54 protein-coding genes, 2 tRNA genes and 1 riboswitch (1 of these 57 running past the window's edge) are annotated in these 56,036 nt (G+C 64.6%); of the genes, 22 read left to right on the top strand and 34 right to left on the bottom strand.

Annotation, left to right across the window (positions count from 1 at the left end):
* The 4 genes from ACIQT2_RS20405 to ACIQT2_RS20390 form a co-directional block, all read right to left on the bottom strand.
* Window positions 1-165: the start of a YcnI family protein gene (locus ACIQT2_RS20405; RefSeq protein ID WP_402950159.1), read on the bottom strand. It extends 549 nt beyond the left edge of the window; only the first 165 of its 714 coding nucleotides appear in the window; its start codon is at window positions 163-165; its stop codon lies off the left edge, out of view.
* 85 nt (window positions 166-250) lie between these two features.
* A complete protein-coding gene (locus ACIQT2_RS20400; RefSeq protein ID WP_402950156.1) occupies window positions 251-868 on the bottom strand; it encodes a hypothetical protein in 618 nt (205 codons plus the stop codon).
* 46 nt (window positions 869-914) lie between these two features.
* Window positions 915-2,084, bottom strand: a complete 1,170-nt coding sequence (locus ACIQT2_RS20395) for a cation:proton antiporter (protein ID WP_402950153.1) — start codon at window positions 2,082-2,084, stop codon at window positions 915-917.
* 55 nt (window positions 2,085-2,139) lie between these two features.
* On the bottom strand, window positions 2,140-2,709 hold the full coding sequence (locus ACIQT2_RS20390; RefSeq protein WP_402950150.1) for an SRPBCC family protein: 570 nt from the start codon (window positions 2,707-2,709) through the stop codon (window positions 2,140-2,142).
* Window positions 2,710-2,914: 205 nt separating this feature from the next.
* Between ACIQT2_RS20390 and ACIQT2_RS20385 the strand changes: the two genes are divergently transcribed.
* Both ACIQT2_RS20385 and ACIQT2_RS20380 read left to right on the top strand, forming a co-directional pair.
* Window positions 2,915-3,226 (top strand): XRE family transcriptional regulator, encoded by a 312-nt coding sequence (locus ACIQT2_RS20385; RefSeq protein WP_402950147.1) that lies wholly within the window; start codon window positions 2,915-2,917, stop codon window positions 3,224-3,226.
* A gap of 103 nt (window positions 3,227-3,329) precedes the next feature.
* Window positions 3,330-3,740 (top strand): peptidoglycan-binding protein, encoded by a 411-nt coding sequence (locus tag ACIQT2_RS20380; RefSeq protein ID WP_402950144.1) that lies wholly within the window; start codon window positions 3,330-3,332, stop codon window positions 3,738-3,740.
* A 37-nt stretch (window positions 3,741-3,777) separates the two neighbouring features.
* Here ACIQT2_RS20380 and ACIQT2_RS20375 read toward each other — a convergent pair whose 3' ends face one another.
* Window positions 3,778-4,332 (bottom strand): NAD(P)H-dependent oxidoreductase, encoded by a 555-nt coding sequence (locus ACIQT2_RS20375; RefSeq protein WP_402950141.1) that lies wholly within the window; start codon window positions 4,330-4,332, stop codon window positions 3,778-3,780.
* 495 nt (window positions 4,333-4,827) lie between these two features.
* Here ACIQT2_RS20375 and ACIQT2_RS20370 point away from each other — a divergent pair, with 495 nt between their 5' ends.
* Entirely contained in the window at window positions 4,828-5,826 is a 999-nt protein-coding gene (locus ACIQT2_RS20370) for an Lrp/AsnC family transcriptional regulator (protein ID WP_402950138.1), read from the top strand.
* A 335-nt stretch (window positions 5,827-6,161) separates the two neighbouring features.
* Entirely contained in the window at window positions 6,162-7,001 is an 840-nt protein-coding gene (locus ACIQT2_RS20365; RefSeq protein WP_402950135.1) for a TM2 domain-containing protein, read from the top strand.
* A 55-nt stretch (window positions 7,002-7,056) separates the two neighbouring features.
* Here the strand turns inward: ACIQT2_RS20365 and ACIQT2_RS20360 are convergent.
* Window positions 7,057-7,146 (bottom strand) — tRNA-Ser (locus ACIQT2_RS20360).
* A 115-nt stretch (window positions 7,147-7,261) separates the two neighbouring features.
* Here ACIQT2_RS20360 and ACIQT2_RS20355 point away from each other — a divergent pair.
* From ACIQT2_RS20355 to ACIQT2_RS20340, 4 genes are all read left to right on the top strand, one after another.
* Window positions 7,262-8,269 (top strand): zinc-binding alcohol dehydrogenase, encoded by a 1,008-nt coding sequence (locus ACIQT2_RS20355; protein WP_402950133.1) that lies wholly within the window; start codon window positions 7,262-7,264, stop codon window positions 8,267-8,269.
* 3 nt (window positions 8,270-8,272) lie between these two features.
* A complete protein-coding gene (locus ACIQT2_RS20350; RefSeq protein WP_402950130.1) occupies window positions 8,273-8,671 on the top strand; it encodes a 6-pyruvoyl trahydropterin synthase family protein in 399 nt (132 codons plus the stop codon).
* A gap of 1 nt (window position 8,672) precedes the next feature.
* Window positions 8,673-9,671 carry a glycosyltransferase family 4 protein gene (locus ACIQT2_RS20345; RefSeq protein ID WP_402950127.1) on the top strand — a complete coding sequence of 333 codons (999 nt, stop codon included), beginning with the start codon at window positions 8,673-8,675 and terminating at the stop codon, window positions 9,669-9,671.
* 452 nt (window positions 9,672-10,123) lie between these two features.
* Complete coding sequence (locus ACIQT2_RS20340; RefSeq protein ID WP_402950124.1) at window positions 10,124-10,918, top strand: DNA glycosylase AlkZ-like family protein; 795 nt, start codon at window positions 10,124-10,126, stop codon at window positions 10,916-10,918.
* An 18-nt stretch (window positions 10,919-10,936) separates the two neighbouring features.
* On the opposite strand, the gene ACIQT2_RS20335 is transcribed toward ACIQT2_RS20340, so the two are convergent.
* Entirely contained in the window at window positions 10,937-11,317 is a 381-nt protein-coding gene (locus ACIQT2_RS20335) for a VOC family protein (RefSeq protein ID WP_400335800.1), read from the bottom strand.
* A 30-nt stretch (window positions 11,318-11,347) separates the two neighbouring features.
* Window positions 11,348-11,884, bottom strand: a complete 537-nt coding sequence (locus ACIQT2_RS20330) for a nucleoside deaminase (RefSeq protein ID WP_400335803.1) — start codon at window positions 11,882-11,884, stop codon at window positions 11,348-11,350.
* 22 nt (window positions 11,885-11,906) lie between these two features.
* On the opposite strand from ACIQT2_RS20330, the gene upp reads away from it, so the two are divergent.
* The 4 genes from upp to ACIQT2_RS20310 are packed head-to-tail and all read left to right on the top strand — an operon-like array spanning window position 11,907 to window position 15,145.
* Window positions 11,907-12,542, top strand: a complete 636-nt coding sequence (upp, locus tag ACIQT2_RS20325; protein ID WP_400335806.1) for a uracil phosphoribosyltransferase — start codon at window positions 11,907-11,909, stop codon at window positions 12,540-12,542.
* Window positions 12,543-12,590: 48 nt separating this feature from the next.
* Window positions 12,591-12,968, top strand: coding sequence for a VOC family protein (locus ACIQT2_RS20320; protein ID WP_397323818.1), 378 nt, complete (start codon window positions 12,591-12,593; stop codon window positions 12,966-12,968).
* 54 nt (window positions 12,969-13,022) lie between these two features.
* Window positions 13,023-13,715, top strand: a complete 693-nt coding sequence (locus ACIQT2_RS20315) for an HAD-IA family hydrolase (protein WP_402950119.1) — start codon at window positions 13,023-13,025, stop codon at window positions 13,713-13,715.
* Between the two features lie 38 nt (window positions 13,716-13,753).
* Entirely contained in the window at window positions 13,754-15,145 is a 1,392-nt protein-coding gene (locus ACIQT2_RS20310; protein ID WP_402950116.1) for a pyridoxal phosphate-dependent decarboxylase family protein, read from the top strand.
* A 121-nt stretch (window positions 15,146-15,266) separates the two neighbouring features.
* On the opposite strand, the gene ACIQT2_RS20305 is transcribed toward ACIQT2_RS20310, so the two are convergent.
* From ACIQT2_RS20305 to ACIQT2_RS20275, 7 genes are all read right to left on the bottom strand, one after another.
* Entirely contained in the window at window positions 15,267-16,016 is a 750-nt protein-coding gene (locus ACIQT2_RS20305) for a MerR family transcriptional regulator (RefSeq protein WP_402950113.1), read from the bottom strand.
* A 288-nt stretch (window positions 16,017-16,304) separates the two neighbouring features.
* Window positions 16,305-18,362, bottom strand: a complete 2,058-nt coding sequence (locus ACIQT2_RS20300) for an ArnT family glycosyltransferase (protein WP_402950110.1) — start codon at window positions 18,360-18,362, stop codon at window positions 16,305-16,307.
* Between the two features lie 2 nt (window positions 18,363-18,364).
* Window positions 18,365-20,461, bottom strand: a complete 2,097-nt coding sequence (locus ACIQT2_RS20295) for a glycosyltransferase family 39 protein (RefSeq protein ID WP_402950107.1) — start codon at window positions 20,459-20,461, stop codon at window positions 18,365-18,367.
* Entirely contained in the window at window positions 20,458-21,858 is a 1,401-nt protein-coding gene (locus tag ACIQT2_RS20290) for a glycosyltransferase (protein ID WP_402950104.1), read from the bottom strand. Before ACIQT2_RS20290 ends, ACIQT2_RS20295 begins: the two co-directional genes overlap by 4 nt.
* 173 nt (window positions 21,859-22,031) lie before the next feature.
* Window positions 22,032-22,880 (bottom strand): hypothetical protein, encoded by an 849-nt coding sequence (locus ACIQT2_RS20285; RefSeq protein ID WP_402950102.1) that lies wholly within the window; start codon window positions 22,878-22,880, stop codon window positions 22,032-22,034.
* A 3-nt stretch (window positions 22,881-22,883) separates the two neighbouring features.
* Window positions 22,884-23,067: riboswitch (cyclic di-AMP (ydaO/yuaA leader) on the bottom strand.
* Window positions 23,068-23,175: 108 nt separating this feature from the next.
* Window positions 23,176-24,666 carry a sensor histidine kinase gene (locus tag ACIQT2_RS20280; protein ID WP_402950099.1) on the bottom strand — a complete coding sequence of 497 codons (1,491 nt, stop codon included), beginning with the start codon at window positions 24,664-24,666 and terminating at the stop codon, window positions 23,176-23,178.
* Between the two features lie 3 nt (window positions 24,667-24,669).
* Window positions 24,670-25,410, bottom strand: a complete 741-nt coding sequence (locus tag ACIQT2_RS20275; RefSeq protein ID WP_397323830.1) for a response regulator transcription factor — start codon at window positions 25,408-25,410, stop codon at window positions 24,670-24,672.
* A gap of 200 nt (window positions 25,411-25,610) precedes the next feature.
* Here ACIQT2_RS20275 and ACIQT2_RS20270 point away from each other — a divergent pair, with 200 nt between their 5' ends.
* From ACIQT2_RS20270 to ACIQT2_RS20260, 3 genes are all read left to right on the top strand, one after another.
* Window positions 25,611-26,735, top strand: coding sequence for a hypothetical protein (locus tag ACIQT2_RS20270; protein ID WP_402950095.1), 1,125 nt, complete (start codon window positions 25,611-25,613; stop codon window positions 26,733-26,735).
* Between the two features lie 565 nt (window positions 26,736-27,300).
* Window positions 27,301-28,164: a winged helix-turn-helix domain-containing protein gene (locus tag ACIQT2_RS20265; RefSeq protein WP_400335828.1), complete on the top strand. Its 864-nt coding sequence runs from the start codon at window positions 27,301-27,303 to the stop codon at window positions 28,162-28,164.
* 82 nt (window positions 28,165-28,246) lie between these two features.
* Complete coding sequence (locus ACIQT2_RS20260; RefSeq protein WP_402950091.1) at window positions 28,247-28,771, top strand: SixA phosphatase family protein; 525 nt, start codon at window positions 28,247-28,249, stop codon at window positions 28,769-28,771.
* Between the two features lie 28 nt (window positions 28,772-28,799).
* On the opposite strand, the gene ACIQT2_RS20255 is transcribed toward ACIQT2_RS20260, so the two are convergent.
* Together ACIQT2_RS20255 and ACIQT2_RS20250 are read right to left on the bottom strand one after the other, a co-directional pair.
* Window positions 28,800-29,123, bottom strand: a complete 324-nt coding sequence (locus ACIQT2_RS20255) for a hypothetical protein (RefSeq protein ID WP_400335832.1) — start codon at window positions 29,121-29,123, stop codon at window positions 28,800-28,802.
* Between the two features lie 95 nt (window positions 29,124-29,218).
* Window positions 29,219-30,148 (bottom strand): LysR family transcriptional regulator, encoded by a 930-nt coding sequence (locus ACIQT2_RS20250; RefSeq protein ID WP_402950088.1) that lies wholly within the window; start codon window positions 30,146-30,148, stop codon window positions 29,219-29,221.
* A gap of 72 nt (window positions 30,149-30,220) precedes the next feature.
* Here ACIQT2_RS20250 and ACIQT2_RS20245 point away from each other — a divergent pair, with 72 nt between their 5' ends.
* Complete coding sequence (locus ACIQT2_RS20245) at window positions 30,221-31,135, top strand: EamA family transporter (RefSeq protein WP_402950085.1); 915 nt, start codon at window positions 30,221-30,223, stop codon at window positions 31,133-31,135.
* Window positions 31,136-31,165: 30 nt separating this feature from the next.
* On the opposite strand, the gene ACIQT2_RS20240 is transcribed toward ACIQT2_RS20245, so the two are convergent.
* The 4 genes from ACIQT2_RS20240 to ACIQT2_RS20225 form a co-directional block, all read right to left on the bottom strand.
* The gene (locus tag ACIQT2_RS20240; protein ID WP_402950082.1) at window positions 31,166-31,813 is read right to left on the bottom strand and encodes a hypothetical protein; all 648 of its coding nucleotides are present in this window, start codon (window positions 31,811-31,813) and stop codon (window positions 31,166-31,168) included.
* 90 nt (window positions 31,814-31,903) lie between these two features.
* A complete protein-coding gene (locus ACIQT2_RS20235; protein ID WP_402950079.1) occupies window positions 31,904-32,539 on the bottom strand; it encodes a TetR/AcrR family transcriptional regulator in 636 nt (211 codons plus the stop codon).
* Window positions 32,536-34,572 carry a YhgE/Pip family protein gene (locus ACIQT2_RS20230; RefSeq protein WP_402950076.1) on the bottom strand — a complete coding sequence of 679 codons (2,037 nt, stop codon included), beginning with the start codon at window positions 34,570-34,572 and terminating at the stop codon, window positions 32,536-32,538. Before ACIQT2_RS20230 ends, ACIQT2_RS20235 begins: the two co-directional genes overlap by 4 nt.
* Window positions 34,569-35,339, bottom strand: coding sequence for an ABC transporter ATP-binding protein (locus tag ACIQT2_RS20225; RefSeq protein WP_402950073.1), 771 nt, complete (start codon window positions 35,337-35,339; stop codon window positions 34,569-34,571). The genes ACIQT2_RS20230 and ACIQT2_RS20225 overlap by 4 nt, the downstream gene beginning before the upstream one ends.
* Window positions 35,340-35,453: 114 nt before the next feature.
* On the opposite strand from ACIQT2_RS20225, the gene ACIQT2_RS20220 reads away from it, so the two are divergent.
* Complete coding sequence (locus ACIQT2_RS20220; RefSeq protein WP_402950071.1) at window positions 35,454-36,908, top strand: dihydrolipoyl dehydrogenase family protein; 1,455 nt, start codon at window positions 35,454-35,456, stop codon at window positions 36,906-36,908.
* A gap of 18 nt (window positions 36,909-36,926) precedes the next feature.
* Here ACIQT2_RS20220 and ACIQT2_RS20215 read toward each other — a convergent pair whose 3' ends face one another.
* The 7 genes from ACIQT2_RS20215 to ACIQT2_RS20185 all read right to left on the bottom strand — a co-directional run bounded on the left by ACIQT2_RS20215 (window position 36,927) and on the right by ACIQT2_RS20185 (window position 45,164).
* The gene (locus ACIQT2_RS20215) at window positions 36,927-37,613 is read right to left on the bottom strand and encodes an N-acetylmannosamine-6-phosphate 2-epimerase (protein WP_402950067.1); all 687 of its coding nucleotides are present in this window, start codon (window positions 37,611-37,613) and stop codon (window positions 36,927-36,929) included.
* 10 nt (window positions 37,614-37,623) lie between these two features.
* Window positions 37,624-38,610 (bottom strand): ROK family protein, encoded by a 987-nt coding sequence (locus ACIQT2_RS20210; RefSeq protein WP_402950065.1) that lies wholly within the window; start codon window positions 38,608-38,610, stop codon window positions 37,624-37,626.
* A gap of 18 nt (window positions 38,611-38,628) precedes the next feature.
* Entirely contained in the window at window positions 38,629-39,546 is a 918-nt protein-coding gene (locus ACIQT2_RS20205; RefSeq protein ID WP_402950062.1) for a dihydrodipicolinate synthase family protein, read from the bottom strand.
* Window positions 39,547-39,583: 37 nt separating this feature from the next.
* Window positions 39,584-40,378 carry an ATP-binding cassette domain-containing protein gene (locus ACIQT2_RS20200; RefSeq protein ID WP_402950059.1) on the bottom strand — a complete coding sequence of 265 codons (795 nt, stop codon included), beginning with the start codon at window positions 40,376-40,378 and terminating at the stop codon, window positions 39,584-39,586.
* A complete protein-coding gene (locus tag ACIQT2_RS20195) occupies window positions 40,375-42,486 on the bottom strand; it encodes a dipeptide/oligopeptide/nickel ABC transporter permease/ATP-binding protein (RefSeq protein WP_402950056.1) in 2,112 nt (703 codons plus the stop codon). Before ACIQT2_RS20195 ends, ACIQT2_RS20200 begins: the two co-directional genes overlap by 4 nt.
* Window positions 42,487-42,489: 3 nt before the next feature.
* A complete protein-coding gene (locus ACIQT2_RS20190) occupies window positions 42,490-43,446 on the bottom strand; it encodes an ABC transporter permease (protein WP_402950053.1) in 957 nt (318 codons plus the stop codon).
* Between the two features lie 95 nt (window positions 43,447-43,541).
* On the bottom strand, window positions 43,542-45,164 hold the full coding sequence (locus ACIQT2_RS20185; RefSeq protein ID WP_402950050.1) for an ABC transporter substrate-binding protein: 1,623 nt from the start codon (window positions 45,162-45,164) through the stop codon (window positions 43,542-43,544).
* Between the two features lie 320 nt (window positions 45,165-45,484).
* Between ACIQT2_RS20185 and ACIQT2_RS20180 the strand changes: the two genes are divergently transcribed.
* Complete coding sequence (locus tag ACIQT2_RS20180) at window positions 45,485-46,213, top strand: FadR/GntR family transcriptional regulator (protein ID WP_402950048.1); 729 nt, start codon at window positions 45,485-45,487, stop codon at window positions 46,211-46,213.
* A gap of 144 nt (window positions 46,214-46,357) precedes the next feature.
* Here the strand turns inward: ACIQT2_RS20180 and ACIQT2_RS20175 are convergent, their stop codons facing one another.
* Window positions 46,358-46,978, bottom strand: a complete 621-nt coding sequence (locus tag ACIQT2_RS20175; RefSeq protein WP_402950045.1) for a TetR/AcrR family transcriptional regulator — start codon at window positions 46,976-46,978, stop codon at window positions 46,358-46,360.
* A gap of 145 nt (window positions 46,979-47,123) precedes the next feature.
* On the opposite strand from ACIQT2_RS20175, the gene ACIQT2_RS20170 reads away from it, so the two are divergent.
* From ACIQT2_RS20170 to ACIQT2_RS20160, 3 genes are read left to right on the top strand one after another with little or no spacing between them, the layout of a single operon-like run.
* Entirely contained in the window at window positions 47,124-48,359 is a 1,236-nt protein-coding gene (locus ACIQT2_RS20170) for an MFS transporter (RefSeq protein ID WP_402950043.1), read from the top strand.
* Entirely contained in the window at window positions 48,352-49,137 is a 786-nt protein-coding gene (locus ACIQT2_RS20165; RefSeq protein WP_402950040.1) for a cyclase family protein, read from the top strand. Before ACIQT2_RS20170 ends, ACIQT2_RS20165 begins: the two co-directional genes overlap by 8 nt.
* Window positions 49,134-50,090 carry a fumarylacetoacetate hydrolase family protein gene (locus ACIQT2_RS20160; protein WP_402950037.1) on the top strand — a complete coding sequence of 319 codons (957 nt, stop codon included), beginning with the start codon at window positions 49,134-49,136 and terminating at the stop codon, window positions 50,088-50,090. Before ACIQT2_RS20165 ends, ACIQT2_RS20160 begins: the two co-directional genes overlap by 4 nt.
* Before the next feature lie 237 nt (window positions 50,091-50,327).
* Here ACIQT2_RS20160 and ACIQT2_RS20155 read toward each other — a convergent pair.
* A tRNA-Arg gene (locus ACIQT2_RS20155) sits at window positions 50,328-50,401 on the bottom strand.
* A gap of 284 nt (window positions 50,402-50,685) precedes the next feature.
* On the opposite strand from ACIQT2_RS20155, the gene ACIQT2_RS20150 reads away from it, so the two are divergent.
* On the top strand, window positions 50,686-52,512 hold the full coding sequence (locus tag ACIQT2_RS20150) for a phosphoenolpyruvate carboxykinase (GTP) (protein WP_402950034.1): 1,827 nt from the start codon (window positions 50,686-50,688) through the stop codon (window positions 52,510-52,512).
* Window positions 52,513-52,603: 91 nt separating this feature from the next.
* On the opposite strand, the gene ACIQT2_RS20145 is transcribed toward ACIQT2_RS20150, so the two are convergent.
* The 4 genes from ACIQT2_RS20145 to manB form a co-directional block, all read right to left on the bottom strand.
* On the bottom strand, window positions 52,604-53,761 hold the full coding sequence (locus ACIQT2_RS20145) for a globin domain-containing protein (protein ID WP_402950031.1): 1,158 nt from the start codon (window positions 53,759-53,761) through the stop codon (window positions 52,604-52,606).
* 143 nt (window positions 53,762-53,904) lie between these two features.
* The gene (locus tag ACIQT2_RS20140; protein ID WP_397326018.1) at window positions 53,905-54,399 is read right to left on the bottom strand and encodes an RrF2 family transcriptional regulator; all 495 of its coding nucleotides are present in this window, start codon (window positions 54,397-54,399) and stop codon (window positions 53,905-53,907) included.
* A 24-nt stretch (window positions 54,400-54,423) separates the two neighbouring features.
* A complete protein-coding gene (locus tag ACIQT2_RS20135; protein WP_402950028.1) occupies window positions 54,424-54,891 on the bottom strand; it encodes a hypothetical protein in 468 nt (155 codons plus the stop codon).
* Between the two features lie 23 nt (window positions 54,892-54,914).
* Window positions 54,915-56,036 (bottom strand): phosphomannomutase/phosphoglucomutase (manB, locus tag ACIQT2_RS20130; RefSeq protein WP_402950025.1); only part of this gene is annotated, 1,122 nt, incomplete at its 5' end.

The raw sequence follows: 56,036 nt of genomic DNA, 5'->3' as shown, positions 1-56,036 counted from the left end.
GTGCGGGATGCCGAACGTCACCAGCGCGTACGAGTTGGCGGCGGTCTTGTCCGGCGTGGCGCCAACATGGGCGGACGCGCCGGCGAGTCCGGCCATCATCAAGGCGGCGGTGCCACCGGCCACGGCGGTAGCGGACAGGGTACGGCGGAGGGTGGAGTTTTTCATGGGATGGCCTTTCAGGGTGCGCCTGGAGACGGCGCGGGGTACGGGTTTGGGGCCCGTCACCATGGAAGGCTGGTGCCGGGCGGAACTAAGGACGGACGACGGCGGCCGGCGGGCCGCGGCGGCTGTCTTGCCTGAGGTTCCGCCAGGGGCGGGGGATGAAAACGTCAGGTGCACCGACGGCGACAGGCGTGGCACCGGCGTCGGGCTTGAAAAGCAACGACGGCAGGGTGACCAGCGGACGCAGCCACGCGGCCAGTTGCCACAACGCGTCTTCGCCCTTGGCGAGTACGGCCGCTGAAGCAACCGTTGCCATCACGTGCGCAATGAACATCAGGGCGCCGGCCGTGGTGCCAAGCTCGTGCAGGTGGGTGGCCGGATCCACGATGGGCGCCAGGCTCTCTGTCCCGGGGTGATGGCCCCCCGCAGGTGCTGCCGCGTCAATCGGAGCCAAAGAAGTGAAAGCCTGGTGCAACACCAACTGGCTTGCGCCCAGAAGCGCCGTCATGGCCGCGACATTCAGCTTGAAACGGGTTGCGAGTGTTGCCGCGAGCCCGGTCAGCGCGATCAGTGCCGCGAGTACCGGAGCCGTGGGGAGCACCCCGCCGCCAAGTACGTGCGCTCCCGCCGCCAGCAGGACGACCACCACGGAAAGTGCGCCGGACCGAAGGGCATGGAAGGGCGACCGGGGCTGCGAAGTGCGCACGTAGTCCTCCCTTTGTTCGCCGGCCGGGTTGGCAACGGCTTTGATTCTATCGGGACTTCGTTGCCGTGCCGCCCTTGGATGGCTTCCTGGCCGACTCAGAGGCGACCGCCCGGGGACCGGCCGCGGCACTGGCGGCAATGGTGATGAGTGCTCCGAGGATCATGGCCGCGCCTTCGCCCGGTTGCAGGAGGTGCAGTTGCGAACCGATGGTCGCCGCTGCCACCGGGACGCCCAGTTGTGATGCCGAGAGGACTGCCAAGGGGAAGGGCTGCCCGAGCAGCCGCGCTGCGGAGTGGACAATGAGCGTGCCTGCCCCGAGGCAGTCGCCCAAGAGAATCATCTGGGGGTTGCTGCCGAGGTCGTTCACGTTCAGTGAGGCCCCAAGCCAGACGAAGAAGACCGGCCCAAGGAAGCCGTCGCTGACTGCGAACAGTTGATGGGCCAGGCGCCGCGGTTCGCCCACTGCCGCCACTGCCAGGCCGAACGAGAATCCCGCCAGCATCACCGACACGTGGCCCAGTACGGCCAAACCGGCCAAGGCGAACAACAAGGCCAACTGGATCCGCAGTTCCAGGGCGAACTTCCGGTCCTCCGAAACGTCGTGCAGGCGCCCGCGCGTGCCGCTGCGCTCGAAGGCGCGGAGTACGAAGAACAGCGCCACGGCGCAGGCCGCCACCGCTGCCGCCCCCAACGCCGCACGCCCGGCATTGGGCGGATCGACGGCGAGTGGCAGCGCCACGATGCAGGCAATATCGGCAATGGCCACCTGCGCCGTCATGGTCAGGACCTTTGGACCGCCGAGTTTCAACGAGTCCACGATCGGGAGCACCAGGGCTGCGGAGGAAGAGGCCAGCAGCACGATATACAGCGGCGCATGGCCCGTCCCGAATATGGCGGCTATACCGATCCCTGCGGCGACCGCCAAAGCAGCTGCCACTCCAGCCCTGGCTGCGCCACTGCCCAGCGCTGCCCGGATGGCCTTGTCACGGATGGGGACGTGCGTGCCGGCCACAAACATGATCAATGCGAAGCCAACGTCGGCCAGCAGCGTGAACGTGGGGTCGGCCGGATCCACGAGTTTCAGACCTGTGCGGCCTATCAGGATTCCTGCCAGGAGCTGGCCAAGGACCACCGGCAAGTGCCACTTCCTGGGCAACGCCAACAGTGGCCCCAGAAGGGCCACGGCCGAGACCAGGGAGAGCTGAAGGAACGTCACCGGCTTTGGGTGCCTACGGGTTTGAGCGGAACGTCTGTGTTCGCATCCGGCAAGGTCAGCGTCCCTCCTGTTTGGGACTGCGGGTGAAAGTAGGTCCCGGCGGCGCCGGCACCCTGGCCGGGTCAGTGGTGGAACGACGACGGCGGAGCTCAAGTCCCAGGCTTTCCTCACCTCGCGCCATGGCCCAGTGGTGGTTGGCCGAGAAGGCCGGTTTGAGGAGCCAGCTCAATCTGCGCAAGAGGGGCTTCGCAGTGCTGACCCGCCAGTCATAGGTGATGACAACCTCCGGGCCGTCCGTCTCGAAGGTCCAACGGCCAGTTCCGTTGAGGTCGCCCTTGGCCGTGAGTGCGAAGCCGTGCAGGGTCACCGGCTCGGTGACCGTCAGCCTCCAACGCAGCGTGTAGGGCAGCCAACCCTTGGTATGGAGGTCGAAGGAGTTGCCGATGCCATCAGGGCTTCCTGTGCTCACCGGCGTGACCTCGAGGTAGACAGCCGGCCACCACTGTTTCAGGGTGCCCGCGTCTCCCAGGACATCCACGACTTCCTGCAGCGTTCCCGCCACGCGCCACACAGTGACGAACTCGTAGTCGGTGCTCTTGCCTGTCCTGCTGGTTGACCCGGCCATTGTTGCCTCCACCGTCCGTGCGGCTCCGAGGGTGTCCTTGTGGCATCCGTGAATAATGTACCGCCGGGCGGTGCTGGGAGTTAGATGCTGAAGCGCGGACGCGGCGATGTCGAGCCGAGATCCATCCTAAAAGTCTAGGGTTGTAAAAGTTATGGGTTTTGAATAGGCTGGCTGGTTTTGCTGAAGAACACTTAGGAGGAAGTCGTTGAGCCCCAGAACTCTCAAAGAGCAGCTCGAAGCACGCCCCGTGGATGCTGCACGAGTAAACGAACTTGCCGAGGAGATGCGGCGTGAAGTTCGCGCCTATCGGCTTGCCGAAATCAGGACTCGCCTGCAGGTTTCCCAGGTTGCTTTGGCGCGGGAAGCCCACATTAGTCAGAATCGCGTCTCGCAGATTGAGCGAGGCAACATCGAACATACGCAAATCGACACGCTGCGCAAGTACATCGAAGCCCTCGGTGGAACAGTCGAAGTAACCGCGCGTTTTGGATCCGAACGGTTCGACCTCGTGTCGTGACGCCGTTTTGAGGCCTACCTGAGTTGGGTAGGCCTCCCCATGCCCTCCGCGGGTGGCGCTGGGTTAGCATGGAGCCGAAATTCTCCATCGAAAGGATTTACCCATGCGGAAAACAACCCGACGCATCACGTTGGCGCTCACGTCTGTGGCGGCCAGCCTTGTCCTCGGCGGCACGCTGAGCGTCGCTGCTCCCGCACCGGCCGAGGCCGCGGGACGTTGCGTTGACTACAACTACAGTTACGGCGGGTACTCCAGCTGTGTCGGCAACATCCAGACCCTGCTGAACGCCTTCCGTACGCGGATTGGCTCTCCGTATGGGACCCTCTCCGTGGACAACTCCTACGGCCCGGCCACCCGCAACGCTGTTATCGGATTCCAGCGCTATTGGGGTCTCCAGGCCGACGGCATTGTTGGCCCGCGGACGTGGAACATTCTGTGCGCGCCGCAGATGGGACCCGGCCCGATCAGTTGGTACCCGTACTCCGCCGCGCGTGCATCGGGCTGCAACATCTAGCCCCTTCCACCTGTAAGATCCAGCGTCCCGGCGAAAGTCAGGCGAACGGCGCACCGCTGGTCGCGACGAGCATGCCATACTCCTTGGCGTCCAAGAGAAGGTGTTCATCCGACGGGTTGAGCATCATGCCGTAGACAGCGTGAACACCCTGATAGTCGAATTGGCAGAACTCCAGTGTTTGACGTACCGGGGCGAGGTACTCCTCGAGGCTCCTTCGGGCAACCCCTTCAGCGGTGTAAGTATCCAAGGTGCTGCCGACCGAAACAGCCAGCCAAGCCTTCTTGCCGTGCAACTGGGAGGCGGAGCCGTCCAGGGTAAAGGCGAAACCGTAGGTCAGCACGGCATCGAACCATGCCTTGACCAGCGGGGTAACGCTGTACCAGCACAACGGGAACTGCAGAATCACGGTGTCGTGCTCGCGAAGCAACTGCTGCTCGTGCGCGACATCGATGCTGAACTCCGGGTAGGCACGATACAGATCGTGGACGGTGACACTTTCCAAGTTTCCGATCTCGGTGAGTCGGGCAGCGTTGGCACGGGAATCCGCGAGGTTCGGGTGGGCAACAATGATCAGGGTTCGATGAGAGGTCAAAGCATTTCCGTTTCCAAGCCGAATGAGTAACTACATGGACAGCTAAGTCGGCCAGCGGTCCTGAGCGCTTTCTCTGGCGCCAGATTGACGGCTTTGTTCCACCGACGGCAGCCGGGATGGTGGATTATCACGCGCGCCGACGGTTCCGACCAAGCACGATCGTTTGTTCCTCAGGCCGTTTGCGCTTTGCTTGAAACGAGTGCGCTGGGTGCGTTTTGGCCCGGAGAGATACTGCGGTGGACGTCGATGAACGCCCGCGAAGCTTTGCTACACTGCTGGGGACTCAGCAGGTGGTTCCAGCGGATGCACCCGGCGCCGAGCGCGTCTGGGTACCCACCGGGGCCGCCGGTCAGGCCGTTTGGCACTGGCTTTTCAATTCGCGGGAACACCAAATCCAGTGAGGTGCTCCCAACTCGGGATCCTAGGAAAACGGTGTCGCGTACAGTGCTGAGGGTTTCTGGCCGTAGCTGGTCAGGTGGCCGTACTTTTGAGTCAATGGCGTCCAGTGTCGACGAGTTGGACCTTCGTATTGTTCACGCCCTGCGGATAGACGGCCGTGTGCCGTTCAGTCGCATTGCTGAGGTTTTGGACGTCTCCACACAGACCGTTGCCCGTCGTTTCCGGCGGCTGAGCAGGGAAGTCTCCCTCCGCGTCGTTGGCGTCGTGAATCCGCAGAGGTCGTCACGCGAGAAGTGGATTCTTAGACTCTCTACCCGTCCGAACAGCGCTCAAAATGTGGCCGAAAACCTCGCCCGGCGCGGCGACACGATGTGGGTGCGACGTATGTCCGGGGGACAAGAAATTTGTCTTGTGACTGTCGCGAGTACCGACGAGCACCAGGCTCTGCTGTTCCGCGACATCCCACGAACGTCCAGCATCACCGACGTATCGGCGCACCGCTTGCTGCACACCTATCTTGGTGGTCCCACTGCATGGCAGGGTCACAGGACTGCGCTAACGAGCCGGCAGCAGGAGCACCTGGCCCAAGAATCTGACGCGTTGGGTAGCGTCGATAAATCAGGGGAAGTCCTTGCGCCGGACGTGGCGGACTGGGAGATCCTGCTCGGATTACAGCGAAACGGACGAATGAGCTTCGCGGATCTGGCCGCCGAGACCGGCCTGTCGGTGTCGACTGTGATGCGGCGAATCGATGCCCTGCGGTTGGGCGGCATTCTCTCCTTTGACGTCGAGATCGGAGCCGAGGTGTACGGCATCACTACGCAAGCTCTGCTCTGGATGTCGGTGGCTCCCGCTCACTTGAACCAGGTAGCAAGAACTCTCATGCGGCAGAACGAGATAGCCTTTCTGGCCTCCACCACGGGCACAAGCAATCTGGTGGCCCTGGCTCTGTGCAGAACCCCGAATGACCTGCACGAGTACTTGGCAAACGGACTGAGCTCTCTGGACATAATCCATACTGTCGAGACGAGCCCTGTCCAAGAGACCTTGAAAACCTGCAGCCCCATGCTGCGCGCTTTTCCGGGGCAGCGGTAACTCCTTTTCAGTTGAGCGCGAGGCCATCACGGCTTGGGCGGGTGAGTTTTCCACAGCTCACGGAAAGTGGTTTCGCGCTTCGATGGAACTCCCGGCAGATTGTTAGCGACACACAATCCCCGCTTTGGCGCATCTCGTTATGCGTCGAAAGGAATTCCATGAGCCACGATCAGCCAAAGCCCACTCCGCCGCCGGGCTACCAGCCGCCCCCGGATTACCAGCAACCGCCTGGCTACCAGCCCCCGGGCGGCTACCAGCCCCCGCCCGCGTACCAGGGCGGCGGACAGCCCTTTCAGGCACCTCCGGGATTTGAGCCAAACATTCAGCCTCCGGCCGTGTCTGACAAGACGTTCCTCGTGACGTGGCTCCTTTCCCTCTTCCTGGGCGGGCTCGGGGCGGACCGCTTCTATCTCGGAAAGATCGGCACTGGTATCGCCAAGTTGCTGACTCTCGGGGGCTTGGGTATCTGGGCTCTCGTGGACCTCGCCTTCACGCTGCTCAACCTGCAGACTGACAAGGAGGGGCGCAAGCTGGCGGCATATGACCAGCACAAACTTGTCGCCCTCATCGTTTCGGTGGTGCTGGTGGCCGGTGGCCTCTTTGCCGGTGTGGCCCGGACTGCCTCAGCGTTAGCGGATGCCATGGATCCTCCCACTGTTTCTGAAGAGCGCGAACCGCTCGCCAAACCTCTTCCCACCACCTCCAGCGCTCCCAAGACCAAGACCAATAGCCGCGGCAACCTTGAAATGGCTCTAGGTGATGTGGGGACACTCAATGACCGCGGCGGAAAGGGCGCAGTCCAGGTCAAGTTCATTGTCAACAGCATCAAGCCCGTGACCTGTACCAGGCCGTATGCCAGAGCCGCAGAGAACGGCAAACTCCTGGCCGTGGACATCAGCGCTGAAACTACGCCGGAGTTGGCCAACGCTGTGATTCCAAGGTTCGACCTGAGCGGCTACGACTTCAAGTTCATCGGTAAGGATGGCAAGACCTTCAACGGTTCCCTGAGCGGACCTGCAACCTATTCGTGCCTTGACGATTCCGAGACGTTTCCCATCTCCGGGATGGGTCCGGGGGAGAAAGCGGACGGCGTGGTGATCATTGATGTGCCCGCGTCATCGGGAACCCTCATCCTCAAGCCGGCCCTTTCCGGCGGGTTTGAGTACAAGTTCTAGCCAAAGCGAAAGGCCCCGGTTCCCTTCAAACAAAGGGAACCGGGGCCTTTCCATGTGGCGGTGACGGTGGGATTTGAACCCACGTTGGCTTTTACACCAAACAACATTTCGAGTGTTGCACCTTCGGCCGCTCGGACACGTCACCAACTGAAATAGGGTACCGGAGGTGGGCGCCGTTCCCCAAAACGGGGCCGCAAGAGTGCCGCAGGACACAGGCCAACTTCCGTCCGGGGCACCCCGGCGATAGATTCATAAGTATCATGACTATCTCCGAAGAGCGCACAGCCCCAAACGAGGCCACAGCCTACTGGGTCACCAGGTCCGGATACGGTGAGCTGCGTCCGGAAACGCTGCCAACGCCGCATGAGGACGAGGCCCTGGTACGGACCCTCTACTCAGGGGTCAGCCGCGGTACGGAGCGCGTGGTCCATGAGGGACGTGTCCCAAAAAGAGTGGCTGAACGCATGCACGCCCCGCACCAAGAGGGCGATTTCCCGGGGCCGGTGAAGTACGGCTATTTGAACGTCGGCGTCGTGGAAGCGGGGCCACAGGAGTGGCTGGGCAAGACCGTGTTCAGCCTGCACCCGCACCAGGACTACTACGTGGTCCCTATCAGCCAGCTCACGGCCGTGCCCACGGAGGTGCCCGCCCGTCGAGCGGTCCTGACCGGCATCGTGGAGGTGGCCGTCAACGCACTGTGGGAAGCCGGGCCGCGCCTGGGCGACCGGGTCGCCGTCGTCGGTGGTGGCCTGGTGGGCGGCGCCTTGGCGACGCTCCTGCGGAAGTACCCGCTGGGTCGACTGCAGTTGGTGGACGCCGACCCGGCCAAGCAAGAGCTTGCTCAGACACTTGGTATCGACTTCGCAGAACCGCACGAAGCCAAGAACGACTGCGACATCGTCTTTCACTGCTCCGCTACCGACGCCGGCCTCAAGCTCAGCCTCCAGCTTGCCGGGGACGATTCCGACGTCATTGAGCTTTCCTGGTTCGCGGACAAGGAAGTCACCCTGCCGCTCGGCGAGGATTTCCATGCCCGCCGGCTCACCATCCGTTCCAGCCAAGTGGGCGAGGTGGCCATGCCTCGCCGCCACAGGCGCACCACCGCACAGCGACTGGAAACTGCGGTGGCTGCGCTGGAGGATCCACTGTTCGACACGTTCCTGACGAGTGAGTGCGTGTTCCGGAACCTGCCCGGCACGCTTGCAGATTTGTTGGAAAAGCCGGGTGGCTTTTGCCACGTGGTCGCCTATCCGAAGCCGGAGGAGTAAGACATGTTCAGCCTGACCGTCCGACGCCATTTCATGATCGCCCACAGCCTTCCCCGGGAAGCGTTCGGACCCGCGCAGGGCCTGCACGGGGCAACGTTCGTTGCCGAAGTCTCGTTCCGGCGCTCCAAGCTCAATGACGACGCCATTGTCTTGGACATCGGCGCTGCCGGGAGCATCCTCGATGACGTCCTGGCGGACTTGAATTACAAGAACCTGGACGAACACCCCGCTTTCACGGGCAAACTGTCCACCACGGAGGCCCTTGCCCAACACATCGCCGGGGCCGTGGCAGCCCGGATCACCGAAACCGCCGACGGCCGGGCGCTTGCCGGGATCGACGTAGTCCTCCGCGAGAACCCGGACGCGTGGGCGGGCTTCTCGCTGGAGCTCCCGGGCGACTGATGTGGACATCCGGCTCATCGTTCCCGGGAACGTACGCCACGGCTCGGGCGGCAACAAGTACAACGCCAAGCTCGCCGAGCACTTGGAGGCCCTGGGCGCCGCCGTCGAGACGGTGACGGTCGACGGCGGCTGGCCAGTGGGCAGCCCGGCGGACAGGCAGCGTTTCGCGGACGCGCTCGACGGCGGCACAACGGTAATTGCCGACGGCCTGGTAGCGAGCGGAGCGCCGGATGAGGTGGCCGCCGCTGTCGGTAACGGCACCAGGGTGTGGATCCTGTCCCATATGGCCCTCGCGGAGCATCCGACTCTTGAGGGGAAGGCGTTGGCCGCGGCTACCGGCGTGATCTGCCCCAGCAATCATGCTGCAGGAGAGCTGCGGGCCAGGCACGGCCGCTCTGGGACAGTTGTAGCGCGGCCCGGGGCCGAGACTGCCGGGGAAGCGAACGGGTCAGAGCCCCCGCATCTTGTTGCTGTCGCCGCCCTGTTACCCAACAAACAGCAGACCCTGATCGTGGAAGCGCTGGCCAGCCTCCAGGACCTGTCATGGACGGCCGCGCTGATCGGTTCGCACGACGCGGACCCGGCGTATGCCGCCGAGGTGGCCGCCGCCGTCGAACGTCACGGGCTCGAAGGCCGTCTTGCGGTCACCGGCGAGCTCACCGGGACACCCCTTGAGCGCCAATGGCTCGCGGCCGATTTGAGCCTCCTCGCCTCCACGTCCGAGTCGTTCGGGATGGTGGTGGTCGAGTCCCTGGCACACGGCGTGCCTGCGTTGGTGAAAGAGGGGACCGGGGCGGTGGAAGCACTGGGCAGCAGCGGCGCCGGGCAAGCCGTAAAGATCGCCGGCCCAGGAGACCTCGCCAAGGCCATCCGTGCCTGGCTCACTGACAAGTCGCTGAGGACCGAGTGGCGCCAGGTCGCCATGATGTCCCGCCACACGCTCCCCGGATGGGATGCCACGGCCCGAACAGTCCTGGATGCCCTCACCGCGGGCGCCTGAATAACAAGAAACCGTGGTCCACAATGGGGCCATGACACCCACTGTGCCCGCCGCAGCCACGCTCATCCCTGAACGGCTCCGCGCCTGGGCCTGGCACGCACAGGGCCTCGATGGATCCCTGCGAGGCAAGACCTCCGAGGAAGTCCTGGACCAGGCGGGCTGGGCCCGTTCGGTGGGCGGCGCCAATCCCTATCTGGGCCTGTTCGCCCGTGCCGGCATCACCAGGGAACAAGCTGATCGGGACGTTGCGGCCCTCAGGATCCACGAACTGCCCGTAGCCCGCGGCTGCACCTACGTCTTGGGCCAAAACGACTATGGCTGGGGCCTGCAGGTGGGCCGGGATGCTGCGTTGGCCTCGTTCAAGGTTCTTGCGCGACTCGGTGTTGAGCGTGGCGAAATCGCCCTCCTGGAAGACGAAGTGGAGCACGTCCTCAAGGAATCCAGCGCCCCCCATGGATCCCAAGCAGCTCAAGGACGAACTCGGCGATTCAGTCCGCAGCCTCGGCGACGAAGGCAAAAAGAAGGGAGCCTCCACCACACTGCCCACGGCCCTGGGTCTCCTCCAGGCCGACGGCCGTATCCGCCGCGTTCCCGTCAACGGCCGCCTTGACCAGCAGCGCTACGCCTACACTGCCTGGAGTCTGCCGCCCAGCGGAATGGACGACGACGGCGCCCGCCGCCTGCTGCTCGAGCGGTACTTGGGCTGGACTGGCGGAGCGACGCTGAAGCAGAGCCAGTGGTTTACGGCCTTCACGGTGGCACAAACCAAGGCTGCTTTGGCCGCCGTCGGCGCTGTGGAGGTGACCACGGCGGCCGGGGACGTGCTGTGGATGCTGCCCGCCGACGTCGAACGTTTGGCTGCTTTCGAGGAGCCACGCGAACAGCAGATCCACCTGCTCGCAGGCACCGACTCACTGGTCCTCCACAGGCGCAACTCGGCAGACCTGTTCGCCGACCAGGACAAAGGCAAGAAAGTGCTGGACACCACCCTGGCCCTCCAGGCCGACCTGCCGGACCATCCCATCCTGGACAGGGGGAGGACCATCGGGCTCTGGCAGTATGACCCGGGCAAGGAACGCATTGCGGTATGGACGTTCGAGCCGCCCACGCCTGCGGTGAGCCAGCGGATCGCCGAAGTGGAAGCGTGGATCCGGGACGAACTGGGTGATTTCAGGTCCTTCAGCCTGGATTCGCCGGCTTCGCGCCAGGTCCGGATCGACGCGTTGGACGCTGCTGCCGGACGCTGAAGCCTGCGGGTCGCAACGTCAGCCTGAGCCGTAGGGACGGGTGATCGCCTCCAAAAGGTGCCCATCCGGATCGCGGAAGTAGATGCCGCGGCCGCCGTCGTTGTGGTTGATCTGGTGCGCGCGCGTCCGGGAAGGGTCCGCCCAATAGTCAACGTGCTCGGCCGTGATCCGCAGGAAGATCTGGTCAAATTCCTTCTCAGAGACCAAGAAGGCGTAGTGCTGGGGCGAAACCTTGCCCTCAGCGCCAAGGAAGTCCAAGGTCACGCCGTTCTCCAGGGCAACCGTGACGAAGGACCACATGGTCTGCGGCTTGGGCAGTCCAAAGATGCGGGCCAGGAATTCCGCGGACCGGTGCTTGTCCGTGGCGTAGACGATGGTGTGGTTGAAGGTCACGGTCATGGCTTGCTCCCTTAGGATGCGGCAAACAACTCAGGCGGGGGAGCGGTGCTCCACTGCCGGTACGCGGTGCGCCGCGAAGAAGTCCTTCAACAGCACAGCGCATTCGTCCTCCCGCACGCCCGCGTAGACCTCAACCCAGTGGTTGAGGCGGCGCTCGCGGAGGATATCGAACACGGAGCCCACGGCCCCGGCTTTCTCGTCCCACGCTCCAAACACGACGCGCGGGATCCGGGCCAGGACGATCGCCCCGGCACACATGGCACACGGTTCAAGGGTGACAACCAGCGTGCAGTCTTCCAGGCGCCACCCGTCGCCGCCCTCACCCAACTCGAGCGCGTGCCGTTGCAGGGCCGCAGCCGCCTGGCGGATGGCGACAATCTCCGCGTGCGCGGTCGGGTCGCCGTGCGCCTCCCGTTCGTTGCGGCCGGAACCCAGCACACCGCCGTCGGGCCCTAAAACGACCGCACCAATCGGCACGTCGTCCGTTTCCAACGCCAGCCGTGCCTCATCCAGGGCAAGGCCCATCCAGGCAGTGTGTTCTGCGTGATACGGCTCGGTAGCGCTCATATCTCAATGATAGTTTTGGGGGATGCGCACACTCGTCGTGGACCACCCGCTGGTCGCTCACAAGCTCACCGTACTGCGGGACAAGAACACCCCTTCACCGGTCTTCCGGCAACTTACCGAAGAACTCGTCACCCTGCTGGCCTACGAGGCCACCCGCGAGGTCAAGACCCAGCCCGTCGAAATCGAGACGCCGGTCACCAAGACCATCGGCACGGCCTTCACCAAGCCCACCCCGCTGGTGGTTCCCATCCTCCGCGCCGGGCTCGGCATGCTCGAGGGCATGACCAAGCTGGTCCCCACAGCCGAGGTCGGATTCCTGGGCATGGCCCGTGACGAGGAAACCCTGGACATCATCACCTACGCCGAGCGCCTGCCGGAGGACCTTACAGGCCGTCAGGTCTTCGTCCTGGACCCCATGCTTGCCACCGGCGGCACCCTGCGCGAGGCCATCAAGTTCCTCTTCAAGCGCGGAGCCTCGGACGTCACGTGCATCTGCCTGCTGGCCGCCCCCGAGGGCCTGTCCAAGCTGGAAGAGGAACTCGCGGACAAGAACGTGAAGATCGTCCTCGCTTCGATCGACGAGAAACTCAACGAGAAGTCGTACATCGTCCCGGGCCTGGGCGACGCGGGCGACCGCTTGTACGGCATCGCGGGCTAACCGCGCCACCCCTACCGCTTTCCACCGTGCCCCGTTAGCCTGTGGCGCATGGACTGGAAACTTGAATTGGTGTTTGTCCCTGTGTCCGACGTGGATCGTGCGAAGGATTTCTACGTCAACAAGGTCGGTTTCAACGCCGACTTCGATGAGCGTCCCATGGACGGCATCCGCTTTGTCCAACTCACTCCGCCCGGCTCGGCCTGCTCCATCGCCATCGGGGAGGGCCTGTCCGATGCCCCTCCGGGGACCGCGCCCTCCCTCCAAATCGTGGTCAGCGACATCAACAAGGCACACGAACACCTCAAGTCCAACGGCGTCGACGTCAGCGATATCGACATCCAGGACTGGGGCCACTTTGTGTACTTCGCCGACCCTGACGGCAATAAATGGGCGATTCAGTACATCCCGCACCGTCAGGACGGCTAGTCACTGTCCCAACGGACAGGTCACCAAACACGCACTGTGCGGCAGGATGGAAACATGACCCTTCCTGCCGCACAGTCCCTGCCTACCCAGCCCCAGGCGCTCACGGTCCGCGCCGTCCTCTTCGACATGGACGGCACCTTGGTGGATTCCACGGCAATTGTCGAGCAAGTGTGGCTTGAGTTCGCTGAACGCTATGGCCTGGACTACGACGAAATCCTGCGGACCTCCCACGGCGTCCAAGCCGGTGACACGGTCCGCCGGTACGCCCCGGCGGGCGCCGACGTCGTTGCCCTCACTGCCGAGCTGGGCGAGATGGAACGCAACCGTACCGACGGCATCATCGCGCTGCCCGGCGCCGAAGCGCTGCTCCAAGCACTCCCGGACGACGCCATCGCCCTGGTCACCTCCGCGGACCGCATCCTCGCGGACATCCGCATGCAGGCTGCCGGACTCACCATGCCAACGACGGCGGTCACCGCCGAGAAGGTCACGCGCGGCAAACCACACCCGGAGGGATACCTCAAAGCCGCCGCGCTGCTCGGCGCGGAACCGGCCGACGTCGTGGTTTTCGAAGACGCACCGGCAGGCATTGCTGCCGCCCGCGCAGCCGGCATGCGCACCGTCGTGGTGGGCGACGCCGGCGGTGAGCTGGAACCCGGCATGTGGCGGATTCCCAACTACTCCGCGGTGACGGTCAAGGCCGTCAAGCACGACGACGGCGGCCACCTCATCACCCTCACGCTCTAGCCCTGTTCGCTGGGGCAGCGCCGGAGTAGGCTGTGCCCATGTCTGCGCTGCCGGAGGCATACGGTGCTGCCTTGGAGCGTGCCATGGTGCACGCTACCGATTGGCTCGCCTCAGTGCCCACACGTCCAGTCCGTCCCCAGTACGACGCCGACCAGGTCGCCTCGAGCCTCCTGCCGCGTCTTCCCGATGAGGCCACCGAAGCGGCCGACGTTGTGGATGAGCTTGCGTCGTTGGCCGAACCCGGATTGATGGCCATCCAGTCCGGACGATTCTTTGGCTGGGTCATGGGGGGAACCCTGCCCGCAGCCATGGCGGCGGACTGGTTGGTGTCCGCCTGGGACCAGAACACGGGACTTCGTTTCGCGACTCCGGCCGCGGCCGCGATCGAGGAGTCGGCCGCGGCCTGGTTGCTGGACCTGCTGCACCTGCCCGCAACAGCCGACGTCGGCTTCACCACGGGAGCCACGACAGCCAACTTTGTGGGGCTCGCAGCGGGACGCCAGTACCTCATGGACCAGGCCGGTTGGGACCTGGAGGGCCTGGGGCTGTCCGGTGCTCCCCGGATAACGGTGTTCGCCGGAAGGGAACGCCACGCGGCTGTTGACCTGGCCCTGCGCTACCTCGGTCTGGGGGCGTGCGTGCCAGTGGACGCTGACGCGGAGGGCCGGATCCTCCCGGATGCGTTGGCCGAGGCCATGGAACAGCAGCCGGGGCCCTCATTGGTGGCGCTGCAGGCAGGAAACCTGCATTCGGGGGCGTTCGACCCCATGAAGGAGGCCATCGCGGTGGCACATGACCGCGGTGCCTGGGTCCACGTTGATGGAGCCTTCGGGCTGTGGGCTGCCGTGAGTCCCGTGCTGCGGCAGCGGTTGGCCGGCGTTGAGCTCGCTGATTCCTGGGCCACGGACGCGCACAAGACCCTCAACGTGCCCTATGACTGTGGCCTGGCGATCGTTTCCAGTCCGGAGGCCATGAGGCGGGCCTTCAGCATCCACACGAGTTACTTCATCGCTACGGACGCGGGCCCGGGAGACCCGTTTGAGAAGGTGCCCGAGTTATCCCGCCGCGCCCGGGGTATCCCGGTGTGGGCCGCACTTCGCCAACTGGGCCGCAACGGCGTGATTGCCATGGTGGAGGGGCTGGCCGCTAACGCCCGAGCGCTGGCCAAGGGGCTGGCTGCGATTCCCGGCGTCGAGGTTTTGAACGACGTCGTGTTCACGCAAGTGTCCGTCAGCTTCGGCAGTGACGACCGGACACGCCGCGTGACCCAGCGGCTCATGGCCGAGGGCGCGGTGTGGATGTCCGGATCGTCGTGGAGGGGCCGGGACATCCTCCGGATCTCGGTCAGCAATTGGTCCACGAATGCGGACGACGTCGAGACGTCCGTGGAGGCCGTCCGACGAGCCCTTGAAGCGGAACCGGAAGCGTAGGCAGAATCCGGGCACCCGTTCCCGCCTTGCGCGCCTTCGTTCGTTGGTGGCGCACCCTTTGCCGCCCGGCGCGCCCACGATTACGGTAGCGAACGGCGTCACGTGTCGCGACGGCCTGGAGTTAGCCGCGGGCTTTCTGCAGGTACTTCATGAGGCCGGTCATCTGCTCCGCGCTCCAAGGAAGGTCTGCGCTGATCGCTTGGCTGTTCTCCTGCCACGCCGCCCTCGCTGCAGCTTTGGTGTCTTCGGCAGCGTGGAACATGGACCCGATGCTGTCCCAGTTCCGGACCCATGTTTGGACGGCCGGATCGGACACGGGTGTCTCCGCCGCGACGAAAGCGAGGCCCTCTTGCACCAGACCGGCCCACTGTTCCTTGGCAGCCTCGATCTTTTCGGCACCCAGTTCGTTGCGCTTCCCGGCAAGTTGTTCCCGCTGCTCCGGGGTGAAGTGGTTCTCAAACACTGTGATCATCTCCAACGTGGTCATGAATTGTTCCGTGGTGGGCATGACGGGTCCGTCCATCCGGGCCAGCAGCTCGCCCAAACGATCCTCGAGCACGCGGACCTGGCGGGCGTGCTGCTGAACGTGGTCCAACTGCTGCTTCAGGAGCCCGCGAAGGGAAGCCACGTCATCCGTGCTGCCCAAGGCGTCGGCGATCGAAGCCAAAGGGAGCCCCAGCATCTGCAGTGCCTTGATCCGATAGAGCCGCCGGACGTCGTCCTCGCCATAGCGTCGATGCCCAGCCGATGTCCGCTCATTCGCGGTCAGCAGCCCGATCTGGTCGTAGTGGTGGAGTGTTCGAACGCTGACGCCGCACGCTGCGGCCAGTTCACCGATGCTCCACGGACCGTTGCCCTTTGTTCCCGTCATGGGAACCACGCTAAATCCTCACGTAACGTCAGGTGCAAGCTCGTTGTCGCACCAGTTTCCGCGCGGCGCCTCAGTTATTCGTTGGTGGCGCGCCCGTTTCCGCGCAGCGCACCCCGGATTACGGGTGCGTGCGGCGGGTAGGGGTGCGCTCGGTGCAAGCTCGTTGTCGCACCAGTTTCCGCGCGGCGCCTCAGTTGTTCGTTGGTGGCGCGCCCGTTTCCGCGCAGCGCACCCCGGATTACGGGTGCGTGCGGCGGTAAAGGTAGCGCCCGGCCTGGAGAGGTACGACTATCCCGGCAGCTCGTACACCGTGGTCCCTCCGATGGTGGTGGCCTGGTAGTTTGCTGCAACCCACGCTGCGATCTCACTGGAAGCGTCCGAGCCCCCGTTGCCCTGCATGAGTCGCCCGCCAATGAAGTAGTGGATCTTGCCGTCCGCAACGAGTTGCTGGAACTGCGCCAGCGTCGGCGAAGGATCGGTCCCGTTGAACCCGCCCACCGCCATCACCGGCAGTCCCGTGGCCAGTTGGTACCCGGCCGCGTTGTTGGAACCCACGACGGCGGCCGCCCAGGTGTAGTCGCTGGCGTCGGCTTTCAGGGCGCTCACCAACTCGGACGATGGCGTGGTGGCGCTAAGCAGCCCACCCATGCCGCCGCCTTGCCCGCCGCCACCGGCGAAGCCCTGGCCACCGGCACCTTGCTGTGCTGAACCCGCACCTGTGCCCTGTTGTGTGCTGGGCCTGCGAAAGCCCTGGGGCGCTGTGTTGCGGCCAAGGCCCGCTCCAAACCCTGCGGTGCCGGCTGGACCCGCGCTCACGATTGCCCCTGTATGGGGAACCGCGGCCGTGGCTACCGAGTAGGCCAGCGGACCGGTGAGCGACACGGCCACGGCGAGTCCCGCCGTCGTTCGTGCTGCCCACGACGATGTCCAGCGGCCGCTGAGTGCCACGACGGCAGCCAGCAGCACGGCCCCCACCAGAACAACCCAGCGCAGCCACGGGAGGAACGTCGGGGTGCGGCCAAGAAGGCTGAACGCCGTGGCGCCGGCGGCAAACACCGCCGCGCCAAGCAAAAGCGCCACGGGAAGCTGGGAGCGGCGTTGCCACAACAACACTCCACCGAGGCCTACCAACCCCGCAATTCCGGGAGCCAGCGCCACCGAGTAGTAGGGGTGGATGATGCCCTGCATGTAGCTGAACACCAGTCCGGTCACCAGGAGCCAGGACCCCCACACGATGACCGAAGCGCGGACGGAATCGGTCCGCGGAGCACGCCGTCCGAGCCAGAGCAACGCGCCACCGAGGATCAAGGCTGAGGGAATCAACCATGCGATCTGGCTGCCGAACTCCGTGCCGAACATGCGGAACAAACCAGGGGTGCCCCAACCGTTTCCGCCACCGCCCACGCTGCCGGTCTCGTCACCGTTGAGCCGGCCCAAGCCGTTGTAGCCGAAGGTCAGTTCAAGGATCGAGTTGTTCTGTGAGCCGCCGATGTAGGGCCGCAGGTTTTCCGGGACAAGCTCGACGGCGGCAATCCACCAACCAGCGGAAGCCACCATGGCGCCTCCCGCGGCCAGGAGATGGAGCAGGCGTCGGACGGGCCTGGGCCGGGCGGAGACGAGGTAGGCGAGCGCGAAACCAGGAACCACCAGGAGGACTTGGAGTTGCTTGGCCAGGAACCCGAAACCGAGGAACACGCCGGCGATGACCAGCCACCGCAGCTTGTTCTCCTGGATGGACCGGACCACGGCGTAGCCTGCGGCGGTCATGAGCAGCACCAACAAGGCGTCCGGGTTGTTGAATCGGAACATGAGCGTGGCCACCGGAGTGAGAGCCATGACGGCCGCGGCGAGCAGGCCCGCGTAGTGGGCTTCGCGAAGCTTGCCGGCGGCAGGTAGGGCTGCCCGGCGGACGGCGAGGTAAAGGATCCAGGCCGTGGCCACGCCCATCAGGGCCTGGGGAACCAGGATGCTCCACGAACTGAGTCCAAACAAGCGAACGGACAGGCCTGTGATCCAGAGGGCTGCTGGCGGTTTGTCCACCGTGATGGAGTTGGCGGCGTCCGAGGAGCCAAAGAACCACGCGGTCCAGTCCTGGGAACCTGCCTGGGCCGCGGCGGAGTAGAACGCGTTGGCCCAGCCGGAGGCTCCCAGCCCCCAGAGGTAGAGGATTGCGGTTCCCAGGAGGACGGCACCCAGCTCGAGACGGTTCCGAAGGAGTCCCGTGGTCCTGGCGGCAGAGCCCTTGGCCCGGCGTGTTCCTCGCCTGCGGAATACTGAGCGACGGGTTGCGCTCGCCGGAGGGTCCTGCTGGAGGGCGTCCGTGCGTGGTTTGAAGTACGTTGTCACGGTCAGTTCACCAGCCTGTAGACGGTGGTGTTGCCCACGGTTTGTGCTTCATAGTTCGCTGCTACCCATGCGGCCACTTCCGAGTTGCCACCCCGGCCGCCACCGCCCATGCCGCCGCCGGAGATGAAGTAGCTGATCTGGCCCTTGTCCACCATGTCCTGGAACTGGGCGAGGGTGGGATAGGGGTCGCCGCCGTTCCAGCCACCCAGGGCGATGACGCTGGTGTTCGTGGCGAGTTCCAGGTCTGCCGCCTGGGTTGCTCCGGAGACGATCGCGGACCACTTGGTGGTGGTGGATTTCAGCAGGGCTGTCAGTTCGGCGTTGGCTGTGCCGCCCCCGGCTCCGCCTGCGCCTCCGAAGCCCCCGGCTCCAGGGAAGCCGCCTGCGGCCGCATCCTGAACTGTTCCGTCGGGAAGCGTGCTGCCCGAGGGCGCTTCGCCAAGACCGGTAGCTCCGCCCAGCCCGTTTTGGGCGTTGCCGAAGTCACGGTTGCGGCCGTCTGCTCCGGTCCGCGCGCCGAAGCCGCCACTGGCCGCACCGGCGGGTCCCGACGTCGGGATGGAGCCGGAGTGTGGAGTCGCCGCTGTGGCAACGGTCCAGGCACCGGTACCCAAACCACCGGCAAGCAGGGACACCACCACGACGGCGGCCGCGGGCAGGCGTCGGAGCATGCCCTTGGGTGCGGACGCACCGAGGCGGTCCACCCGGAGCAGCAGCGCGGCGGCCGCGAGGACGCCCAGGACTACGACGACGATCCGGAGCCATGGCAGCCACGTGGCGTCCCGTCCCAGCAGCACGGCCGACCAGAGGGAGCTACCCAGCACCACGACGGCAAGGATGATCCGCGCTGCCCAGGAATCGCGGCCACGCCACAGTTCAACGCAACCAATGCCGATCAGAGCGGCTATGGCCGGGGCCAGGGCCACAGCGTAGTAGGGGTGGACGATGCCGCTCATGAAGCTGAAGATGCCGGCAGTGACGATCAGCCAGCCGCCCCACATCAGCAGCGCAGCGCGGCTGCGTGAAGTCCGGATTTCGCGGCGCGTGAACCACAGTCCGGCCACCAACAGGATGAGGGCCGCCGGGAGCAGCCAGGAAACTTCTCCGCCGAAGCTGGTGCCGAACATGCGGCCCAAACCGGCCGAACCACCGAATCCGGCATTGCCGCCCATGCCTCCACCGCCCCCGGGCATGCCGCCACCGGCGCCACCTTCGCCCGATCCAGTGATGCGGCCCAGGCCGTTGTAGCCGAACGTGAGTTCAAGGAAGCTGTTGCCCTCCGACCCCGCCATGTAGGGGCGTGCCGAGGCGGGAGTCAGCTGGAAGATCGCAATGTACGTTCCCGCAACAGCCACGATTCCCGCTGCCGCTGCAAGCAGGTGCAGGATCCTGTTGCGGAACGAGGTGGGGGCTGCCCACAGGTAGGCGAGCGCCAACCCGGGAACAATCAGGAAGCCTTGGAGCATCTTGCTCAAGAAGGCCAACCCAACAACGGCACCCGCCGCGGCAAGCCACTTCCAGCCCGCCTTTTCGATGGCCCGCGTTGTCAGGTACGCGGCCAGCACCAGGCACAGCGTGAGCATGGCGTCCGGGTTGTTGAACCTGAACATCAGTGCTGCCACCGGGGTCAGAGCCAGCGCACCACCGGCGATGAGGCCCGCTGCGGGTCCCGCCACCCGCTTGACCGCCAGGTACAGAAGCCCGACGGCGGCCACTCCCATGAGTGCCTCCGGGACCAGCATGCTGGTGGGGGAGAAGCCGAAGATCCTGCCCACGAGCGCGGGAATCCAGAGGGAAGCCGGTGGCTTGTCCACGGTGATGGCGTTGCCGGCGTCGAGCGATCCGAAGAACAAGGCCGTCCAGTCCTTGGTGCCGGCCTGGATGGCGGCGGCGTAAAAGGAATTGCCGTAGCCCGTGGCCGCGAGGTTCCAGAGGTAGAGGAAGGCTGTCGCCACCAGGAGCCCGGCGGCGGAAGGACGGACCCAGCGAGCCTGCCGGCCGAAGACGATGCGGTGGAAGCGCGAGTGCCGGTGGTCCGTGGGCACGGGGTTGCCGGCTTCGGTTTCGGTTGCGCTGCTTGGCTGGAGGGCGGTGATCATTTCGCTGCCACCTCGTTGGTCTGGGCGGAGGCTGCCGTCTGAACTGCTTCAGCGGCTGGGACGGCGGCCGCGGCGGGTTTCGCGGGCGTCGCAGCTTGGGACGGCTTCCGGAAGACCCACAGGCGGAACAGCAGGAAGCGGGCTACTGTCGCGGTGAGGTTCGCCCCAACCACGGTGGCCACCTCAACCCAGCGGTCCGGCGTCGTGCTTCCATGCACCAGGGCGAGCGCGCCGGAGGTGAGCGCCAAGCCGATGCCAAAGACGATCAGCCCTTCGAAGTGGTGCCGTGCGTGGTTGCCGCCGTGGATGCCGAACGTGAAGCGCCGGTTGGCGGCGGTGTTGGCCACGGCGGTGATGATGAGCGCCAGGAAGTTGGCGAGCTGCGGGTCCATGAAACTGCGGCAGAACAGGAAAATCACCAGGTAGGCCACGGTGGACACAGCACCGATGAATCCGAAGCGAACCAGTTGCCCGAACAGGCTCGTCCGCGGCGTGGCCTCGGAGGTCCGTGAGGAAGCGGGGAGTGGTCCGCGCGCCAGGGCGGCACGAAGTTCGGGAACGGGGATGCGTCCGGTGACCAGGTCGCGCGTCAGGCGCGCCATTCCGCGCAGGTCGGCCAGTGCGGTACGTACGACGTCGACGCTTGAGTTGGGATCGTCGGTCCAGTCCACGGGGACTTCATGGACGCGGAGTCCGCAGCGTTCGGCGAGGACCAGCAGTTCGGTGTCGAAGAACCAGGCGTTGTCCAGCGTGTGCGGGAGGATCTGGTGGGCAACGTCCGCGCGGATGGCCTTGAAGCCGCACTGCGCGTCGGAGAACCGTGCACCCATGACGGTGTGCAGGAGGACGTTGTAGCTGCGGGACACGAATTCGCGCTTCGGCCCACGGACTACCCGGGAGTTGCGGGAGAGCCTCGTGCCGATGGCCAGGTCCGAGTGCCCGGAGATCAGGGGCGCCAGGAGCGGCGCCAAGGCGGCGAGGTCTGTGGAGAGATCCACGTCCATGTAGGCCAGAACGGGGGAAGGCGACGCGAGCCAGACCTGACGGAGGGCGTTGCCCCGGCCCTTTTCCTCGAAGCGCATGACGGCAATCTCGGGGAGTTCGCGGGCCAGTCGCTCGGCGATCTTCAGGGTGTTGTCCGTGCTTGCATTGTCCGCCACCGTGATGCGGAAGGAATGCGGGAAAGTGTCCACGAGGTGTCCGTGCAGGCGGCGCAGGCATTCCTCGAGGTCCGTTTCCTCGTTGTGGACGGGAACGGTGACGTCCAGGACGGGAACTGTGGTCCGGGTGTCCACGGGAGAGCGCCGCATCTGCCGGTGGGGCAAGGCAGGAGCGGCGGAGTGCCCCGCATGGGCGGGGCTCGGCAGCGCACTGGTGGCTGGATCTATGAGCGTCATGCATCCAGAGTGGATCCGCCGATTGTGAGGGCTTTAGGCGGAAGCTGTGACGGGACTGTGTAACTGTGGCGGCGTCTGGACAGGCGAAAAGCCGCCCCCGGTCCTGCCGTGCGCATCAGTTGGGGTTGATGCGCGCGGCGGGAACAGGAGCGGCTATCGGAAAGCCTGCGGGCTTAGTACCAGTTGTTGGCCAAGTGGAAGGCAAGGGCTGCGGACGGCGAACCGTAGCGTTCCTTGATGTAGTTCAGGCCCCACTTGATCTGGGTCTGGTAGTTGGTCTGCCAGTCGGCGCCGGCAGTAGCCATCTTGGAAGCCGGAAGCGACTGGACAATGCCGTATGCGCCGCTGGAAGCGTTGGTGGCCGTGGTGCGCCAGTTGGATTCCTTCTCCCACAGCGTGTTCAGGGCGGTCATTTCGCCCGGTCCCCAGCCGTAGCTGGCCAGGATGCTGGCAGCGTAGGCCTTGGCTGCGGCGGGATCGTCCACGGCCTTGGGCGCGGCAGCGGCGGCTGCAGCTGCTGCTGCTGCCTTGTCAGCGGCAGCCTTGGCGGCGGCGTCGGCAGCAGCTTTCTCGGCTGCGGCCTGTGCTGCAGCCGCCTGGTCTGCTGCGGCTTTGTCTGCGGCAGCCTTGTCTGCAGCTGCCTTGTCGGCGGCGGCCTTCTCGGCTGCAGCCTTTGCGGCCGCTGTCTGGTCCGCTGCGGCCTTGGCCGAAGCTGCACGATCCGCAGCAGCTTTTTCCGCAGCTGCGTCTGAGGCAGCGTTGGCGTTCGGGTCAGACTGTACGGCGGCCTGGGTCTGCGCTGCCTGGCTCAGTTCCGGCAGGTTGAACGCGGCGTTGGCGGCCTGTCCCAGCGAAGCGACGCCGAGTGCGGCGGCAACGACACCTGCTACGACCGACATGCGGTGGCCGGCCTTGCCCTGGCGTGCGGCGTTCTTCAGAACGGCCTGCGACTTGGTCAGGGGAGCATCGTTTTCGTCGCGGTGACGCGCGGAATGGCGCGTCTGATCCTTGAATTCAGACATGTGTGATTACCTCTCAGCGCCTGCGGAGTTAGCTGTCGGGTTCGGATGAGGTCATCCGGCCGCGCGCGTAGCTGCGGCTTCACCCCAAGGGCCGGCGCAATGCCTGGCCCGGAGACTCTGGGTCCCCCGTCTCTGCCTCGATGAGAACGGAACTCCGGGAAGTGGCAGAGCTCGGCGCATCCCGGGTGTGGGCCTCTTGGGGCGACCCACCCTTTCGACGGTACAGGAGGATTTTGCTTAAGTCACATTTAGGTAACAGAGATCACGACGCCGGTGCGTCGCCTTGCCGGTTTCGTTACACCTGTTCGCTGGTCACTGAGGGGAGGCGCAAGGCGAACTCCGTGCGCCCCGGTTTTGAGGTGACTTCGACGCTGCCACCGTGTGCTCCGACGATCGATTCGACAATCGACAGGCCCAGGCCCGACGTGCCCTCCGATCCCGAACGTGCCGCGTCGGCCCGGGCAAAACGGGAGAAGATGCGGCCCTGGAAATCCGCGGGAATACCGGGCCCGTTGTCCGTCACGGTGACCACTGCACTCCCGTCCGCGCTCAGCATGACGCCGGTGACCACAGTGGTGCCCGGATCGGTGTGCTTGCGGGCGTTGGACAGCAGGTTGGCCAGCACCTGATGAAGTTGCGTGCCGTCTCCACGGACCGTAATGGGCTCATCCGGAAGCTTGAGCTGCCACACGTGGTCCGGGGCCATGACTTTCTCGTCAGTCACGGTTTCAATGACCAACTGTGTCAGGTCCACGTCCGTGACCTTCAAAGGCTGCCCTTCATCCAATCGGGCCAGGAGCAGCAGGTCCTCCACCAAGGTGCTCATCCGCTCCGACTGGCTCTGGACGCGTGACAGCGACTTGCGGCCATCCTCGGTGAAATTCTCGGTCATCCGCAGCATCTCGGTGTAACCCCGGATGGCCGTAAGGGGCGTGCGGAGCTCGTGCGAGGCGTCGGCAACGAATTGCCGGACTTTGGTTTCACTTTCCTGCCTGGCTTCGAGGGCGCTGGCCACGTTGTTCAGCATCTGGTTGAGGGCGTAGCCCACGCTGCCTACCTCTGTTCCGGGGTGGGAAGCCGACGGGGGTACGCGCACCGCGAGGGCCACCTCGCCGGCGTCGAGGGGCAGGCGGGAAACCTTGGTGGCCACTTCGGACAGTTGCTCCAGTGGCCGCATGGTCCGCCGGATAATGACGGTTCCGGCCAGCCCAATCAATACCAAGCCACCGAGCGATACGAACACCATGGTCCAGACGAGGGACGCTTCGGTGCTTTGTTTGTCGGCGAGCGGCAGGCCAGTCACGATCACGTCCCCATAGGCCGTTTTGACGGCGACCAGGCGGTAGTCGCCGTTGGACAGTGATCGGTCAACGGGTCGGTTGTCCAAGGGAAGGTCCAGCAGGACCTGTTTGTCTTCGGCGGAGAGCGTTGCCCGGTTCCCTGAAGCGTCGATGAGCCCGGCGCTGCTGACGGTCGATCCGCTGATCCGCGCATTCAGGGTGCCGGCGCCCTGCCCGCGAGCTTCGAGGGGGTCCGGCCGGCCGTTCGGGTAGCTGGAGGGTGGCCTGCCAAAGTCGTTCGCGCGGCTGGACGCCTGCTCCAATTGCCGGTCCAGTTGCCGGTTGAACACCATGTCCATGGACGCATAGCTCACCACTCCCACCGCCCCGCAGATGGCAACGAGCAGCGCCATGGCTACGAGCACCAGGCGGGTCCGCAAATGCCAGGTGGATGGGTCCAGCCAGCTCCGCTGCGTCTTCCGGGCGACCCCTGAGAGTGTGGTCAAGGTTCAGTCCGCGGGCTTGATGACGTAGCCTGCGCCACGCACGGTGTGGATCATGGGCGGGTGGTTGGCCTCGATTTTCTTGCGCAGGTAGGAGATGTAGAGCTCCACGATGTTCGCCTGCCCGCCGAAGTCGTAGTCCCACACGCGGTCGAGGATCTGGGCCTTGCTGACCACGCGTTTGGGGTTCTCCATGAGGTAGCGCAGGAGCTCGAACTGGGTTGCCGTGAGGGCGATGTCCTCGCCGGCCCGGGTTACTTCGCGGGTGTCCACGTTTAGGGTCAGGTCGCCCACCACGAGTTCTGCGGTGTCCATGGCGGCAACACCCGAACGCTGTACCAAACGGTGAAGGCGCAGCAGGACTTCCTCCATACTGAACGGCTTCGTCACGTAGTCGTCGCCGCCCGCAGCCAGGCCAACGATGCGGTCCTGTACTGCATCCTTCGCGGTGAGGAAGAGAGCGGGGACTTCCGGGGCGAACGCGCGGATCCGGTTCAGGACCTCAACTCCGTCGAATCCGGGAAGCATCACGTCCAGCACCAGGACGTCCGGGCGGAAGTCTTTAGCGAGCTTCACGGCCTCGGGGCCGTCTGCGGCCACGGCGACGGACCAGCCGGCCATGCGGAGGCCCATGCTCATGAGCTCGGCGAGGCTCGGCTCGTCGTCCACCACCAGGGCGCGGATGGGGGAGCCGTCCGGGTGGGAGAGCTGGGGAAGGTTGTTGGTCATGGAGTGCGGGGATGCCATGTGACAACTCTCCAATCTGCTGGTTTGCCGGCGCTTTGCCGGTCCTGTGAGGACCCTGTGAAGTCAACACTAGCGAGATGGGAGTCCTGGAACACGCGAATCCACAGGTCACAGGAGGGACTGCTCCTCAACACAGCTTCCGCACAGCCAGGCAGCAGACTCTGGGGCCTAAGAGGACCAACAACCCCATCTGGAGAACCATGAACGAGCAGCAGCACCCCGAAGGCCCCACGTCCCCGGCCCCGCAGGGCACCACCCAGGGAAACCAAGGCACACCCCGGGAAAATACCGGACCGAAGCAGGAAACCGCGCAGCCCGGCCCCGGAGAAGCCAATCCCGGATCCTCGTGGGCATGGGGCGAGGCAGATTCCCAGAAGGGCCGCAGAGACCTACCCGGCGGCGCGCCGACCCAGGAAACGCGGCAGGTCGCTACCCAGCCCGGCGGAAACCAGCCGTCGGCAGGGTGGGGAGCTCCGGCGTCGGGCCCTTCCGCAGCCAACAGTGGGTGGGGAGCTCCGCCGTCGGGCCCTACCGCAGCCAACAGCGGATGGGGAGCTTCGCCGTCGGGCTCTACCGCAGCCAACAGCGGATGGAAAGCTCCGGCGTCGAACACCAATGGCGGGGGTGCTCCGCCCGCAAACGGCTGGGGCAGCTCCCTGCCCGGCAAGGACAAGGGAACCCTGCAGGGCCGCTGGACTCTCAAGCGGACACTGATCGTTGCCGGCGTTGCCGTAGTTGTCGCCGCAGGAACGGCTGCGGGTTTCTACTCCCTGGGCAACGCCGGCTCGGCAGATGCGGCAAACGTGCCCTTGGGCCAGGCCGGCCGAGCCGGTGCGCAGCAAGGCGTCCCGGGACAGGGCCTCGGACCCGGGGGAACCAGCCAGGACGGGAGCGGAACGGGCCAGAATGGCATGGGCATGCCCGGCCAGATGGGCGGCATGTCGCCTGACGGCTTGGGCATGGCCGGAGGCCTGAACACCGCCATCCATTCCGAGTACGTGGTCCTCCGGGACAACGAATACGTGACCATGGCCGATCAGCTCGGAACGGTCAGTGAGGTTTCGTCCACTTCCCTGACGGTCAAGAGCTCCGATGGGTTCTCCAGGACGTATGTCCTCAGTTCGGATACAGCCGTAGCCCAAGGCACCAGGCAGCGGGGCAGCACCACCAGCAGCCTGACCATCGCGGACATCAAGTCGGGCGCCACAGTGCGGGTAACGGCTACCAAGGACGGCGACACCTACACGGCCTCCTCCGTCCGGCTCACCACGGCAACTACGTCCTCCGGACAGGGCTCGACGACGGGTTCGGGCACCACGTCCTGAGCTGCCAGCCGGACGGTGTGGCCCGTTTCTACCGCTTGTAGCAGATTCGGGCCACTAAAATCGAGACGGAGTCGAGTTGCGACTGGTCAGTAACTGTTTCAGATCGTGAGATTCCATGGCCGCAGGAGGTTGGAAAATCGCGAAGGCCATAATGCACTATTCGTCGAAGAAAGTTCACTGCATGTTCAATATTTCGGGCATCGGACGAATGGAATGGCGTTCATTTTAGGGGCTCGCTGAATTGTGATTTGAGGCACAATAGTGCCGGATGTCTCAGGATGTGGACGGTTTGGCACATTGTTACTTGCGTGTTGCCTTTGTTACGTTGCACACTTCCAATGTGAACAAGAACTCAACAGCACCTGCAGCCGCAGCAATCTGGTCCAGCACACCCGCTGGCGACGAGACCCGCTGTTGTCGAATGCAAGCCTAACTTTCCACCCCAAAGAAGTTTCAGGCATTCGCCCCCTTGCCCAACGTTGGGCGCCCCTCCCCAGACTCATTGCGGGGACAACCAGCATTCGAAGCCGCGATGACGGCTATTCACTTTTGAGGTAAGCACTCCATGTCAGTTGCATCCGGATACGTCCACATCTCTGTCCGTAACGCCAATAAGGCCGCTTCCAATGCCGGCCTGCGCCCCGGTTTCGGCAACCGTCCGGGCTATGCCCCCGGTTCCCAGGGCGCCCAGCAGGCACCCGGGTACGTCCCGCAGGGCTATAACCCCAACTCTTACGGCCAGTTGCGAGCAGTACCCACCAGCGAACCAGCGCCGATTACTGCGCCCACCCCTGTGGTTGCCCAGACCGAGCGCCTTCGCCCCGTTGCCAACGACAACGTGGCGCGCGGATTCGTGCTCTACATGGGTATTGACGAGGAAACCGCTGCCGCGGCCGGGACGTCCATTGCCAAGCTGGCCCAGGAAATCCGTGCCTATGCACAGTCCCTCGTGACCGGTGCCGAGAGCTACGCTGCAGTCGCTGTTGCGCCGGCCAATGCACCCGGGTCCGCACTCGACGTCGTCCGCTCCACTTTCGGTGACCCCACGGTGGCCGCCCGCCAGCGCACTGAGGCCGCCCGTCCGGCGCCGCAGCAGGAAGCCCGCCCGTCCGGCGTGCTCATCGACCTGGCCCGCCGCGAAGTCCACCTGGACGGCGAATCGCTGAACCTGACGTTCAAGGAGTTCGAACTCCTCAACTACCTCGTGGAGAACGGCACCCGCACTGTGGGCCGCGACGAACTCTTGGAAGGCCTGTGGCGCAACGCCGAGGAAGTGCCCAACGAGCGCACCATCGACGTCCACATCCGCCGCCTCCGCTCCAAGCTGGGCCGCCTGGCCAACACTGTCCGCACGGTCCGTGGCCAGGGCTACCGCTTCTACGAGCACCCCGAAGTCATTGTTTGGGCTGCCCCGGAATACTCCATCTAGCAGCACGCACAAGGCGCCCGTCTCCCTTGGGGAGGCGGGCGCTTTCGTATCTGCGCCGGCTTGGCAGCTATAGGGTTGAGGCATGAGCGACCACCACATCAAGCGGCTTGTGATCATGCGGCATGCCAAGGCTGACTGGCCACTTGGCGTCCCGGACCACGAACGGCCCTTGGAAGAGCGTGGCCACCGCGAAGCCCCGCTTGCAGGCAAGTGGCTCCTGAAGCACAAGATCGTGCCGGACTTCATTTTGTGTTCTTCGGCGCTGAGGACGCGGCAAACCTGCACGTGGGTCTGCGACGAGCTCGGGGAGAAGGCTCCGACGCCCAAACTCGAGGATGGCCTGTACGCGGCATCGGCCACAGGCATGTTGTCCGTGATCAACCACGTACCGGACACGGTCACCACGCTGATGGTCATCTCGCACATGCCGGGCGTCCAGGACCTGGCCATGCATCTGGCTTCCCGCGACTCGGACCATGACGCCTACATGGATGCTGCCACGCGTTACCCAACGAGTGCGTTGACGGTAATGGAAACAGAGAAGCCGTGGGCTGAGCTGGACGGCCAGGATGCCAGGCTGACACATTTCAAGGTGCCGCGGCACTAGCCTGCGGACGGGCTGCCGGGATGCAGGCCTAGACGGGGTCCGGTTCCGCAAGCTGCGGCAGGCACATGCAGCGGATCTCGAACACGGGGAGGCCCGCAGCCTCCTCGCCGTGGCCGGTGGCAATCAGGTATTCGCCGTCGAACATGTACACAGGAAGCTGTGGCGCGAGGTATTCGTTGTAGCGGCTGGGGTAGACCCATTGTCCGCGGATATCGAAGGCCGGGAGTGCGTACGTGTCCCTGCGGTTGTGGGCGCTGGGAAAGAGCTCATCGTCCACCATGTGGTAACTGGCCAGCCCATACAGGTGATGGTGGTTCGTGTCCGTGGGAAAAAGGATTGCTTCAACTGCCATGGCCCCTCCGAGCGGTGTTGGACCGGCGCATCAGACGCGTCGGTGGTTAGGTAAGGTTAAGCTAACCTAACCCCCGGGAGGGTGTCGAATGTTCCTCAGTGTGACGTTGCTTGCAGCGGCAGTTCCTGCTGCTCGGCCACCTCACGGAGCAGGCGCACGGCGAGGCGGATGTTGGGGCTCGCCGTCATGGTCTTGCGGTACACGATCCCGACGGCGCGCTGCTGGACTGGATTCACCAAGGGAACGGCCACCACCGCAGTTGGGAGCGGTGGACGTCCCAGTCGGGGGACCAGCGCCACGGCCACTGCCTGCTCCACCATGGCGACGTGGGTCGAAAAGTCGGGATCGTAGACACGGATGTCCGGCACCCGGCCCAGGCCGGCGAAGATCTGCAGCAAAGCCTCGTTGCAGATGGCGCCTGCCGGGGTGCTCACCCATGTCTCGTCCAGCAGGTCTTCACGCTCGACGGCGGTTCTCGCCGCGAGCGGGTGGGCGCTGTTGAGCAGGATGTCGGCTTGGTCAAGGCAGAGGTCCTCGAGCGCCATGTTCTCCGGGATCACCAGCGGTACGGAATTCCAGTTGTGGACCACGGCGAGCTCGGCCTCTCCGGAGGCGACTCGTTGGACGGCTTCGCGCGGGTCCTCGGCGAGGACGCTGATGTCCAGCGCGGAACCGGCGGATGCCAGCCTCCCCAGCATGGGACCTACCAAGCCGCGGCAAGCCGTGGAGAAGGCAACCAGGCGGAGCAGGCCGGAAGGCTTCTCCGGATCTGCGAGCAGAGTGGCCTGCAACTCTTCCAGTTCGCCCAGGATTCGCCGCCCGTACCCGGCAAGGGCGAGACCCCGCTCGGTGAGCAGGACTCCGCGCCCGTTGCGTTCCAGCACGGATACTCCTGCCTGTTTCTCCAGTTTCTTGATCTGCTGGGACACGGCCGACGGACTGTAGCCCATCACCTCGGAGGCGGCCACCACGGACCCGTGCTGCTCAACGGCTACCAAAGCCCGGAGCGCGGAAATGTCGATCATGAAGTAAATCTACGTTGTTTCATGCTGAATTCAACGCTGGTGCTTCATCGAGAATGGGGTCAAAGTTAAGCTGTGAACCTTCGCCATTCCTTGCTCGCGGTGCTTGTCGCCGTCCTTTGGGGCATTAACTTCGTTGCCATCGACCTTGGGTTGCACCCTGCTGGCCACGAGGTCCCGCCGCTGCTCTTCGTGGCCTTCCGTTTCCTTCTGGTGGTCTTTCCTTGCATCCTCTTCATCCGCAAACCGGACGTGGGCTGGAAGGCCATTGTCGGCGTCGGGCTTTTCATGAGCGCCGGGCAATTCGGGCTGTTGTACCTGGGCATGGCGTTGGGCATGCCGGCGGGCCTGGCTTCGCTGGTCCTGCAGGCACAGGTGCTTTTCACCATCCTGCTCGCCTCGCGGATCCTGGGGGAGCGGCCGACGCGGCGGCAAATGGTTGGCGTCATCCTGGGGATCGGCGGCTTGGGTGTGGTGGCGTTGGGGCGGAGTGCCGTGGCTCCCGTACTGCCGCTCATGATCGTGCTGGCCGCGGCCTTGTCCTGGGCCGTAGGCAACGTGGTGGCCCGGCACTCGAAGGCCACCTCCGGGCTGGGGCTGGTGGTCTGGTCCGGTGCTGTGGTTCCTGTGCCGATGGCGGCGCTGTCGTTGGTGGTGGATGGTCCGCAGGCGGTGATTGGAACCATCGTGGATCTGCAGCCGGCCACCATCCTGAGCGCGGTGTATACGGCCGTGTTCGCCTCGCTGATTGGTTACGGGATCTGGAACAGGCTCCTGACGTTGTACCCGGGTTCCGACGTCGTGCCTTTCACGCTGCTGGTTCCCGTGGTGGGGATGACCGCCGCATGGCTGGTGCTTGGCGAAGTCCCGACGCCCGCCGAGATCCTGGGCGGCTTGGTCCTGCTCCTCGGCGTGGCGACGGCTGTGCTGGGAGTGTCCCGCAAACCACCTGTTGTGGGGTCTGCTCTACGGGCCAAAGCGCTCCGGTAGCGCGTTCTGCGGGCCCGCTGGCGTTGGGGGCTACCGCTTGGGGGCGGGTTTGCGTTGGGCGGAGGCGTTCGACGGCGGTCGCTTGGCTGGCGTGGCCGCCTTGCCGGCCTGCGCGTTGCGCTTGACGGTTGCGGGATTTGGGCGTTTGGCCGCGGCCGGCCGGGGTTGGGTGGGTCGGCCCTGGGCAGGTCGGCCCTGTGCGGGCCGAGCGGCGGGTCTCTTCGCCGGCACTGATCCGGCAGGTCGCTTGGCGGCGGGACGCTTGCCGGGCCTGGCGGCGACGGGCTGGGCGCGGGAACCGAAGCCCGGCAACACCGCACCGAGGAACAAGATCCCCAGGGTCCCCACTCCGGCCACCGCGGCCAGATAAAAGTAGATGTCCGAATCTTTGCTGCTCACAGCGCTTCCCAAGGCGTTGGAGTCCTGGTTGAAGGCGAGGCCCCACATGCGCAGGAACGCGATACCGAAGCCAATGAACAAGGCGGTGCCGGCGGCGGCGAGGAGGACCACAAGGTACCGGCGCCGGTTGAAGACCTGTATCAGGGAAGCCAGGTAGCACGTGAGGACGGCGCCCAGAAGCAGGTACAGGACCACTTCCTCCAGGACGGCGGCGGCCAGGACCAGCAAGCCGAGGGAGACGACAGCGGCAATGATGGCTAGTTTTCCACTGTTCCCCATGTGACGCATGAGGTTAATCATCGCCGACCAAGCCGCCGCGCCACGCCATCGTAGATTGCAGTTGCGTACCGTTGTGTGGGCCGCGTGCCACTACTTGATGACGTACCCGTGCATGATGGTCATCACCGCGGCCACGCTCTGCTCGCGGGTGCGCTCGGGGTTGTAGGTTTGCCGGTCCAGTCCCACCACGAAGATGGCCCCAAAGATGGCTGCTTCCAGGCTTCCCCGTGCAATGGACGTGTCCACCGTGTACCCGGAAGCCACCCCCTCCACCGCTGAACCGATCACGGCAAGGAGCTCACCGCGGAGCTCGGCGAACACTGCACTCCATTCGCCCGGCGCGCGCCAATTCTCGCTGACCCAGAGCCGGGCAAAGGAGGGGTAGTCGTCCATGAACTCCATGGCCTGGCCCACCATGTCCCGCATGGCCTCCAAGGGATCCTCGGTCTGGCCTTCGATGGCCTGCAAGCGTCCCAGCATGATGTCCACGCCGTGGCGCAACAGTTGCGCGATCAGGTCTGACTTGCTGCCGAAGTTGTAGTAGACAGTCCCCTTGGACACGCCGGCTGCGGCGGCGATCTCGTCCACCGTGACCCCCGCAGCTCCACGTTCGCCGATGAGTTCCATGGAGGCCTCGAACAGGCGCTGCTTGGTGGCGTTGGTGCGCTCGGGCCGGAGTTTCTTCCCTCCAGTTCCCGGCGACGGGACTGGCTCTGCGGTGCTCATACTGCGATCTCCGGCTTCAGGGTCTTCAAGGTCCACATCTTGTGCTTGCGGACGGCGAGCGTAGACAGTGCCGCTCCCAGCAAAGTGTAACCAAGCAAGCCAAGGACGGTGGGCCAGATCATGGTCAGCTCGCCGCCGTAGATCAGGTGGCGCATGCCCGTCACTACGTAGCCCATGGGGAGGACCTCGTGCACCACGTGGAGCGGCATGGGCGTGGTCTGCCAGGGAAATGTTCCGCCGGAGGAGACGAGTTGGAGGACCAGCAGGATCAGCACCACGAACTTTCCGGGCATACCCAGGAGCGCCACGATGCCTTGGATGATCGCGCTGAAGGCCATGACGGCGGCCAGCATGAAGAGCCACATTCCGATGGGGTGCGCGGCGTTAAGTCCCAGGCCCAGATTCACCACCACCGTGAGGATGGTGGCCTGCAACACCGAAACCACGAAGAACGGCAGCCAGCCGCCCACGGCGATCTTCCACGCCGGGGCATTGGACGCCAGGGCCCGCTGGGTGATGGGACGCATGGCCTGGACCAGCATGAACACGCCGATCCAAAGGGCGAGCGTGAGGAAGAACGGTGCCAGGCCTGCGCCATAGGAATCGGCCTTCGCCTGCGAGACGTTCTCCACCGCCACAGGATCCGCGATGACCTTGGAGACGTTGCTCTTCTGCTCGTCGTTGGGGTTCGGAATGTCACCGGCACCCTTGGCGAGCTCGGACGCCAGTGTGTGCGCGCCATCGTTGGCTGTCGCGGCGCCTGTGGCAAGTTGTCCCGCGCCGTCGTCGAGTTGGCGTGCACCGCCGTCGAGCTTGGTGGCGCCATCCAGGGCGGCCTGCTGGCCCGTGGCAAGGGTGGACGCTCCGGTGCTCAGCTTCCCCGCACCGTCCGCGGCCTGCGAGATGGCATCGGTCAGCGCGGGCGTCGCTCCGGCGAGCTTCGCTGCCCCGCCACTCACGGCGGCCGAACCGTCGGAGAGCTGTTGGATCTTGGCGGCGTCGCCCGTGATCTTTGCCTTGGCATCGGTCACCGGGCTGGACGTGGCGGCGGCGTCGAAGTCGGCGAGGACTTTGTCCGCCTGCTCCTGGGTCAACACGCCCGCGGCAACCAGCCGCGCATTGGATTCGACGACGCGGTTCCGGAGGCCTTTGTCCGCGGCGTCCAACTGCCCGACGACGTCCTGCACTTTCGCGTTCAACTGGGCGTTGCCCGCGGCTACTTGGGCGGCGCCATCGGCAAGTTTCTTGGAATCCGACGGAAGCGTGGCGGTCTTGTTCTTCAGTTCTGTGAGGCCCGAGCTCAGCTGGCCCGCGCCCGTGGTGAGTTGATTGGCGCCATCCCGCAGTTGCGTCTGGCCGGCCACCAGTTGATCCGCGCCGGTGACCAGTTGGCTGGTGCCGTCGTGAAGGGTGGTTGCGCCGTCGCTCAGCTTCCCCACGCCATCGGCCAATTGCCCGGCGCCGTCGGCGGCCTTGACGATGGACGCGTGGATGGTCCCGAAGCCCGTGAGGAGCTGGTTGGCTGTTTCCTCGCCCACTTCCTTGGCCACCGTTGAGTGCACCGCCGTAGTGAGCTTGTCCACGATGGTGCTCAGGAGGTAATTGTTGGCGTCGTTGGTGGTGACGTGCAGCATGGCCTGGTTGGCGGCATCGAAGCTGCCGGGCGAAACCAGGTTCGCGGAGAAATCCTTGGGAATGCGCAGGGCGAAGGCGTACTCGCCCGTCTTCACTCCAGCGTCGGCGGCTTCGGCATTGGACACTTGCTTCCAGTTGAAGACATGGCCGTCCACCAGGCTGTCGGCCACCTTCTTGCCTGCCTGGAGTTCGGTGCCGTCCTTCGACGTGGCGCCGGTGTCTTCCACCACCAGGGCAGCATCGATCTGGTTGAGGTTGCCGTAGGGGTCCCAGTTCGCGTAGAGGTAAACGGCCCCGTACAGGAGCGGCACCATGGTGAGGGCGAGGATGGTCAGCTTGGGCAGGAGCCCGCCGGTCATGCGCTTGAGTTCGGAGCGGGCAAGCCGCAGCACAGTCACTTTGCAGTCCTTTGGAGGTCTTGGTCTTCTTGGTGTTCTTCGGTAAGAGCGCTTTCGGGCTCGACGGCGGCACTTTCGGTAGCGGCTGCCAGCCCGGCTTCCGGTTGTGGTTCGGCCGGGTCCGGTTCGGCTTCCGTCGCGTGGGTTACCGAATTGCCGATCACAGCAGCAGGCCCGTCCCATTCGTCCGGAAGGGCGCTGACGGTCGCGACGACGGCAAGCGGCCTCCCGGCGTCGGACGCCAAGTCCTGCAACCGGGGCAACCAAGCCGCGGGGTCGGCGCTGTGGCGATCGGGGGAGTCGACCACCAGGAGGTCGATTGCGGGGTCGGCCAGGGCGAGGGACGTCAGCAACTCAAGCCGGCGACCCGCCGGAAGTTGTTCAATCCAGAGATCGGCGATGTCCTCGAAACGGTTGACCTTCAGCCACGGCTTGCTCAGCAGCGCGCCACGGTAGCGGCGGGGAATGAGGGACAGGTCCTCGGTGACGAGATCGCGGACGCTCAGGTGCTGCTCGGGTTCGTTGACGCCCGGGGAGTCGATCAGTGCGCTCGCGAGCCGGATCCTCTTGGTTTTGGTGGTGCTGTCCCAGGACAGGATTCCGTCGCTGGGCTTCATTCGGCCGCTCAGGGCAAGGGCGAGGGCAGTGCGCTGGTCCTGCCCTTCGCCCGAGATGAGGATGAGCTCGCCCCGCTTTGCTTCGAGCGAGGTGGGTGGCAGGAGGTCGGTACGGCGGCCGTTGATCTGGAGTTGCTGTACGGACAGCATGTGATCCCTTCAAGGGTGATGGGTTCTGGTTCTGCATCGATTCTAACTAAACTGACCAGTCAGTTCAAATAGAGTTCTCTCACTTGCCCGTCCAACCCGGCGTAGGCTTCTCCCATGACTGCCGAAAACTCCCGTGAATTCGATGTGATCGTTCTTGGCGCCGGTGCCGTGGGGGAAAACGTAGCGGACAGGGTGGTTCGTGGCGGATTGTCGGCGGTGATCATCGAAAGTGAGCTGGTGGGCGGCGAATGCTCCTACTGGGCATGCATTCCTTCGAAGGCGCTGTTGAGGCCGGGCACCGTCCTGCACGCGGCTCAGTTGGTGCCCGGTGCCTCTGAGGCAGTGACCGGAACCGTGGATGCGGAGGCAGCCCTCAAGCACCGGGATTGGTTCACCAACAACTGGCAGGACGGCGGCCAGGTGGAGTGGCTGGACAGTGCGGGCATCGAGCTGATCCGCGGCCGCGGGCGCATCACGGGCCCCCGCGAAGTCCAGGTTGATGGCCTGGACGGAAACAGCTACGCACTCAAGGCCCACCACGCCGTCGTCGTCGCAACGGGTTCCACGCCGACCACCCCGGACATCGAGGGCCTGGCAGACGTCCCCTTCTGGACTACCCGTGGTGCCACCGCAGCCAAGGAAGTCCCGCGTCGGTTCGTTGTGCTCGGTGGCGGCGTGGCCGGCGTTGAATTGGCGCAGGCGTTTGCCCGGCTGGGTTCGGATGTTGCCCTCGTTGCGCGGGGGCGGCTGCTCAGCAGCTACCCGGAAGAAGCTGCCAACCTGGTGCTCGCAGGACTCCGGGCCGATGGCGTTGCGGTCCACGTGCACACCGATGTGGAGAAAGTGGAGAAGAACGACGACGGCTCGGTCAGCGTGCTGCTGGACGGGACCACGCTCGTTGCCGACCAACTCCTGGTCGCTTCGGGCAGGCATCCCTCGCTGGCCAATCTTGGCCTGGAGAGCGTGGGCGTCGCCGCGGAGGACGGAAAACTCCGGCTCACGACGGATCCCAGCGGACTGGTGCAAGGCCCGGCCAGCGATGGCACCAGTGGCCTGTGGCTCTACGCGGCGGGCGATGCCGCGGGCAAGGTGCTCCTGACCCATCAGGGAAAATACGAGGCCCGCGCAACCGGCGATGCCATTGTTGCCCGGGCACGCGGCCACCTGCGCGGAGCCCCCAAACCGTGGAGCTCCTTGGCGCACACGGCCAACGACCACGCCATCCCCAGCGTCGTTTTCACTGATCCAGAAGTTGCCTCAGTGGGGCCGTCGCTGGAGCAGGCGCTGCTGCAAGGGAAGAACGTGACCGGCGTCGAATTGCCCATCAACGTCTCCGGGTCCCAGCTGTACTCCTCCGATTACAAGGGCTGGGCGCAGATCGTGGTGGACGAGGACCGCAAGGTGATCCTCGGCGCGACGTTCGTTGGCCCCGGCGTCGCGGAGTTGCTGCATTCGGCCACGGTCGCGATCGTCGGAGAGGTTCCGCTGGACCGGTTGTGGCATGCTGTACCTTCCTATCCCACCATCAGCGAGGTGTGGCTGCGGCTGCTGGAGAAGTACGGGCTCTAGCAGCCCAGCAAGGAAGGGCTAGGAGTGCATTGCTCCCTTGAACCAGCCTGCGATGGTGGCCGGGTGGGTGATCGCGGTGCCCACCACCACGGCGAAGGCACCGGCGTCGAGGGCTTGGCGGGCTTGGGCGGGGGTGTGGATGCGGCCCTCGGCGATGAGCGGCTTTCCCAGCTCTGCCGAGGCAATCTGATCCAGGAGTCCCAAGTCCGGGCCGTCGGTCTTGGGGCGCTCGCCGGTGTAGCCGGCAAGGGTGGTGCCTATGAGGTCGGCGCCTGCCTCAACGGCAGCAACGGCGTCTTCGAAGGAACCGCAGTCGGCCATCACCAGTGCGTGGGATTCGGCATGGATTCCGGCCACGGTGTCAGCCAGGGACAGTCCATCCGGCCGGGTGCGCCGAGTGCCATCGATCGCCACAACATGCGCTCCAGAGTTGGCTACGGCCAGGGCGTGCCGGAGGGTTGGGGTGATGAAGACGCCGTCGTGCCCGTCCTTCCAGAGGCCGATTACCGGAACCTCGACGGCGGTACGAGTCAACTGCACGTCGGCCAATCCTTGGACGCGGATCGCCGCCGCACCACCGATCACGGCTGAGGCAGCAACCTGGCCAGTGGTCCGGGGATCGCGCATCGGTTCGCCGGGGTACGCCTGGCAGGAAACGATGAGCTGGGAACGGAGGGCTTCGAGGCCATCGGGGGTCAGGATCACAGGTCTTTCCTTAGCTAAGAACGAGTTTCGCGGCGCCTACGATGGCCGCGGTGTTGCCGAGGGTTGCCGGGACGACAGGGACGGCGGCCAGGGGAGCAAGGAGTTCCTGGCGCAGCGCGGCTTCCATGGGTTTCCACCAGAGCTCGCCCGCATCGGCGAGGCCGCCTGAGATGACCACTGTTTCGGGGTCGAGGATGTTGATGAGTCCACCCACGGCTTGGCCGGCGGCGGTGGCACCCAGTTCGATGGCGCGGGAGGCGGCGGTGCGGCTGGCCGCGGAGTTGGCGGCAGCGCCGGCGTCGTGCTTCTCGGCGAAACCCGAGGCGAGCGCAAACACGCCGCGGGTATCGGCAGCGAGGACAGAAGAACCGCCGAACCGGAGGTAGGCCTCATGGATGGCCGGCCCGGACGCGACGGCCTCCACGTGCCCGGAGCCACCGCACACGCAGGGCAAGGGAACACCATCAAAAGCCGCCAGCGGTGAAGCGAGATGCCCTACATGCCCGCCCACAAACCGGTGGCCCAAAACAGGTGAACCGTTCAGCACAAAGCTGCCGCCGACGCCGGTCCCGAACGCCACCATCAGGGAACTCGAGGAACCTGCGGCGGCACCCAGCCAGGCCTCTCCGAGGGCGTGGGCATGGACATCGTTGACGGCGCGGATGGCCGAGGACGGAAACGAAAGCCGCAAGGAAAGCCCGGCAGCCAGTTCAGTCCCGGCCCAGCCGAGGATGGCACCGGTGGCGGACACCACGGATCCAGTAACAGCATCAATGACCCCCGCGGAGCCGATACCGACGCCGGACACTGTCTGTCCGGCGTCGGCAGCACGCTCCACCAAGCCCGCGATCAACGCTGCGGTGGCATCAAGGATCGCCTCGCCACCTGCCCGGTTCAGCGTCGGAATGGTGTCCGAGAGCAGCACCTCGCCTGAGGAGGAGACAACCCCGGCGGCGGTCTTGGTGCCGCCGAGGTCAACGCCGATCACGTGGGTCATGGAAGAGGTCATCGGAAGCTAGACCAGCCCGTTCCGCTCCAGGATTTCGCGGATCGCAGCGGTTTCGGTCTCGTTCAGGGACAGCATCGGCGAGCTCATGGTGTTGGACTCGATAATTCCCATGACCTGCAGTGCGGTCTTGAAGGCACCAAGGCCAGCGGCGCCGCCGGACACGCGGCCGTTGGGGGTGTAGACGATCTCGAAGACGTCGGCCAAGCGGTCCTGCTCGCGTGCAGCGCCAACCCAATCGCCGGCCTGCGCAGCGTCGAAGAGGCGGCGGTAGCCGGCGGGGTCCACGTTGCCAAGGCCAGGGACAACGCCCTGCGCGCCGCCAAGGAGGGCGCCATCCACTACAACTTCGTGACCCGTGAAGATATCGAAATTGGGGATGTCCTTGGCAGCGAGGAGCAACTGGCGGAAGGAGACATCGTCGCCGGAGGAGTCCTTCACGCCGGCGATCACACCGTCGCGGCCGAGGCGGACCAGGAGGTCCGTGGGCAGCTTGAAGTGCGTGCGGACGGGCACGTCGTAGGCGAAGATGGGCTTCTGGATGGCCTCGTGGATGCTGCGGAAGTGGGTCTCGGTTTCCGCCACGTTGCCGATCGCGTAGTACATGGAGGTCACCACGATCGCGTCTGCGCCGAGGTCCACCACCTTGCGGGCTTCCTCGATGACGCGGTTGGTGGTTTGCTCGTTCGCGCCCACGATCAGGGGAACTGCACCGGCATTGGCGTCGGCGATGGTGGAGACCACCAGTTCACGTTCAACGTTGGTCATATAGGGGACTTCGCCGGAGGAACCCAGCACGAACAGCCCGGATACACCGCCGTCGATCAGGTGCTTGGTGACGTTCTTCAACGACTGGGTGTCGATGCTGCCATCGGCGTGGCGGGGCGTGATGACCGGGGGGATGACGCCCTGGAACTGAGTGGACACAGAAATCTCCGTTGTTGGTAACTAGTGAAGGGAAAAGCTAGATGTGGAGCAGGCTGGGCGCGGCGCCCAGAAGCTTCCGGGTGTAGTCGTTGCTGGGATTGTCGAAGACCTGCGCGGCCGTGCCTTGTTCGACGATCTTGCCGAAATACATGACGCAGATCCGGTCCGAGACGTAGCGGACGGTCTGGATATCGTGCGAAATGAACACCATGCCCAGGTTCAGCTGCGTCTTCAGGTCGGAGAGCAGGTTCAGCACCTGCGCCCGGACAGAGACGTCCAGGGCCGACGTCGGCTCGTCCGCCACAATGATGTCCGGTTCCAGCGCCAGTGCGCGGGCGATCGCCACGCGCTGGCGCTGGCCGCCGGAAACTTGCGACGGCGTCACTTCGGCCGCCGATTGCGGCAAGCCAACCAGCGCCAACAGTTCGCGGACCTTGGCGGCGCGGCTGGAAGCGTTGCCGATGCCGTGGACCTGCAGGGGATCGGTGAGGATGTCCTGGATGGTCATGCGCGGGTTCAGGGCCGTGGACGGATCCTGGAACACCACGGAGACGGAGCGGCCGAACTCGCGGCGCATGGCCGCGCTGCGCTTGATGGCCGGCTTTCCGTGGAACAGGACATTTCCCGACGTCGGGGGCTGGAGTCCCACGAGCACTGACGCGAGCGTGGACTTGCCGCAGCCGGACTCACCAACGATGCCTACGGTTTCGCCGCGGCTGATGCTGAAGTCCACCCCGTCAACGGCCTTGACGATGTTGGGCCGGAACAGCCCGCCGGTGCGTGCCCGGTGATAGACCTTGACGTCCTTGAGCTCGATGACTGGTGTGCTCACTTCGCGTCCTCCTTCAGGTGGCTCGCCCAGTAGTGATCGGTGTCTTCGCCGCTGCTTGACGCCACGGAGGTGAGGACCAGTTTCTGGTGGGGATCGGCGTCGGGCCGCAGTGAGCGCGCCGCGAAACGGTCGCCCGTGGCGAAATCGCGCGGCGAAGGAACCGTGCCGGGGATCTGGTGGAGCCGCGTGGCGTCGGCTTCGATGGAGAGCACGGCGCCGAGCAAGCCCCGGGTGTATTCGTGCTTGGGGTTCTGCAGGAGCTCCGAAGCCTGTGCGGATTCCACTACCTGGCCGGCGTACATCACGGTGATGCGGTGGGCCAGCGAGGCGACCAGGGCGAGGTCGTGGCTGACGAACACCATGGCGAATCCGAGTTGCTCACGGAGTTCGTTGAGGAGGTCCACAACCTGCTTCTGCACCGTGACGTCCAGCGCAGTGGTGGGCTCGTCAGCAACCACGATTTTCGGCGAACGGGACAGGGCCATGGCAATCAGCACGCGCTGGCGTTGGCCACCCGAGAGTTCGTGCGGGTAACTCGCGAGTGTCCGGACGGGATCCAACTTCACCATTTCCAGCAGTTCGGCCGGGGTCTTCCTGCCGCCACGCTTGGTGAGCTGCTCCATTTGCTCCTTGATCTTCATGGACGGGTTCAAGGAACTCAACGCGTCCTGGTAGACCATGGCGATCTGCTCACCGCGGAGGCCAACGTAGGCTTTCGGGTTGCTGTGCTTGGTGTTGGCGTCCAGGAGTTCCTTGCCATCGAATTTGATGGATCCGGTGACCTCCGCGGTTTTCGGGAGGAGGCCCATGACGGCCAGCGAGGTGATGGACTTGCCGCAGCCGGACTCGCCGACCAGTCCCATGGTTTCGCCTTCCCGGACCGTGAAGGACACGTTGTCCACGATCGCGGTGTCGCCGAAGCGGCCGGGGAAACGGATGGACAGGTTCTTCACCTCGAGGACGTTGCGTGCGCCTGCCGGTACCTGCGGGAGGCGGTCGGTGCGCTTCGCTTCGATTTCTGCCAGCAACGCAAGTTCCCGGTCCAGGAGGAGGTGCGGGTTGGCGGTGTCTGTCCGAACATCGGTGAGCAGGTCTGACTGGCTGCCCCCGGAACCGGCCCCCAGGCCGGAAGCTGCGCGCACGCCGTCGAGCTCGTGTTCCTCAACAACGGAAGGCTGGGCAACTGACGTTGCCACCTCGGTGTCCACGGTCACGGAGGCGGAGGAACCGTCGTCGTCCTTCACCACGGGAGCCCGGCGAAGCTTGGGGTTGACCATCGCGTCGGTAAGGCCCTCGGCGAGGATGTTCAGGGACAGTACGGTCAGCAGGATGGTGAGGCCGGCGAAGGTGGTGGCCCACCAGCCACCGGACAGGACCAGGTTGCGGCCGTAGGAAATCACGTTGCCCCACGACGGAGCAGGATCCTGCACGCCCGCGCCCAGGAAGGACAGGGAGGCTTCGAGGATGATCGCGTCGGCCACCATGACGGTGGCGAACACCAGCACGGGAGCAGCGGTGTTGCGGACGATGTGCTTGACCAGGATGTAGAACCGGCCGGCACCCATGACCCGCTCTGCCCGGACGTAGTCTTCGCCGTACTGGGCCAGGACGTTGGCGCGGACCACGCGGGCCAGCTGCGGGGTGTAGATGATGGCAATCGCGATGATGATGGTCGGGACGGAGTTGCCAAACGCTGCCAGGAGTACTGCTGCCAGGGCGATGCCCGGGAAGGCCATCAGGATATCCATGATGCGCATGATGATCTCGTTCACGGACTTGCTGGACGTCGCGGCGAACGACCCCAGAAGCGCGCCCACCAGGATCGCGAGACCCACGGCACCGAGGCCGATCATGAGCGAAGACTGCGCGCCAAACAGGAGCCGGGAGAAGATGTCGCGACCCAACCGGTCGGTGCCGAAGAAGTGCTCGGCACCCGGCGGGGTGGCCGGAATGAAGGTCTCCAGCGGATCATGGGGCGCCAGGACCGGCGCCAGGATGGCGGCGAGGACAATGAGGATGAGGAAGAGCAGGGCGATACGCGATCCCCAGGGCAGGGCTTTGAAACGAAGGCCCGGGGCGCTTAGCCGATCTGCGAGCTTGCTGCGCATGAGCTATACCGTCCTGATTCGGGGGTTGATGAGCAGGTAAAGAAGGTCCACCACGATGTTCACCAGTACGAAGGTGACGGAGATGGTGAGCACCACGCCCTGGACCAGGTTGACGTCCAGGTTGGTGATGCCGTTGAGGATGAGTTGGCCCATGCCGGGCAGGGCGAAAATCATTTCAATCACGACGGCGCCACCCAGCAGGTAGCCGACGCGGAGTCCCAGTACGGTCACCGGGGTGACGAGCGCGTTGCGGAGGACGTTCTTGGACACGACCTCGCGGTAGGGGACACCGTTGCCGATGGCCGTGCGGACATAGTCGCGGTCCAGCTCTTCCACCATGGAGGTGCGGACCACTCGGATCAGTGAGGCGGACACGGGAATGCCGAGCGCCAAAGCCGGGAGCGCCATGGAGTTGAGCCAACCGCCAAAGCCGGATTCCGGCGTCGCAATTCCGCCCGAGGGGAACATCGGGTTCTCGCCGAGCGCGAACCACTGGATGAGCAGGATGCCGAGCCAGAACGACGGCGTGGCGATTGCGGCGATCGAGAAGACGCGTACCAGTTGGTCCTGCCACTTGTCGCGATACAGGGCGCCGAGGATGCCGAAGGCGAGGGACAGGACGATCGCGATCACGACGCCCAGGAACGTCAGCTGCAACGTCAGGGGGAAAGCCGAACCGATCATGGAAGCGACGGACTTGGCAGGGGGAGTGGTGACCCCGAGATCGAACTGCAGGAGCTTGCCGAGGAAGCGGAAGTACTGCAGGACCAGGGGATCGTTGAGGCCATTCTCCTGGCGGTACTGCTGCTTCGCTTCTTCGCTGGCCCCGTCACCGAGGGCCGAGCTGGCCTGGTCGCCGGGAGCGGCCTGCAGGACGAGGAAGACGAGCAACGTGATGCCCAGGATCATCAATGGCAAGGCTGCAAGTCTGCGGCCAAGCAGACGCAATATCGTGACCAATTTGTTCTCCGGTAGGTTGGGAATTTCTTGGCTTGCGGGGCCTGCCCTGCGTGCTACTTGGGGGTTTTAGCGCACAGAGCAGGCCTCACAAGGAACTAGGCGGTTCGTCCGACGTCGACGAACGACAGGCCTGTGGTGGGCAGCGGCTTGAAGCCGTTGAGCTTCTTCTCGTCCCACGCGCTGGGAAGCTGGCGGTGGAAGATCGGGTAGAGCGGAAGTTCCTCGGAGACCAGGTCCACGATTTCACCCACGGTCTTCTTGGCCTCATCGCCGGAGGCCTGCGAACCCTTGTTCATGAGGTCCTGCAGCTTGATACGCTCCGGGGTGGTCCAGAAGGCACGCTTTTCCATCCAGGTGGCTCCCGAGTAGAACCAGCTCAGGAGCAGGTCCGCGTCGTTGCCGAAGACGGACGGATCGCCGGGGGCTGCGACCACGGTGTAATCGCCCTTGCCCACGCGGTCGCTGTACAAGGCACCGGACTGCAGGTTCTTGACGGTGACCTTGACGCCGGGGATCTTGTTCCAGGATTCGAGGATCAGCGGAGCAACGTCCTTGACCCAGGCGGTGTCAGTGGTCAGCAACTCGAATTCGAGGTTGCTGACTCCGGCCTGCTTCAGGAGGTCGGCAGCCTTGGAGGCGTCGTAGCCGTAGACGTTCTTGGCCTTGACGTAGTCCGGGTGGCCTTCCTGGAAGTACGAGCTGGCGGCCTTGGCGTTGCCGAACAGGGCCTTCTTGATGATGGCTTCCTTGTCCATGCCGTAGTGCAGGGCCTGGCGGACCAGCTTGTTGTCGAACGGAGCCTTGGCGCAGTTGAACATGAGGAACAGCAGGCCGAAGGACTGGACGGACTCCACCTTGACCTTGGACTTCAAGCCGTCCACGTCCAGGTAGGGAACGTCCTCAATGGCCTGGACGCGGCCGGACTGGACTGCGGTGACGCGGGCTGCGGCGTCGGAGAGCAGCAACCAGTTCATGCCCTTGGCCAGGGCGGGCTTGGGGCCGTTGTAGTCCGCGAACGCCTCGAACACGATCTTGTCGTCCTTGACCGCGGACACCAGCTTGTACGGGCCGGAGCCCACCGGCTTGGCGTCGAAGGCTTTGAGGTCGGTGGCGAGTGCCTTGGGAACGATCTTGACCACGGAAATGCGCGGGCCGAAGCCGGGGAAGGCGTACTTGAGCGTGAATTCCACGGTCTTCGCATCCACCGGCTTGACGTCCTGGATGAACGGAATGAACTGGGAGAACAGCGACTTGTTGGCCGGGTCCATCACGCGGGTGAAGGAGAAAGCAACGTCTTCGGTGGTGACGGGGGAGCCGTCGTGGAACTTGGCGCCGTCGCGGATGGTCACCTGGTAGGTGGTGTCGTTGACCTTCTTGGGGTCCGATGCCGCGAGGGCGTTGTAGGGCTGGCGGGTGGCCGGGTGCAGTTCGATGAGGCCTTCGAAGATGTGCAGGTTGGCGGCCATGGGCGTTGCGCCGGAGGAGCTCAGCGGGTCGAAGCCCGTGGACAGGGCGTAGGAGATGCCCGCCTCGATGATGAGGTCCTTGTTCACCGCCGCCGTGTTGCTTGCGTTGCTGGTGGTAGTGCTGGCAGCGCCGCCGCACGCAGAAAGGGTTGCCGTGAAGGCGGCTGCTGCACCAACTGCGCCGCTTAGCTTCAGGAAGTTCCGGCGGCTGGCGTCGTTGACCAGCGGCAGGCTGTGGATCGTCTTGCTCATAGGGTGCCTCACCATTCGAGTTTCGTGGGTTATCGGATGTAGGACGTCCGATGCTCGTATGGAAACTGTAAGGGCGGTCACAACGGAACGTCAAGCGGGAGTCGGGTGCCGGGGGAGCTGGCGGGGCCTCCGTGACCGGCGGTACAGGCCAGTAATGGCGGGAAATCCGAGGAATTCCCGCTACACACTTATCAAGGACGTGGGACATCCGATATTGTATGTTGCGAGTCACTCATTCTGTGGTGGGCGCTAAGCTCGCCTCAATATTAACACCGCGCTGCCCGGCACTGACGGGAGAGCGCATTGGCAAGGAGAGCGCCATGACAACTTCCGGTGTGGTTCCGCAAGCGCGGTTCAGTGCACAGGCACGCCTGCGTGCTTTGCAGTCGGGCATTATGGAGCTGATCCTCGAACGCGAACTCGAAGCCGGCGATCCCTTGCCCACGGAAAGCGAGCTGTCGGTTGCTCTGGGTGTTGGGCGGAACACGCTCCGTGAGTCCCTGAAGGTGCTCCAGGCTCTGGGTGTCATCGAGATCCGCCACGGTTTCGGCATGTTCGTGGCCCCCAGCAACTTCGACGCGCTGGCCGACGGCCTCACGTTCCGCGGACGTTTGTCTCTGCGGCACCAAGGTCTCGAAGCCCTGCAATTGGTGGATGTCCGGCAGGCGCTCGAATCCGGACTCATTGGCACGTCCATCGACGTCATGACCCCCGATCAGCTTGCCCTGATCGAGGAAGCCGTCAAGCAGATGGAAGACCTGGCCGCTGCCGGCGAAAACTTCGTTGCCGCCGATGCCGAGTTCCACCGCCGCCTCTTCGAGCCCCTGAACAACGAACTCCTGATCAACCTCATGGGTGTGTTCTGGAAGGTCTACCGGAAGATCCATGTAGAGATCGGCGCGGGTAACGAGGACCTGGTCAAGACCGCAGCCATCCATCGCAACATCTACGCCGCCGTCGCTGCCGGGGACAAGGTGCTCGCAGCCGAGCTCCTGAACCGCCACTTCGACGGCATCCGCCGCCGCATCAGCGAGGCCGTTGGCGAGTAGCGCACGCAAACGCAAGGGCCGCCGTCGTGCTTTCCGCAAAAGTACGACGGCGGCCCTAGCGTTATCGTCGTGGCCACCCAACTGGGTCGCAGTTGTGCGCGTTTTGAGGGCTCATAACGCGCACTAATGCGACTTAGTTGGGTGCTAGCCGCGCCAGCCGGCCACCAGGACTGAGCGCAGGTAGTCGTAGCGGAACTCGTTGATGTTGTCCTGGTCCGAGAGCGACGCGATCCGGTGCGGAAGCGCAGTACCCGTGAGCGCGCCGACGCCAAAAAGGTAGGCCCATTCGTGGAAACCCCGCGGCTTGTCCGGCAACGCCTGGCGCATCACCGTAATGAAGTCCCGCGCCATGGGATCGAAGTACTCGGCGAGGATGCCGCGTTCATGGGCCGCCGGATCTGAAGCCTCCCGGAGGACAAGCCGCGCGAAGAGTTTTCCATCCGGTGTTTCCTGCGCCCGCAACGTTGGCAGGAGGAACGCTTCGACGATTCGTTCGACGGCGTCACCCGCCGAGGTGTCGACGGTGAGTACCTCACGGCGGCGTTCTTCGTTGAGGTGTTGGTAGCGGGCGAAGACTGCCTTGTAAAGATCCAGCTTGGTGGCGAAGTGGTAGATCACCAGCGGCGCCGTCGTGCCTATGTCCTCGGCGACGGCACGCATGGTGGTTGCTTCGAAACCCCGGTCCGCGAACATCCTGACCGCGACATCAAGGATCTGCTCGCGCCGACGTGTTCCCGCGGTATTCCCTTGCACTTCTGTGGACATGGTTTCCAGCCTATAGCTCCGTTCCCGACGGTCGTTGACACAAACTGAATAGGTGTATAAATTCTATCCCATCCAGAAACTGAATGAGTGTATAAATTCTGTTTCGCGCCGGGCAACGTCGCCCGCTTAAGAAGGGATTTCCACCATGAAACGTGGAACCACATGGTTCATCCTCCTTGGATCGTTCGTCATCTACCTCTTCGATGCCCTCGAAATCGCAGTGCTTTCCTTCGCCTTGCCGGCCATCAGTGCCGAGCTGGGGCTGACGCCCTTGGCAGGAGGCTTGCTGGCCACCGCCACGCTCCTGGGCATGGGCTGCTCAAGCGTGATCACGGGATGGCTGGCTGACAACCGTGGCCGGCGCGTCGCGCTGATCGTGTCCATGGTGGTCTTCGTGGCACTGACCTCGGCCCTCTTTGTGGTGCCCAATTATGGGGTGTTCGTGGCTTTGAGGTTCCTTGCCGGCATTGGCTTGGGCGGTGTGTGGTCCGTTCTGTCCACCTACATCGTTGAATCCTGGCCGCCCTCGCAGCGCGGGCGGGCTGTCGCTTTCGTCTTGGCGGCCTATCCGTTGGGTGGAGCAAGTGCGGCTTTGATTGCCGGATTCTTCATGCCGGATTGGCGGCTGCTCTTCCTGGTCACCGGGTTGTCGGCGCTGGTTCCATTGCTGATGGTGGTGTTCTTCTTCCCGGAGTCCAAAGCCTGGCTCGTCGAGCGCGCGGCGCGTTCGGCCGCCGTCGGCCGCCCTGCCAGCGTGACCGCACGGGAACTGTTCACTGGTCCATACCGGCGCCGCACCATCATTGCCACCTTGGTGGCTGTCTGCGCCTTCATTGGTTTCTATGGCGCTTCCACGTGGCTGCCCAGCTACCTTTCCAGCGAACGGGGACTGGACCCACGGCAAGTGAGCCTTTTCATGACCGTACTGAACCTGGGCATGTTCCTTGGGTACCTCGCTTTCGGTTGGGTAGCTGACAAAATCGGCCGCCGCAACGCGATCATTCTCTCCCTTGCAGGAACGGGTGTGCTGATGCCTCTCTATGGGCTGGTCACCCACCAAGCAGTCCTGCTCTGGATGGGGCCGCTCTATGCCTTCTTCATGACCTTCGCCGGGCTTTTCGGTTCGTACCTTGGCGAGTTGTATCCCGCGAGGATCCGTACCACCGGCGCCGGTTTCTGTTTCAACATCGGACGCGGCGTCGCAGCCTTTGCACCCTTGGCCATGGGCGGAATCGCGGCCTCTTGGGGGTTCTCTTCCGGTCTCATCCTCTCCGGGGCGGTGTTCCTGCTGGGCGCCTGCCTCATGTTCTTCCTCCCGCAGACGCACACAGCCGCTGTCGCCGAAACATATCCAGACAAGGAACCCGCCACGCATGCCTAAGCTCGTAGACCTGTCCGTCAGCCTCAGGGCCAACATCGCCTCCGATCCTCCAGGCCTGACCCCGGAGATCGAATACTTCGATCATCAGGAAACCGCCCGCGATCTGGTCTCCTTCTTTCCCGGCCTGGCCGAGTCCGACTTGCCCGGAGGGGAAGGCTGGGCCATCGAGCGAATCACAGCCACTACCCACACCGGAACACACCTGGACTCCCCCTACCACTACGCCTCCACCATGGACGGCGGTGCGCGGGCCATCACCATCGACGAGGTTCCGCTGGAATGGTGCTTCGGCAGGGGAGTGAAGCTGGACTTCCGGACATTTGAAGACGGGTACGTTGCCACAGCGTCGGATGTGGAAGCGGAACTGGACCGGATTGGCCATGAACTCGCCCCGGGGGACATCGTCCTGGTCAACACCGCTGCCGGCACCCGCTACGGGTTGGACGACTACCTCTCAACAGGGTGCGGCATGGGCCGTGAAGCGACGCTCTACCTGACCAGCCGAGGCGTCCGGGTGACCGGTACCGATGCCTGGAGCTGGGATGCCCCGTTCATCCATACCGCTAAGCGATATGTGGAAACCGGCAATAACGACCTGATCTGGGAAGGGCACAAAGCAGGCATGGAGATCGGATACTGCCACATCGAAAAGCTCACCAACCTGGAGATCCTTCCGAGCGCTGGTTTCCAGGTCTCCTGCTTCCCGGTGAAGGTCCACGGTGCCTCCGCTGGCTGGACCCGTGCCGTCGCGATCCTTGATGAGGAGGTTCTGCGGTGAAGTTCTTCCGGATGATGCACGACGGCGTACCTCGCCTTGGGCTGGCCGACGACGGTTTGGTTTCGGGCCGGCTTTACCCGGAGGGCCTCGAGGCCTTCGATGTGATTGCCTGGCCCTGGCAGTCCTCCAGCGGTGCGCTGGTGGACCTGCAGGACGCCGAGCTGCTACCGCCGTTTGAGGTCACGAGCATCCGGGACTTCATCACCTTTGAGCAGCACACGGTGGGTGCCCTCCGCTCCGTTGCTCCGGACAAGGGCATACCCCCGGCCTGGTACGAGGCCCCCGCGTTCTACTTTACGAATCCGCACGCGGCCGTTGGCCACAAGGCCACCGTCCCGATGGCGCCGGGCACGCGGCAATTCGACTTCGAACTGGAAGTAGCCGCCGTGATAGGCGCTGACGGATACAACCTCTCGGTGGAGGAAGCCGAGGAACACATCGTCGGCTACATGATCTTGAACGACTGGTCCGCCCGCGATCTGCAGCGCGCCGAAATGGCTGTAGGGCTGGGGCCCGCCAAGGGCAAGGACACGGCCACCTCGCTGGGCCCCTTCTTCGTTACCAAGGACGAGGTTGCGGATGCCACCTCGGATGGCTTCCTGGACCTTGGCATGAGCGTGTCTATTAACGGACAGGTGTTGGCCACGGATTCCCTGGCCAACATGGCGTGGAGCTTCGCTGAGTTGGTGGCCTATGCCAGCCGCGGAACGTGGGTGCGGCGTGGGGATGTCCTCGGCTCCGGCACGGGCGGTGGCGGCTGCCTCGCCGAGTTCTGGGGTTGGTACGGTTCCCAGACGCCACCACCGCTCAAGGCAGGTGACTCTGTAAGCCTGACGGTCGACCGGCTTGGCACTTTAACCAACGTGGTGGGCCAGGCCGCGCCTGTCCATCCGCTCCCACGGGCCCGCCGCCGGGCTTACGCCCCGCCAACGCCGTTCGCTCCGGGCACCTGAGCTGCGCGGCACCCAGCCGTATTTGTATTCAAAAGGCAAGGGCCGCCGTCGTACTTTACGTAAAGTACGACGGCGGCCCTCGCCTTACCGGCGCGGCCGCCCAACTGGGTCGCAGTTGTGCGCGTTTAGAGGGCGCTAAACGCGCACAACTGCGACTTAGTTGGGGAGGCGTGTAGTTGGGTACGCGTGGGGAAAGCAAAAGACCCGCACCGGCGAACCGGTGCGGGTCTTCATTTGTGCGCCCAAAGGGATTCGAACCCCTGACCTTCTGTTCCGTAGACAGACGCTCTATCCAGCTGAGCTATGGGCGCATTTCGCGTGATTCTCGGCGGTCTGTTTCTCTGACCCCCTCGAACCTCAATAAACTTTACAGAAGTTCATGTGAAGTTCCAAATCGGAAAGCTGTAATCTAGCTAACTAGACCGGTCTAGGTGACCTTCGTCACTTAAAACGAGCGTCTTGAAACGCAGATCCTTGAATTTCCGCGGTTTTTGTTTTTGGTTCCTTGGTTGTCCGATGTCTGACAGCGGATTGGTCTGGTCCGCGCCCCCTATCGTTTAGGACACACCACCGAACCCGAGGGAAGGGAACCGCAATGGGCGATCTGGCGCGACTGCCGCTGCTTGAGAAGGCACCTACTACGCATGCACGCCTGCTGGCCTGGGTTGAGGAAGTTGCCGAGCTGACCCAGCCGGACCGCATCCACTGGGTTGACGGTAGCGAAGCAGAAAACAAGAAGCTGACCGACGAGCTCGTCGAGGCCGGCACCCTGAAGCGGCTCAACCCGGAAACGTTCCCGAACTCCTTCGCAGCGTTCTCCGATCCTGCAGACGTTGCCCGTGTTGAAGAGCAGACCTTCATCTGCTCCGAGAACGAGCGCGATGCAGGCTTCACCAACAACTGGATGGCCCCGGCCGAGATGAAGCAGAAGCTGCGCGGACTGTTCGCCGGCTCCATGCGCGGCCGCACCATGTACGTCATCCCGTTCGTCATGGGCCACTTGGATGCTGAAGACCCCAAGTTCGGCGTTGAGATCACCGACTCCGCCTACGTCGTGGCTTCCATGCGCATCATGGCCCGCATCGGCACGGACGTCCTGGACCGCATCACCCAGACCGACGCCTTCTTCGTTCCCGCCCTGCACTCCCTGGGCGCACCGCTGGAAGCCGGGCAGGCTGATGTTGCGTGGCCGTGCAACCCGGAAAAGTGGATTGTCCACTTCCCCGAAGAGCGCTCCATCTGGTCCTTCGGCTCCGGCTACGGCGGCAACGCCCTGCTGGGCAAGAAGTGCTACGCACTGCGTATCGCCTCGGTCATGGCCCGCGATGAGGGCTGGCTGGCTGAGCACATGCTCATCCTCAAGCTGACCTCCCCGGAGCAGAAGACCTACTACGTCTCCGCTGCCTTCCCGTCCGCTTGCGGCAAGACCAACCTCGCGCTGCTCGACCCCACCATCAAGGGCTGGAAGGTCGAGACCCTGGGTGACGACATCACCTGGATGCGCTTCGGCAAGGAAGGCGAACTTCGCGCCGTCAACCCCGAAGCCGGCCTGTTCGGTGTTGCACCGGGCACCGGTTGGGGCACCAACCCGAACGCCATGCGCGCCATCGCCAAGGGCAACAGCATCTTCACGAATGTTGCGCTGACCGATGACGGCGGCGTCTGGTGGGAAGGCATGACCGAGGAAACCCCGGCCCACCTGACCGACTGGCGCGGTGAGTCCTGGACTCCGGACTCGGACAAGCCTGCAGCCCACCCGAACTCCCGCTTCTGCACGCCGATCGACCAGATCGACATGCTGGCCGAAGAGTACTTCAGCCCCGAGGGTGTTGAGCTCTCCGCCATCCTGTTCGGTGGCCGCCGCAAGACCACCATCCCGCTGGTCACCGAGGCCCGCGACTGGTCCAACGGCATCTTCATGGGCTCCACGCTCTCCTCGGAGACCACTGCTGCCGCGGCCGGAGCAGTTGGTGTTGTCCGCCGCGACCCCATGGCCATGCTGCCGTTCATCGGCTACGACGCCGGCGACTACCTGAACCACTGGGTCAACCTGTCGGCCAAGGGCAACCCGGAGCGCCTGCCGAAGATCTTCCTGGTCAACTGGTTCCGCCGCACGGCCGAGGGTGGCTTCGCCTGGCCCGGCTTCGGGGACAACGCCCGTGTGCTCAAATGGGCCATCGAGCGCCTCGAGGGCAAGGCCGACGCGGTGGAGACCCCGATCGGCTTCGTTCCGACCGGCGACTCGATCGACCTGGAAGGCCTGGACATGACCCCGGCAGAAGTTGAAGCCGCGGTTCGCGTTGACGCCGACGAGTGGGCAACCGAGCTCGCCTCCATCGAGGAATGGTTCGCCAACTTCGGTGGATCGCTCCCGGCGGCGCTCCAGTCCGAGCTGGATGGCCTGAAGAGCCGCCTGGCCTAGACCCCTTAGGGACAACGGCGTCCTTAAGTGCACGACGACGGCCTGTCGCCTTTCGCTGGAAAGGTGACAGGCCGTCGTCGTGGTTTACGCGTTAGTTGGCGAGCCAGACGTCCGGGCCGAAGACTTCGTAGTGGATACGGGTGGCCGGAATGCCCGCCTCGATGGCTTCGTCCCGGATCTTCTTCATGAAGGGCAGTGGGCCGCAGAGGTACAGCGAGGCATCCGCGGGCAGGTCGACTTCGCGCAGGGACATGAAACCTTCTTTGGCGCCGGACTGCGGGGTCTCGAGCCAGAGCTGCAGTTGGGCATCGATCCTCGCAGCGTCCGCGGTCATCTGGCCGCTGAGTGCCCAGCTCTCCATGGACCGTTCGGCGTGCAGCACCAGGACATCGCGTTCCGTACCGGTGTCCGCGAGGGAGCGCAGGATGGACGCCGTGGGGGTGCAGCCGATCCCCGCCGAGGCAAGGACTACGGGGCCGTCGCCTTCCTTGAGCGTGATCTCGCCGTACGGGTTGGAGATTTCCAGGATGTCGCCGGGCTCGACGGCGGTATGAAGGGCGGTGGACACCTCGCCGCCGTCGTTGAGCTTGGTGGTGAAAATCCGGCTGCTGCCGGCGCTGCCGGAGAGTGAGTACTGGCGGACCTGGCGGAGGCCATCGGGTAGCGTCACCTTGACGCTGACGTACTGGCCGGGCTTTGCCGCGGTGACGGGCGTATCATCGGCGGGTTCCAGGGTGAAGGTCATGGAGTCCTTGCCCGCGGATTCCTTGGCCACCACCCGCCACGGCATCCACATCATCGTGTTGGCCTGGGCTGCGTAGAGGTCCTTCTCCAGATTGATCAGCGCATCGGCCATAAGCCAGTAGACCTCGGTCCACGCCTCGGCGATCTCTGGAGTAATGACGTCAGCCAGATCAGCGGCGATGGCGGCGAACAGATACTCATAGACCACTCCGTACTGTACCTCGGTGATCCCCAAGGAGGCGTGCTTGTGGGCGATGCGGGAGAGTACCTTCTCCGGAAGGGTTCCCGGGTTGTTCACCAGGTGGGTCGCGAACGCGGCGATGCTCCCGGCCAAGGCCTTCTGCTGCTCTCCCGAGCGCTGGTTGGAGCGACTGAAAAGCCCATCCAGGAGTTCGGGGTGAGCGGTGAAGAGGCGGTTGTAAAAATCAGCGGTGATCTCGCCAATCCGCGATCCGACCAGCGGAAGAGTGGCTTCAATGATGGGGCGGGACTTCTCCGAGAGCATGGTTCTCCTGGGGTTGGGGTCCGGCTGGTTGTCCGGACGCGAGCGGTAAATATGCGTATTTGAAATGCGTGTATTTACAGCTCAATTTCTACTCCTCGTAGAAAAGATGTGCAAATCGCGACGCAGTGTGTCGCGGAAGGGTGTTACGGAGCGGCGACCGTGGCTTCGGTTGCTGGGGATATCCCGGCCTGGAACTGTGGCCGCAGTCCTATGGTTTGGAATACCGGGGCCATCTGGCGGGCGTGCGGCAGTGACGCAATCACCACGCCATCGAGCTCCCGGTAGAAGGCTTCCCGTGCCCGCTTCATGGCGTGGCGGAGCCCGCACTCGGTGAGGAGGGGGCAGTCGCCGTTGGGGGACTGGCACTCGGCCGGGTCCTGGCGGCTGTCGAGTTGGCGGAGGAGTTGGCCTACGGTGGCCTTCCTTCCCGAGGCGTTCAAGCGCGAGCCGCCCAGCCGTCCGCGTTCAACATCGATCAGCCCGAGCTCCCGGAGCCGGACCATGGCCTTGCTGACGTGGTTGTAGGGCGTGCCAACAGCATCCGCCACAGCCTGTGTGGTCAACAGCGTTCCGTCGGGAGCTGCTGCCAGGACCATGACAGCGCGGAGGCTCACATCTGCGAACGCGTTGATCTTCATGGCTTTTGCCTAACGTCGTGAGGTCTAGTCCACCCAGATGGTGGGCTCGTGGGAATCCGCTTCCATGGCGCCGAAGGTGAAACCGTCGTTGGTTTGCGTGTAGGGAACAATGGCGGCCAGGACGCCGCCATCCCGGTGCTCGGCTGCCCCGGTGATGCCGTCCGATCCATGGTCCGGCAAGGAGACGTCGTACGCAATGGCGACGGCCCGGTAGCCGTCACGGCCTTGGCGCAACAGCTCCTGGACGTCGGACAGCATTTGTTCCGCGTCCAGCTCACCGTTCTCATCCGGCTCGTTCGGGGTGACCAGGACGATGCGGAGCTCGCCGTCGTGGGACAGCGTGATGCCGAAGGGGAGGAAGCCGCCGTTCTGGAGCAGGTGTTCCTGGGCCGTGCCAATGGCGGTGCCCAGGGTGTCGCAGAGCTCGCGGTCCTGGTCAGGGTTGGAGTCTTGTCCAGCCGGTTGCCCCGTTGCTTGAGGTGTTTGGCTCATGGTGTCAGTATTCCTCTGCGTTGCTAGCCCCGGACGATTGCCAGGACGCGGTCGCGGATCTTTTCCATGGTGGCGTGGTCCTTGGCTTCGGCGTTCAGCCGGAGGAAGGGCTCGGTGTTGGAAGGGCGGAGGTTGAACCACCAGCTGCCGTCCTTGGCGCTGAAGGTGCTGCCATCCATGTGGTCAATCTCAATGTCTTCGGAGGCGAAATCAGCACGGACGCGTTCCACGGCTGCGGCCTTGTCCTCGATTTCCGAGTTGATCTCACCGGAGGAAACGTAGGGTTCGTACTGGCGGCCGAGCTCGGACAACGGACCGTCCTGCTCACCCAACGCAGCCAGAACATGCATGGCTGCCAGCATGCCGGTGTCTGCGTTCCAGAAGTCACGGAAGTAGAAGTGTGCCGAGTGCTCTCCACCAAAAACTGCACCCTCTTGGGCCATCACTGCCTTGATGAAGGAGTGGCCCACGCGGGTACGGACCGCGCGGCCACCGTCCTGGGCCACGAGTTCCGGCACGGCCTTGGACGTCAGCAGGTTGTGGATGATCACCGGGGTTTCTTCGCCGGCCGCCTTCGCGCGGGCGATTTCCCGGCGGGCCACCATGCCGGTGATGGCCGACGGCGATACAGGCTCGCCCTTCTCGTCGACCACGAAGCACCGGTCGGCATCGCCGTCGAAGGCCAGGCCGATGTCGGCGCCGTGCTTGAGGACCGCTGCCTGGAGGTCGCGCAGGTTCTCCGGTTCCAAAGGGTTGGCGGGGTGGTTCGGGAACGAACCATCCAGCTCGAAGTACAGCGGAACGATCTCAAAAGGCAGGCCGGGGAGCAGCTTGTCGCCCAACACTGCCGGGGTGGTCAAACCGGCCATGCCGTTGCCGGCATCCACAACAACCTTCAAACGCCGCGACCCGGAAAGGTCCACGAGCTTGCGCAGGTACTCGGCGTAGTCCTTCAGGACATCCCGCACGCCGATCTGGCCGCGCCTGGCCCCTGCCGGGATGCTGCCCTGGTTCAGGTATTCCTCGGCCAGGGCCTGGATCTCCTTCAGGCCACTTTCGGAAGAAATGGGCTGGGCGCCGGCCTTGGCCATCTTGATGCCGTTGTATTCGGCCGGGTTGTGGCTCGCGGTGAACGTGGCACCGGC

Source organism: Paenarthrobacter sp. NPDC090522 (assembly GCF_044769225.1).
Lineage (GTDB): Bacteria > Actinomycetota > Actinomycetes > Actinomycetales > Micrococcaceae > Arthrobacter.
Note: the sequence above shows the minus strand (reverse complement) of the source record. Positions and strands in the feature narration are given on the sequence as shown.

Coding starts and splice junctions, on each gene's coding strand:
- ACIQT2_RS20285 (WP_402950102.1), bottom strand. CDS start 22,880: ATGTCTGAATTCAAGGATCAGACGCGCCATTCCGCGCGTCACCGCGAC.
- ACIQT2_RS20195 (WP_402950056.1), bottom strand. CDS start 42,486: ATGCGCAGCAAGCTCGCAGATCGGCTAAGCGCCCCGGGCCTTCGTTTC.
- ACIQT2_RS20335 (WP_400335800.1), bottom strand. CDS start 11,317: ATGACCGTGACCTTCAACCACACCATCGTCTACGCCACGGACAAGCAC.
- upp (WP_400335806.1), top strand. CDS start 11,907: ATGCGCACACTCGTCGTGGACCACCCGCTGGTCGCTCACAAGCTCACC.
- ACIQT2_RS20295 (WP_402950107.1), bottom strand. CDS start 20,461: ATGATCACCGCCCTCCAGCCAAGCAGCGCAACCGAAACCGAAGCCGGC.
- ACIQT2_RS20310 (WP_402950116.1), top strand. CDS start 13,754: ATGTCTGCGCTGCCGGAGGCATACGGTGCTGCCTTGGAGCGTGCCATG.
- ACIQT2_RS20185 (WP_402950050.1), bottom strand. CDS start 45,164: ATGAGCAAGACGATCCACAGCCTGCCGCTGGTCAACGACGCCAGCCGC.
- ACIQT2_RS20390 (WP_402950150.1), bottom strand. CDS start 2,709: ATGGCCGGGTCAACCAGCAGGACAGGCAAGAGCACCGACTACGAGTTC.
- ACIQT2_RS20275 (WP_397323830.1), bottom strand. CDS start 25,410: ATGGCATCCCCGCACTCCATGACCAACAACCTTCCCCAGCTCTCCCAC.
- ACIQT2_RS20320 (WP_397323818.1), top strand. CDS start 12,591: ATGGACTGGAAACTTGAATTGGTGTTTGTCCCTGTGTCCGACGTGGAT.
- ACIQT2_RS20180 (WP_402950048.1), top strand. CDS start 45,485: ATGACAACTTCCGGTGTGGTTCCGCAAGCGCGGTTCAGTGCACAGGCA.
- ACIQT2_RS20265 (WP_400335828.1), top strand. CDS start 27,301: ATGTCAGTTGCATCCGGATACGTCCACATCTCTGTCCGTAACGCCAAT.
- ACIQT2_RS20225 (WP_402950073.1), bottom strand. CDS start 35,339: ATGCTGTCCGTACAGCAACTCCAGATCAACGGCCGCCGTACCGACCTC.
- ACIQT2_RS20145 (WP_402950031.1), bottom strand. CDS start 53,761: ATGCTCTCGGAGAAGTCCCGCCCCATCATTGAAGCCACTCTTCCGCTG.
- ACIQT2_RS20270 (WP_402950095.1), top strand. CDS start 25,611: ATGAACGAGCAGCAGCACCCCGAAGGCCCCACGTCCCCGGCCCCGCAG.
- ACIQT2_RS20135 (WP_402950028.1), bottom strand. CDS start 54,891: ATGAGCCAAACACCTCAAGCAACGGGGCAACCGGCTGGACAAGACTCC.
- ACIQT2_RS20175 (WP_402950045.1), bottom strand. CDS start 46,978: ATGTCCACAGAAGTGCAAGGGAATACCGCGGGAACACGTCGGCGCGAG.
- ACIQT2_RS20235 (WP_402950079.1), bottom strand. CDS start 32,539: ATGAGCACCGCAGAGCCAGTCCCGTCGCCGGGAACTGGAGGGAAGAAA.
- ACIQT2_RS20165 (WP_402950040.1), top strand. CDS start 48,352: ATGCCTAAGCTCGTAGACCTGTCCGTCAGCCTCAGGGCCAACATCGCC.
- ACIQT2_RS20255 (WP_400335832.1), bottom strand. CDS start 29,123: ATGGCAGTTGAAGCAATCCTTTTTCCCACGGACACGAACCACCATCAC.
- ACIQT2_RS20290 (WP_402950104.1), bottom strand. CDS start 21,858: ATGACGCTCATAGATCCAGCCACCAGTGCGCTGCCGAGCCCCGCCCAT.
- ACIQT2_RS20250 (WP_402950088.1), bottom strand. CDS start 30,148: ATGATCGACATTTCCGCGCTCCGGGCTTTGGTAGCCGTTGAGCAGCAC.
- ACIQT2_RS20355 (WP_402950133.1), top strand. CDS start 7,262: ATGACTATCTCCGAAGAGCGCACAGCCCCAAACGAGGCCACAGCCTAC.
- ACIQT2_RS20260 (WP_402950091.1), top strand. CDS start 28,247: ATGAGCGACCACCACATCAAGCGGCTTGTGATCATGCGGCATGCCAAG.
- ACIQT2_RS20350 (WP_402950130.1), top strand. CDS start 8,273: ATGTTCAGCCTGACCGTCCGACGCCATTTCATGATCGCCCACAGCCTT.
- ACIQT2_RS20330 (WP_400335803.1), bottom strand. CDS start 11,884: ATGAGCGCTACCGAGCCGTATCACGCAGAACACACTGCCTGGATGGGC.
- ACIQT2_RS20220 (WP_402950071.1), top strand. CDS start 35,454: ATGACTGCCGAAAACTCCCGTGAATTCGATGTGATCGTTCTTGGCGCC.
- ACIQT2_RS20370 (WP_402950138.1), top strand. CDS start 4,828: ATGGCGTCCAGTGTCGACGAGTTGGACCTTCGTATTGTTCACGCCCTG.
- ACIQT2_RS20210 (WP_402950065.1), bottom strand. CDS start 38,610: ATGACCCACGTGATCGGCGTTGACCTCGGCGGCACCAAGACCGCCGCC.
- ACIQT2_RS20315 (WP_402950119.1), top strand. CDS start 13,023: ATGACCCTTCCTGCCGCACAGTCCCTGCCTACCCAGCCCCAGGCGCTC.
- ACIQT2_RS20305 (WP_402950113.1), bottom strand. CDS start 16,016: ATGACGGGAACAAAGGGCAACGGTCCGTGGAGCATCGGTGAACTGGCC.
- ACIQT2_RS20340 (WP_402950124.1), top strand. CDS start 10,124: ATGGATCCCAAGCAGCTCAAGGACGAACTCGGCGATTCAGTCCGCAGC.
- ACIQT2_RS20380 (WP_402950144.1), top strand. CDS start 3,330: ATGCGGAAAACAACCCGACGCATCACGTTGGCGCTCACGTCTGTGGCG.
- ACIQT2_RS20170 (WP_402950043.1), top strand. CDS start 47,124: ATGAAACGTGGAACCACATGGTTCATCCTCCTTGGATCGTTCGTCATC.
- ACIQT2_RS20240 (WP_402950082.1), bottom strand. CDS start 31,813: ATGGGGAACAGTGGAAAACTAGCCATCATTGCCGCTGTCGTCTCCCTC.
- ACIQT2_RS20150 (WP_402950034.1), top strand. CDS start 50,686: ATGGGCGATCTGGCGCGACTGCCGCTGCTTGAGAAGGCACCTACTACG.
- ACIQT2_RS20140 (WP_397326018.1), bottom strand. CDS start 54,399: ATGAAGATCAACGCGTTCGCAGATGTGAGCCTCCGCGCTGTCATGGTC.